The following is a 53,576-nucleotide window of genomic DNA, read 5'->3' on the forward strand; positions in this document are numbered from 1 at the left end:
GCTCAAAGCCCGCCGACACCGCCTCGGTGCCCCACCAGGCTTCGACGGGCAGGTCGAAGGCAGCGTCGCGCCATTCAAGCGCGAACAGGCGGGTGTCGGAGGTGAAGGGTGAGAACATGTGAGCGCCCTGAGATCAGCGGGTATTCATTTTACATAAATTATGACGTTTGGAATTGTGCGGTGCGAAACGATCAGGGGGGCTTCTTGGGTTTGTGTTGTCGATAGACAAAGATTTTTGCAGTGTTAGTTCAACGAGGCGGGATAATTCGGCATGACCGATATTGTCCCGACCCCCGATACTGCCGCCGAGCCGCTTGCTGCGCCGGCCGCCGCGCCCGCCACGCCGTTTACCGAACTGCCCTTGTCGCCCGCCTTGCAGGCGACGCTGGTGCAGCTCGGCTATCTCAACATGACGCCGATCCAGGCAGCCAGCCTGCCGGTGGCGCTGGCGGGGCATGACATCATCGCCCAGGCCAAGACCGGCAGCGGCAAGACTGCCGCGTTTGCGCTGCCGCTGCTGACCAAGCTGAATCCGCGCTGGTTTGCGGTGCAGGCGATGGTGCTGTGCCCGACGCGCGAGCTGGCCGACCAGGTCACGCAGGAGATCCGCCGCCTGGCCCGCGCCGAAGACAACATCAAGGTGCTGACGCTGTGCGGCGGTACGACGATGCGCCCGCAGCGCGACTCGCTGGCGCATGGCGCGCATGTGGTGGTCGGCACGCCGGGGCGGATCATGGACCACCTGGAGCGCGGCAGTCTGACTCTGGATGGGCTCAATACGCTGGTGCTGGACGAGGCCGATCGCATGCTCGACATGGGCTTTCATGACGACATCGTTTACGTGGCCAAGCATTGCCCGGCCGAGCGCCAGACGCTGCTGTTTTCGGCCACTTATCCGCCGGCGATTGCCGCGCTGGCGAGCCGCTTTCAGCGTAATCCGCAGGAGGTGAAGCTGCGCGAGCAGCACGCTGACAGCAAGATCCGCCAGCGCTTCTACGAGATCAAGCACGACGAGCGCCTGCAGGCCGTGGGCGTGTTGCTCAAGCACTATCGGCCGGTCAGCACGCTGGCCTTCTGCAACACCAAGCAGCAGTGCCGCGATCTGGTTGAGGTGCTGCAGGCGCAGGGCTTTCATGCGCTCACCCTCAATGGCGACATGGATCAGCGCGAGCGCGATCAGGTGCTGATTCAGTTTGCCAACCGCAGCTGCTCGGTGCTGGTAGCCACCGATGTGGCCGCGCGCGGGCTGGACATCGCGCGGCTGGAGGCGGTCATCAATGTGGACGTGACGCCCGACCCCGAGGTGCACATCCACCGCATCGGCCGCACCGGTCGCGGCGACGAAGACGGCTGGGCGCTGAGTCTGTGCAGCCCGGCCGACAAGCGCCGGGTGGGCGCGCTGGCGCAGCAGATGGATACCGAGCCCGAGTGGCACACGCTGGGCTCGCTGCAAAGCGGCAACGATGAGCCGCTGGTGCCGCCGATGGTGACGCTGCAGATCCTGGGCGGGCGCAAGGAAAAGATCCGTCCCGGCGACGTGCTCGGCGCGCTCACCGGCGAGGCGGGCTTTACCCGCGAGCAGGTTGGCAAAATCACCGTGACCGACCAGAGCACCTATGTGGCCGTGGTGCGCGAGATTGCCGACGAAGCGGTGCGCCGGCTTGGGCGCGGCAAGGTCAAGGGCAAGACCGTGAAGGTGCGTGCGCTGACCGATTGAGCGGGGGCCGAAAAGCCGCTTGAAGCGGCGTTCGGCGGCGTCTAGGCTGGGATCGAAACCCCGGCCGGATGCCGATGGAGCCCGTCATGCGCAAGTCCGCTTTTTTCATGATGCTGACACTGCTCGCCGGTGCAGGGGTGGCCGCGAGCGCACCGACCGGTTTATCGGCGGCCGAGCAAGCCGCCGCCTTCAAGGCCGCCGGCTTCACCCAGCACGGTGGTCAGTGGCGCAGCGAGTGTGATGATCCCGGCACGCCCAGCTACAGCCCTGGCAAGATCGATCAGGTGCTCGACCTCAACGGCGACGGTCGGCCCGAAGCGGTGATCTCCGAGGGCGGCACCTACTGCTACGGCATGACCGGCAGCGGCTTCTGGATCGTCAGCCAGCAAGCCGGCGGTGGTTGGCAGAAGATCACGGCGTCGGTTGGTTTGCCGGGCTTTCTTGCCAGCCGGGGCGTGGGCGGCTGGCCCGACATCCAGATTGGCGGGCCGGGCTTCTGCTTTCCGGTCCATCGCTGGAATGGCAAGGCCTACGCGCTGCATCGCCACGAGTACGAGGGCAAGCACTGCAAGCTGCGACGATAGTGGCGCCCGGTTCGCCCCGATGGCATAAAAATCCTGTCATCTTCGGAACTTGTTAATCCGGTTATCATCTCAGTCATCCCCTGACCGGAGATGTGCTCGATGAGTGCCGATAGTTTCACGCGTGATATTGCCCGCGACCCCCACCTCCATGACGAGTTGCTCGACAGCTTTGATGAAGAGCTGGAGATGGAACTCGACGACTATCGCATGGAGGCCTTGCTCGATCACGACACGCGGGGCGCCGATAGCGCCGAACGCGACATGGATCGCCGGCTGTATTTTCAGGAACTGATCCGGCTACAGGGCGAACTGGTCAAGCTGCAGGACTGGGTGGTGCATCACAAGCTCAAGCTGGTGGTGCTGTTCGAGGGGCGCGACGCGGCCGGCAAGGGCGGTGCGATCAAGCGCATCACCCAGCGGCTCAATCCGCGGGTGTGCCGGGTGGCCGCGCTGCCCGCGCCGAGCGAGCGCGAGCAGACCCAGTGGTATTTCCAGCGCTACGTAAACCATCTGCCCGCGGGCGGCGAGATCGTGCTGTTTGACCGCAGCTGGTACAACCGCGCCGGGGTGGAGCGGGTGATGGGCTTTTGTTCGGACGAGGAATACGAAGCTTTTTTTCGCGATGTGCCCGAGTTCGAGAAAATGCTGACACGCTCCGGCATCATCCTCGTCAAATACTGGTTCTCGGTCACTGACGACGAGCAAAACCGCCGCTTCCAGATGCGTATCCACGACCCGCTCAAGCAGTGGAAGCTCAGCCCCATGGACATGGAGTCGCGCCGGCGCTGGGAGCAATACACCATCGCCAAAGAGGTGATGCTCGAGCGCACGCACATCCCCGAGGCGCCGTGGTGGGTGATCCAGCCCGGCGGCAAGAAGCGCGCACGGCTCAACTGCATTCACCACCTGCTCAGCCAGATTCCCTACCAGGAAATTCCGCATTCAACGGTCGAGCTGCCGGCGCGGGTCTACAACAGCAACTACATCCGGCACCCGGTGCCGGACGAGATGTTTGTTCCGCCGGTGTATTGATTGGATGGGTCGGTGCGCCAGTCAGCCATCTGCCGTGCCGGCGCCGGCCCACAGCGGCGCGCCGCCTGCGGCCAGATACGCCAGATAGGCGCGCAGGTCGAATTCCCACTGGTGATAGGCCGGCGCCATGTGTCGACACAGCTGGTAGAAGGCCTTGTCGTGCTCGCGCTCTTTCAAGTGCGCCAGCTCGTGCACCACGATCATTTCCAGAAACGCCGGCGGCATGTCCCGAAACACCGTCGCCACGCGGATCTCTCGCTTCGCCTTGAGCTTGCCGCCCTGCACCCGTGAAATCGCCGTATGCGTACCCAGCGCATGCGCGATGACCTGCAACTTGCTGTCGTAGGCCACCTTGCTCAGCGGCCCGGCCGTGCGCAGATGGGTGTTCTTGATGTCCAGCACATAGTCGTACAGCGCACGGTCGGTGCGCACGGCATGCGCGTCCGGGTATTTACGGCGCAAGACCTCGCCCAGCGTGTCGGCCGCGATCAGGTCGGTGACTTGCGTGACCAGATGCGCGGGGTAGCCGGCGAGGTAGTTGGGCGGGGGCTTCGGTCGCATGCGGGAGAGGGGCTGACGGAATGAGATCACGATTTTACGGGCTCGCGAGGATGCGGGCGAGGTACGCCGTTGCGCAGCCGCCGAATGCCGTTGATCGGTATCAATGCAATGGATTTGAATACCGTAGTAAATTACTCAACCTTTAGGCCGTGGGCCGATGAGGAGCGAGCATGTTCGGGTTCAAGACAAGGCAGGCGCTGTCGGCGGCGCAGGCGGAAAACGCGGGGCTGAAGGCACAGGCGGCGGCCTTGGAGGCGGCGCTGACGGACACGCAGTCGCGTCTGGCCGAGTCACAGGCGCAGCAACAGACGCTGGCTGTTCGGCAGGCGCTGCTCATTGGTGTGACGGGCAACATTCCGCGCTTTGGCGAATCGCTGGGCGGCATCCGTCAGTCCTTCGCCGGCTTGTCCGCGCAGTTGAACGAGGACTCGACGATGGCCTTGACGGCGGCCTCCGAGTCCGACGCCAATCGCGCAGCCTTTGCACAGATCGCGGGCAATCTGAACGCCATGGTCGAGCGCATCAGCGTGGCCGGTGAGAGCGTCGAAGAATTGTCCCGGCGGGCCGGCGAGATCGGTGGCATCGTCCAGCTGATCAAGGAGATCGCCGAGCAGACGAATCTGTTGGCACTCAACGCAGCCATTGAAGCGGCGCGCGCTGGCGAGGCCGGGCGAGGGTTTGCGGTGGTGGCCAACGAAGTGCGCAAGCTCGCCGAGCGCACCGCCAAGGCGACCACCGAGATCGGCACACTGGTCACAGGCATCCAGCAGGAGACCAGCAACGCTCGGTCAATCATGGAAATCGGTGCCGACAACGCTGCCAGCCACAGCGCCGATAGCGAGGCGGCGATGCGCAGCATGCAGCATCTGCTGGAGCTGTCGCAGATGATGCAGGGCACAATCGCCAGCTCTTCGCGCATCGCCTCGGCAGAGCTGGCCAACATCGAGGAACTGACGCTCAAACTGGAGGTTTACAAGGTGCTGCTCGGCCTGTCCGACCTCAAGCCTGGCGATGTGCCGGACGAGACGCAATGCCGCCTGGGCCAGTGGTACTACGAGGGCGACGGGCGCGAGACCTTCTCGACCATGGCCGGCTATCGCGAGATGGAAGCGCCGCACAAGGCGGTGCACGATTTTGCCCGCCGTGCCGTCGAGCGTTACCTGGCCGGCGATGCGCCGGGTGCGTTGGACGCGCTGACGCGGATGGAAGAAGCCAACCTGACAGTGATGGCCGGCATGGAGCGGATCCTCGCCCAGGGTCCGGGTCGGGCGGCTTAATGGGGTGCCATGGTGAAGTGGTGGCGCTGGCCCCGGTCGAGGTCGACAGCATTGCCGCCGAAATGCGCATCGACGCGACCGAAATTGCCGCGCGCAAGGCCTTTCTCGAGCTTACCGAGACCGATGCCAACTGCCTGCGCGCCATCCGCGAGCAGCTCGCCGGCGCGCAGCACGGCTTCGCCGACGGCTTCTACGCCTACCTGCGCCAGCTGCCCGAGCTGGCCGCGCTGCTGCCCGACGCGGCCACCGTGGCCCGGCTGAAACAGGCCCACGGCCGGTACTTCGACAGCCTGATCGAAGGCGAGTACGGCGAAGACTATGTGGCCGAGCGCCTGCGCGTCGGCATGACCCATGCCCGCATCGGGCTGACGCCAAAGTGGTATGTCGGTGCCTTCCGCAAATACCTCTCCGACATGCTGCGCGCTACCTGGCGGGCCACCGGCGGCGAGGCCGAGGCCTTCATGCCGGCCTTCGACGCGCTGCTCAAGGTGGTCATGCTCGACCTCGGGCTCACGCTCGACACCTACATCCATGCCGACAAGCGTGCCATCGCGTTGCGTGACCGCGCCATCGAGTCGAGCGTCAACGGTGTCTTCATCGCCACCGCCGCGCCGCCCGACTACCGGCTCATCTACGCCAACGCGGCGCTGTCGCACATCCTGGGCAGCGCGCCGGGCGCCATGATTGGCAAACCCTGCTTGTGCACCAGCGCCGAGGATGGCTTTGCGGTGATCCGCGAGGCGATCGCCGAGGGGCGCAACGGCTATACCACCTTGTCACGCCTGCGTGCCGACCGTTCGCGCCAATGGATCGAGCTGTTCCTCGCCCCGGTGCGCAGTGACACCGGCAGTGTCTCGCACTACGTTGGTGTGCTCAACGATGTCACGGCGCGCAAGGATGCCGAAGCGCAGCTGGCCTTTCTCGCCCACTACGACACGCTCACCGGTCTGCCCAACCGCAGCCTGTTCGACGATCGTCTGGCCCAGGCGCTGGCCCGGGCCGAGCGCGGCGAAGACTTCGCGCTGTGCTTCGTCGACCTGGACCGTTTCAAGCTGATCAACGATAGCCTCGGCCATGGCGCTGGCGACGCGGTGCTGGTCGAGGTGGCGCGGCGCATGGCGGCGGTGTGCCGCAGCGCCGACACCCTGGCGCGCCTGGCCGGCGACGAGTTCGTGATTCTCGTCGAAGGGGCCGGTAGCGCCGAGCGAGCCGCCGCCATTGCCCGCCGGGTGCTGGCCGCGTTGGCGCCGCCGGTGGTTGCCCAGGGGCGCGACATCGACGTGGCGGCCAGTCTTGGCATCGCCCTGTGTCCCGTCGACGGCGCCGATGCCGACACCCTGCTGCGCAACGCCGATGCTGCCATGTATGCCGCCAAGGCAGCCGGACGCAACACCGTGCGCTTCTACGACGAAGCCATGAACCGCCGCGCCAGCCAGCGCCTGGCGCTGGAAACCGACCTGCGCCGTGCCGTGGCACGCGACCAACTGGTGCTGGTCTATCAACCCCAGCTGGTTGCGGCCGACGGCAGCCTGGCCGGCGTCGAGGCCTTGTTGCGCTGGCAGCACCCCGAACGCGGCACGGTGTCGCCGCTGGACTTCATCCCCATCGCCGAAGAGGTCGGCATCATCGCCGAGCTGGGCGAGTGGGCGCTGGGCGAGGCGGCCCGGCAGATGGTCGACTGGCGCCGGCGCGGCATCGACGTGCCGCGGGTCGCGGTCAATCTGTCGGCGCGGCAGTTTCACGATGCCGATCTGGCCGAGCGGATCGAAGCCATCCTTGCAGAGGCCGGTGCATCGGCTGAATGGATCGAGTTGGAGATCACCGAAACCGCAGCCATGGCGCACCCCTCCGACGCTGCCCAGGCCTTGGAGCGCCTGCGTGACAAGGGGCTGCAGATCGCCATGGACGACTTCGGCACCGGCCACTCCTCACTGGCCACGCTGTGCAAGCTGCCGCTCAACGTCCTCAAGCTCGACCGCGGCTTCGTCCACCACCTGCCCGATTCCGATACCGACGCGGCAGTCGCCGATGCGGTGGTGACGCTGGCTTGCCGGCTCGGTCTGTCGGTGGTGGCCGAAGGGGTGGAGACCGAGGCGCAGCGCCAGTTCCTTGCCGACACCGGTTGCGACGTGCTGCAGGGCTTCCTGTTTGCGAGACCGCTGTCGGCGGCGGCCCTCGAAGCGTGGCTGGCCGCGCGGGGCGGTTCTTCAAGCCCCTCGCCGGCATTGGGCTGCGCGTCTGTTAAGGTGGAACAACATGGCCAAAAAATTTCCGCTCCATCCTAAACGCCCCGAGCGCATCTGTTGGGGCTGCGACAAGTACTGCTCGGCCGACGCGCTGATGTGTGGCAACGGCGCGGGCCGTACGCTGCATCCGGCCGAGATGCTGGGCGACGACTGGTACGAGCACGGCGATTGGGGACTGGATGTGGATACGCCCGTGAAGGACCCGTCGGACACGGCCGAGTAGCGCGGTTTTGGCCGTGGCGCGTCGGCGCCAGATTTCCGAAACCATCGACACCAGCACCGCGCAAAGTGCCGATTGTCCCGGTTGCGGGGGTGCAAGAGGCTATGATGGTTGTCTTTACTGCTTCCGGCGCCCGCCATGACCTCCCCCCTGTCTGATCAACTCGCTGCCGCCTTGTCGGCCCGTGCCCCGCTTTTCGAACGTTTGGCAGAAGAGGGTACGGAGGCCTACCGGGTGTTTCATGGCAGCGCCGAGGGCGCGCCCGGTCTGACCGTGGATCGCTACGGCGATGCCTTGCTGGTACAGACCTTTCATCAGGCGCTGAGCGCAGACGATCTGGCAGCCATTGAATCGTTTTACGCCAAGGCCTACCCGGGCCTGCCGGTGATCTGGAACGACCGTAGCGCGGGCAATTCACGGGTGTCCAATGAGCTGAATGCCGCGCAGTCCGAAGCTGCCGTCTTGCCACGTGAGTTCTCGGAGTTGGGCGTCAATTACCGGTTTCAGGGCCGCCACGAGGGGCAGGACCCCTGGCTGTTTCTCGATCTGCGCGCGGCGCGGCGGCGGGTCATGGCCGAGGCCGCAGACAAGTCCGTGCTCAACCTGTTCGCTTACACCTGTGGTGTCGGCGTGGCCGCGGCCAAGGCCGGTGCGAAGCATGTGGTGAACGTGGACTTCTCCGCCTCCAGTCTCGCCGTGGGCAAGGACAATGCGCGTCTGAATGATCTGCCGATCCGGGTGCGCTTCGTGAAGAGCGATGTGTTCCCGGCGCTGCGTCAGCTGGCGGGGCAGGGGCAGTCAAAAGTGGTGCGGGGCAAGCGCATGCCGCCTTTCCCGCCGCTGGAGGGGCGCCAGTTTGATTTGGTGTTTCTGGACCCGCCGCGTTACGCCAAGAGCCTGTTCGGCGTGGTGGACCTGGTCAACGACTACTCCGCATTGTTCAATCTGGCGCTGCGCACCACCGCCGAGGGTGGCACGCTGATCTGCTGCAACAATGTGGCGCAGGTGGCGCGCGAGGACTGGGTGGACCAACTCCAGCGCAGCGCCAAGAAAATCGGTCGCCCGGTGCATTCGCTGGAGTGGATCGAGCCCGAAGCCGACTTCCCGAGTCCGGACGGTAATCCGCCCTTGAAGGTCGTGCTGCTGCGCGTGTGATCCGCTGCTGCGGTGACTAGTTGAACAGCGCCTGGAAGTGTTGCCCCTGGTCGTCCTGACCGACCGGTACGAGAAACAGCTCAAGCGTGCCGACGCGGGCATGCGTGAGTCGCACCAGGCCTTGCGTCAGCCCCAGTTCGCGGGCCGCCCGAAAAACCAGCGAGAACGGGTCGGGCCGCGGCGCGCCAGGCCGGGCCGGCAGCGCGGTGGCCTCGATCAGCGCAAGGCTGGCCGTGGTGTGGCTGTCGTCCAGCGTGAACGGCTGTCCGATCAGGGGGGTGAATAGCGCGAGCGTGATCGCGGTGGGCATGCGCGTCTCCTGTGCGATGGATTGTCGGCGCCGATGTCGGTGTTGGTACCGGCTGGCCTTGCGATGACGACAGCTTACGCTAAACTGGTTTCGTCGCTGACCCGCCGGCCGTGCCTGCGATAATGCCCGGCCCGCGACTGGGAGTATGCCCATGCGAGATCCGACGCCGTTCCAGGATGCGCCCGCGCGCAAGCGGCCGCCGCTGCCGCCCGCCTTGCGCCTGGGCCTGCAGTTTGCGCCCGAAGGCCTTGCACGGGATCTCGCCAGCCTGCAAGCCCGCCCCTGGACCCCGCATTTCAATACCGATCTTTACCACGGCGACTGGAGCGGCCTGGCGCTGCGTGCGCCAGCGGGCGCCAGACATGCGGTCGAGGTATTGCATAACGCCCCCGGCCTGACCGATTTCGCCGATCTGCCGGTGCTGGCCCGCTGTCCGCACTTCAAGGCGGTGGTCGACGCACTGGCGTGTGAGGTCAGGGCGGTGCGCTTGCTGCGTCTGGCGCCGGGCGCGCGCATTGCCGAGCATCGCGATCACGATCTGGGCCATGCCTTTGGCGAGGTGCGACTGCATCTGCCCATTGTCACCAATGCGGCGGTGGACTTCCGGGTGGCTGGCGCTCGGGTCGTCATGCGCCCCGGCGAGCTGTGGTACATCGACGCCAGCGAGCCGCACGCGGTGCGCAACGATGGGGCGGCGGCGCGGGTGCATCTGGTGGTCGACTGCCACCTGAATGACTGGCTGGAGGTGCAACTCCAGGCGGCCGGGCCGGCACCGGCGGCGGCCGAGAGCGCACATGCGCCGGCGGTGGCCGAGGCGATGGCGGGCTGGCCGCGGGTGTCACGCGAGGCCGACGACATGACGCCGCGAATTCTGGCTTTCTTGCACCGTATCGGCGTGCCTGTCAGCACGGCGGATCTGCCCGGGAAAAGCTTCCTGCCGGGGATCGAGATCGAGGCCGGGGGCCTGCGGGTCGACCCGTCGCGTCTGCGGTATCCCGGCGATCTGTTGCACGAGGCCGGCCATCTGGCGGTGTTGCCGCCCGACCAGCGCTGCCAACAGGGCGCCGAGGTGTCGAATGATCCCGCGCAGGAGATGATGGCCATCGCCTGGTCGTGGGCGGCGCTGACCCACCTGGCGCTATCGCCCGAGGTGGTGTTTCATGCCGACGGCTACAAGGGCGATGCGCAGTGGTTGATCGACACCTATTCGTCGGGCACCTTCATTGCGCTGCCGATGCTGCAGTGGATCGGGTTGAGCGCCGATCCATCACATGCCGAGGCGCTGGGCATCGCCCCGTATCCTCACATGATCCGCTGGTTGCGGGAGGAGGATGCCACGCATGACGCCATCGACCACTGACAAGCTGGCGCTGCGGGCCATTGATGCGGCAGACGACGCCTTCGTTTTCGAGGTGTTTTCGGCTACACGGGCGGCGCCGTTTCGCCAGGCCGGGCTGCCAGAAAGCGTGATCGGGCCCTTGCTTGAGCAGCAGTATCGCGCGCAACAGTCGCAATACCGAGCGCAGTTTCCCGGTGCGGATTTCGATCTGGTGATGGTCGATGGCGTGGCGGTCGGGTATGTGTATGCGCTGCGTGGGCTGTCGCACTTTGCGCTGATTGATGTGGCCTTGCTGCCAGCGCACTGCGGGCAGGGCATTGGCAGCCGCGTGGTCGGCGCCCTGATCGCCGAGGCAGACGCCGCCGGCCTGTGCCTTAGTGCCCATGTGGCCAAGGGCGGCCGCGCCTGGCGGCTGTGGCAGCGCCTGGGTTTCGAAGTGGTCGGCGACGATGGCGTGTATCTGGCCATCGAGCGCCGGCCGGTCCGGTAGCGGGTGAGCCGGACTGGGTTAGTTGCGCGACGGGAAGAGGCCTTGTAGCGCGATGATGAAATTCACGCACTGAAAGGGCTGCAGGTTGGTGTGGGACTGCCCGCCGCCGGCGTTGCCGATGGCGCCCGCATTCATTGCCGTGGTGGCCGGGCCGCTGCTGTAGGTGGCCGACGAGGCGCCGGCGTCATCGGCCCAGAAGTTGCCGGCGGCGTCATTGCTGTTACCGGCCGGCGCCACGGCGTTGGCCGCGTGGTTGTGGGTCGGGAGTTGCTGCGCTGTCAGCGTAACGTCTTCTACGCCGCCCCGCTCGCCAAGACGGCGATTGCTCAAGCCGGGCCCGTTGCCCGGCTGCATGGGGATGCGCCCGCGCAAGTCGGGCAGCGCGAAAGTGGTTCGGCCGTCGCCGCCATAGGTGGTGCCCAGCAAGGAAAACAAGGCCTGGTTCTGGTTGATGGCCAGCAACTGGCCATCGCACAGGGCGTAACCGCGCGGGGCAAAGGTACCGCCAAACATCTTGATTTGACCAACAAAGGGCTCAGACATGTTCTGGCTCCGGTGAATCGAGGAAAGGGCTGAGTGGAATCAGCGGCTCAGGCCATCAGGCCGAACTGCGCGGTATAGCTGCCCGCGACCGAATCGGAGGGCGTCAGGTGCACCAGCATTGCGCCCGTTTCGGGGTGGTAGAGGCGGTATAGCGCGGGTGTGAGTGGATTGGCCGCCAGATCGTCGGTGCCGCGCAGCAGCAGGCCGAACTGCTCCAGCCCCGGGCTCTGTGGCCCATCGCGGACCTCGGTCAGGGTGAGCCGCTGGGCTTCACCGCGACCCGACAGGCAGCGAAAGTTCGCGTTCATCAGGGCCTCGAAGCCCGCTTTTGACAGCTTGCGTGAGGGATGGGCGTCGGTGCTGCCGGCCGCCATCAGGCGGGTCGGTGCCACCAGTGCTGCCGCCCCCAGCGCACAGGTGTTGAGAAAATCGCGTCGGTCTTTCATGAGTCTTCTCCGTGTGGGCATCGTGTTTTGATGTGTCATGCGACAGCCGGGCGGCTGTTCGTCGGCGACATGCCGCGACTCAGTTTCTGGAAGGGAAGACGCCTTGCAGGGCGATGATGAAACTCACGCACAGAAAGGGCTGTACGTTGGTGTGAGACTGGCCGCCGCCGGCGTTGCCGATCGCGCCGGCATTCATGGTTGTCGTGGCCGGGCCACTGCTGTAGGTGGCTGAGGCAGCGCCCGCGTCGTCGGCCCAGAAGTTGCCGGCCGCATCGTTACTGTTGCCCGCTGGCGCAACGGCGTTGGCGGCGTGGTTGTGGGCAGGGATCTGGTTTGCGTTGAGCGTAACGTTTTCGACGCCGGCTTTCTCGCCCAGCCGTCGGGAACTCAAACCGGGCCCGTTGCCCGGATGCATGGGCAGTCGGCCGCGTAGGTCAGGCAGACCGAAGGTGGTGCGGCCGTCGCCGCCGTAAGTGGTGCCGAGAATGGAAAAGAGGGCGGTATTCTGCGCGATGGGGAGTAACTGCCCGTCGCAGAAGGCCCAGCCGCGGGGGGCGAAGTTGCCGCCGAACATCGTGATTTCGGCAATGAAGGGATCGGACATGGTGCTTCTCCTGTGGGGGTGGTGGCGAGCGCCTCGCCGGCGGAGCTGGTCGAGCGGTGTTGCGATGGCCAAACCTGACCAGTCAATGAAGCGGTGTTACCGCGGTCGTCCGGGAAGGGAGGCTCCTCGGCGACCGGTTCTGGTTTATTCGATAGCGGGGATCAAGGGTTCCGGCGCCGACGCCATGCCAGCGCCGACAGTCCCAGGCCGAGCAGGACGAGCGATGCCGGTTCGGGCACGTCATTGGGGTTGGGCGGCATGCCCTCACGGGTCTCGATGGTCAGCATCGAGAAGATGTAGTGCGCACCGTTGAAGGTGGTAGCGCTGACCGGATTGTTGGGGTCGCAGCCGGGCAGGAAGATAAGGCACTCCTGCAGGCCGGGGCCTTGCAGGTTGAGCACGATCGACGCGCTGCCGTCGGCGAGGGCACCGGCCAGGCTGAGCAGATCGAGCTGGTAGACGTTGTATTCGTTGTTGCCGCCGCCGGAGGCATTGAACAGCGTATTGAGGTTGCTCGTCAGGTCGATGCCGTCGACGGTGAACAGCAGTACCTGATCGCCCGCGGCGGCCGAGTCGTGGTCCACCAGGCCGATGTCGAGTGTGGCGCTGATGATCGGGTCGGCGATTGGTGCGTAGGTGAACGTCCAGGCGCCGGTGGCGCTGGGGCCGATGACCTCATTGCCCAGGCCGGCGTTGAATGGGGCGGGTTGGCCTGACTGCGCGGCAAGAATCTGGGGGACCAATGCCGGTGTGTCGCCATCATTGAACCCCGGGGCGGTGTTGCCGAGCGAGGTGGTCATGACGGCTGCGGATGCCCCGCTGGAGGCCGCCAGAATGCCGGCGGCAAGAGTCAGTGCGCTGAGGGGATGCTTCATGGGGTGGGCCTCTCCTGGAGTGACCTGCCAAAGCGGTCTGCGCGGGTGAAGCCTGGTACGAGCTTGCGATAAAAATGAGGGGGGGTGCTGCGCAGCGTTTCGGGCGGGCGGTAGCTGTGATGTCCAACGCTTGGAGTCGAGCAACATTCAAGCCAAAACAGATATTTGTATAACAATCAGCGGTTTGAAAAAAAGTGTGTCGGCACGTGTCGGCGATGCGTAAAAAATCTCGACAGTGGCATGGCGTGGCGATGTTGCGGCGCGATGGCGGTGTGGGATCGTAGCGGTTGATCTGCGCCGATGGCGACCGCGGTGGCGCGTCAGCTGCGCGCAATTCCGACCCACTTGAGCCAGAATGAAGCATGAATCCGTGGCGAAACCTGCTTCTTGCGGTCATTTTTGTGGCGCTGTCGGGTGCCGAGGGGGCGCTGTCGGCCGAGGATGGTGTCGACCTCAATATTGCCGCCGGCCGGCTGAGCTTGAGCGCGGACGCCGCGTCGCTGCCGGTGGTGCTGGCACAGGTCGCGCAGGCGACAGGCGCACGCCTGACGATTCGCGGGCCGTTGCCGACCGAGCTGCGGCGATGGCAGTTGCACGCGGTGCCGGTGGCCGAGGCGGTGGTTCAGATCGCCCGGCCGTGGAATATTCTGGTGGTGCCGGGCGGTGCGCGGGGGGTGCGCGAGATCGTTGTTTTTGGTGCCGCCGATGTCCAGCCAGTATCGGCGCCCGTCACCACGCCTTCGGCGCGCCCAACTGATGAAGTGTGGCAGAGCCCGCCAGCGCCAGACGCCGAGACCATGGCGCGGCGCGAGGCCGTCGCGGCACTGAGTGGCGAGCCCGACGACGCCAGTCTGCGGGCGCTGGATGCGGCGCTGGGCGACCCCGACGCGGGCGTCCGGCTGGAGGCGCTGCGTGGGCTGGGCCGGATGGATTCCGACGCGGCGATTCGCCGGGTCGGTCAGGTGGCGCTGGGTGCCCGCAACCCGGCGGAACGGTCGGCGGCGGTGCAGGTGCTCGAAGCGAGCCGTCAGGAACTGGCGCAGGTCATGCTGGCGGCGGTGCGGGGGCGCAGTGACGAGGCTTTTGGCGATCGCTGAACTGCGGGTGTGCCAGGGGGTTCAGCGTGCGAGGCGCGGCGCCAGCATCAGGGCGCGCATGGCGCACCACAAGACCAAGGCATTGTTCACATGCCAGCCAAAGTGCGTGCCGAGCGGGAAGGCGGCGCACACCACCAGATCGATGCTCCGACACAGCATGGACACACCGAACAGGGCGGCCGCGGCGGCGAGCCAGCGACGGGCGCGCGGCGTGGGGCAGATCACGGCAAGTGCGATCAGCGCCAGCCAGGGGCCGAGGTAGAGCTCCGAGCCGTTGAGCGCCGGGAGCGTCACGGTGAGCGCGATGGTCGCGCTGACGACGAGCATGCCGAGCACCGCCACATTGGCGCGCCGCGTGCGCCAGCCAATCAGCCGGACCAGAGTGCGCTGCAGGAACACCACCACAAAAATCGCGATGAAGACCACGTCGAGCACGGCAGCCCAGGTTTGCGCCACGGTGTGAAAGACCCCGCTGCCCAGGCCAACCGCGCCAATCAAGTACGCCAGCGCGCGCAGGTCGGCCGGCGTACGGCGGTCCATGCGGCGCAACAACCACGCGGCCACAATAATGAAGGCGAGGTTGGTGAGCGCGTTGACCGGTTCGGCCCACAGGCTGGCATCGGTGCGTTCGCAATACACGTCGAGCGGCGCGCGCCAGTTCATGCGGCTTCGACGCGGTGGATGCCGGCTTCGGTGACCAGCCAGTGCATGGGGTGGTCATGCGGCTGGGGGTGGGTGGTGGCGACCCGGCCGAGTTCGAAGCCGATGCCGACGGTCTGCGGCGCGGGCGAGAGGGCAGCCAGGGTGCGGTCGAAGTAGCCGCCGCCGTAGCCCAGGCGATAGCCCGCGGCGTCAAAGGCATTGAGCGGGATCAGAATCAGCTCGGGGTGTAGCGTGGCACCGCTGGCGGGCATGAGAATGCCATGGCGGTCGGGAACCATCTCGCTGGCCGGTGTCCATTGGCGGAATGTCATGGGCTGATCGGGCGCGATGACGATGGGCAGGGCCGCCGAACGGGCCGCGTCGGCCGCCAGCCAGCGTTGCACGACGGGCCGCAGATCGGGCTCGCCGCGATACGGCCAGCAGAAGGCCAGCGTGGCCGGCGCGAGCCGCGCAAGCAGCGCTTCGACATGCGTTTGCAGGGCGGCTTCGAGCGGCGCGCGCGCGTCGGCGCCGAGCGTTTCGCGGGCGCGGATGGCGGTGTCTCGCAGGTGCTTTCGGGCGATCTCCATTTCGCTATCCAGAGCAGGTTTTTGCGGCACGGGCCGTGTAGAGTAAGCAGGTCGGTCCAGCGAGGCCGGGATCACATCAAACAGCCCCGGCAAGACATGGGCGCGAAGGAATAGTAAGCGATGAAGGCAGCAAAAGGCTGGGTCGTCCTGTGGCTCGGCGTGGTGTGCATGACCCCGGTGTGGGCGCAAACGCCGACCGGCGATGAACGTATTCTGGCGGCACGAGAGGCGCTGCGTACCGGCGATCAGGCGACGCTCGATCAGCTCGCGGCGGGGCGCTCGCCGCATTTGCTGGAGCGCTACGTTAAATACTGGCATTTGCAGAACCAGCTGGCGCGCAGCGAGCCGCCCGACACGGCGCGCATCGAAGCCTTTCTGGCGCGTTACGCCGGCAGCGTGCTGGCCGACCGCCTGCGCGGCGTCTGGCTGAACCGGCTGGCCAAGGATGAGAACTGGATCGGCTTTATCGGCGCCTGGGGTGGCCTGGCCTCGCCGACCGATGGCCAGCGCTGTCAGCATTGGCTGGCGCGGGCGCGCGTTGGTGATCGCACGGCTCTGGATGAGGCGGCGGCGGTGTGGTCGGGGCTCAGCCTGCGTGCCGACGCCTGCGAAGCGCTGGTCGGTCAGTTGGCGGTGTCGGGTCTTTTGGCGCCGGAGGCGATCTGGGCGCGCTTTCGAGACGAGATGGAATCGCGCCGACCGAGCGATCTGGAACTGATCGTCAGCGGCTTGCCGGCCGGCGAGGCACCAAGCAGTGCCGCATTGAAGGTCATGCGCAAGGATCCTGAGCGCTACCTGGACAACCTGCGTCCCGGCTTTGCACAGCGCCGCGCCGATAGCGAATTGATGCTCGGGGCGCTGGGCCGGCTCGCCGTGAGTGACCCGAAAGCGGCATACGCCCGCTTTGCCCGGCTCAATGATGCCTTGTCGGCCGAGGATCAGGCCTATGGCTACATGCTGCTCGGCTGGCGTGCCGCGCAAGACCACCTGCCCGAGTCAGTGCGCTGGTTCCACGCGGCCGGCAAGCTGCAGATGCCCGACGAGCAACGCGCCTGGCAGGTACGCGCGGCGCTGCGTCAGGAGGACTGGAAAGCCGTGCGTCAGGCGATTCTGGCCATGTCGGCCGAGCAACGCGCCGAGCGCAGCTGGACCTACTGGCTGGCCCGCGCCGAGCAGGCGCTGGGCGAGGCCGAGGGCGCCCGCCTGCTGCTCGAGCGCATCGCCGGCCATCCCGACTTCTACGGCATGCTGGCCGACGAGGGACTCGGCCGCGCCTTTACCCCGCCGCCGCCCGATACGCCACAAACAGCCGCGGTGCAGGCGAATGTGGCGACCGACCCGGACCTCCGGCGAGCGTTGGCGCTGTACCGACTGGAGCTCTATACCGAGGGCACGCGCGAGTGGCTGTGGCGCCTGCGCCGCGCCGACGACAGTTTCCGTCTGGCGGCTGCGCGACTGGCGCTTGACGAGGGCATTTACGACCGCGCCATCAACACCGCTGAAGCGGTCAATCCGCAGGACAACTTCGGCTTGCGCTACCTCACCCCGTTCCGCGATCTGATCGAGCCGCAGGCCTTGTCGCTGAATCTGGATCTGGCCTGGGTGTATGGCGTGTTGCGCCAGGAAAGCCGCTTTGTCACCCGCGCCGCCTCGCCGGTGGGCGCGCAAGGCCTGATGCAGGTGATGCCGGCCACCGGCAGCTGGGTGGCCAAGAAGATCGGCATGACCGACTACCGCCGCAGCCGTCTGCAGGAGCCTGACACCAATGTGCTCTTGGGCACCAGCTATATGCGCATCGTGCTCGACGATCTGGACGATCACCCCGTGCTCGCCGCTGCCGGCTACAACGCCGGACCCGGGCGCGCCAAGCGCTGGCGTGATGAACGCATGCTCGAAGGCGCAATCTATGTAGAGACCATTCCCTTCAACGAAACACGCGACTATGTGAAGAAGGTGATGGCCAATGCGGTGATCTACGCTGCCCTGATGGAGGGCAAGCCGCAGTCGCTGACGACGCGCCTGGGACAGGTGGCGCCGCGCTAACAAGGCCTGGGAGGCAGACGCATGGATCGATCGAAAGTCATTCTGGCGGTGGGCGGCAGCGGGTATGTCGGTCACTCGGTTGTCGCACAGTTGGTGGCGGCGGGGTATCGGGTGCGCGTGCCGACGCGCCATCGTCATCGGGCGCGGCATTTGCTGCTGCTGCCGACCGTGGAGGTGATTGAGGCCGATGTGTTCGACGAAGGCGAGCTCCGCGGTCTGATGGACGGCGTGGGCGCGGTGGTCAATCTGGTCGGGGTGCTGCATTCGCGACCGGGCACGCCTTACGGGCCGGCGTTCGAGCGGGCGCATGTGCTGTTGCCGGCCCGACTGGTGGCTGCCTGCCAGCGGCACGGTGTGCGCCGGCTGGTGCATATCAGTGCGCTGGGCGCCGATGCTAGCGGCCCGTCGGAATACCAGCGTTCCAAGGCGGCGGGCGAAACCGTGATCCGCAATGCTGACCCGTCGCTGGATTGGACGATCCTGCGCCCGTCGGTGATCTTCGGGCAGGACGACAGCTTTCTCAACCTGTTTGCCGGCTTGGTGCGTATCGCGCCGGTGATGCCGCTCGGCGGGGCGGCGTGTCGCTTCCAGCCGGTGTGGGTGGAGGATGTGGCCAAAGTCGTTGTTGCCTGCCTGGACCGCGCCGACGCGATTGGCCTCTGCTGCGATCTGGCCGGGCCGGGCGTCTACACCCTGGCCGATCTGGTGCGTTATGTGGGCAGGCTGGTCGGGCATCGGCCGCCGATCATCCCCATCCCCGAGGGCCTGGCCATGCTGCAGGCACGGCTGCTGGAGCTGGCACCGAATCCGATGATGAGCCGCGACAACGTGCGCTCGATGCGCGTCGATAACATCACCGAGGGCCCGCCGCTGCCCTTCGGCATGACACCCACCCCGCTCGAAGCGGTGGCGCCGAACTACCTCGGCCCACACCCCGGTCGTCGCCGTTTCGTGGTCAATCGACGCCGGCTGGTGCGCTGAAGGCGGTCGAGCGGCGATAATGCCGCTTTGCCAACGCTGACCGGGCGCATGACCCGAGAAACCGCAGTTGGCCGCTTGTGCCCATGAGCAAGGTATTAAACATGCGAAGCTTTTCGGATTCGAGGCCGATCGCCCGGTGGGGGATAGCGCTACGCGCCCGATTGCGCGTCCAACTGCGGTTTCCAGGATGAAAACATACATCGTAGGCGGTGCCGTGCGTGACGCGCTGCTCGGCTTGCCGGTGCAGGATAAGGATTGGGTGGTCGTCGGCGGCACGGTCGAGGCCATGCTGGCCCGCGGCTTTACCGCCGTGGGCAAGGACTTTCCAGTCTTTCTTCACCCGCACACTCATGAGGAATACGCCCTCGCGCGCACCGAGCGCAAGAGCGGGCACGGCTATACCGGCTTCGTGGTGCATGCCGCACCCGACGTGACGCTCGAAGACGATCTGCTGCGTCGCGACCTGACCATCAACGCCATGGCGCGTGGCGAGGACGGCACGCTGGTCGACCCCTACGGCGGCCAGCGCGATCTGGCTGCCAAGCGGCTGCGCCATGTCAGCCCGGCCTTTGCCGAAGACCCGGTCCGCATCCTGCGGGTGGCGCGTTTCGCGGCACGCTTCGACGGCTTCGAGGTTGCCGAAGAAACCTTGACGCTGATGCGCGAGATGGTCGTCAGCGGCGAAGCTGACCACCTGGTGCCCGAGCGCGTCTGGCAGGAAATTTCACGCGGCCTGATGGCGCCCGCCCCGATGCGCATGATCGAGGTGCTCGACGCCTGCGGCGCGCTGGCGCGCTGCCTGCCCGAGGTGGTGGCGCGCCGGCGGATCGACCCCTTGCTGCCCGGCGTGCTGCGCTGCGCGGTGGCGCGCGATCTGCCGCTGGCCCACCGCTGGGCCTTGCTGGTCGGTCACGACGTGGCGGCCGCCGAGTCGGCCAGCGCTCGGCTCAAGGTGCCGCTGCCCTGCCGCGACCAGGCGGTGATGCTCGCCCGCGATGGCGAAACCCTGTCCACCGCCAGCTCGGCTGTGGCACGGCTCGACTTGCTCAGCCGCTGCGATGCTTTCCGCCGCCCCGAGCGCCTCACCACGCTGCTCGAAGCCGCCCCCTGCGCCCACCCCGTGCCCGGCGCAGCCGTCGTCCGCTGGCAGGCCACGCTGGCGGCGGCCCAATCGGTCGATGGCGGCGCGGTGGCGCGCCAGTGTGCCGACAAATCCGCGATTCCCGCGGCCATCCGCAGTGCCCGACTGGTGGCCATCGAGGCCGCCGACGCGGCCGTCGGCCGTGGCTGACACCTTTGCTCACACGACGCAGGCGGCCGCGCGTGCCACACTTTCAGGTATGAATCGCTGGGGTCGAAACCTGTTGTGCGCGCTGGGCTGGGGGGTCGCCGTGGCCACGCCCGCGCTGGCCGAAACGCAGGTGCTGCCGGCGTTTGCCGAGGTGCGCGCAGCCCATGTGAGCAGCGTCGCGCAGCTGGTCGACCGCCATGGTGAGCCGCTGGCCGAGCGCCAGCTGCGCTTCGACGACGACCGCCTCGACTGGGTCGGGCTCGAGGCCTTGTCGCCGGCCATGCTCGAAGCCTTGCTCGAAGCGGAAGACCGGCGCTTTTACCAGCACGAAGGTGTCGACTGGCGCGCCGTGGCCGCTGCCGCGGTGCAGAACCTGTGGTTCGAGCATGCGCGAGGGGCCTCCACGCTGACCATGCAACTGGCCGGCTTGCTCGACCCGGCCTTGCAGCCTGCCAGTCAGGGCCAGCGGCGCCGCAGTTTCGAACAGAAATGGGACCAGGCGCTGGCCGCGCAGGCGCTCGAGGCGCGCTGGAGCAAGGCGCAGATTCTCGAGGCCTACCTCAATCTGGCGCCGTTTCGCGGTCGGCTGCGGGGCATCTCGGCCGCCGCCTGGGCCTTGACCGGAAAGGCGGCCGGCACACTGGACCGGCCCGAAGCGGCGGTGCTGGCGGCGCTGTTGCGTGGCCCCGGCGCCAGCCCGGCGGTGCTCTCCCGACGTGCCTGCGCCCTGGTCGCCCGGATTGGCAGTCCGGCAGCGTGCGAGCGGGTGCAGGCGCTGGCAGCCGCGCTGGACCCGGTCATGCTCACGCCGCGCTGGACGCTGGCGCCGCATCTGGCCGCCCGCGTGTTGCGCGAGCCGGGCACGACGGTGAGCACGGTGCTGGATGCGCGCTGGCAGCAGCGCATGCTGGCCGCGCTGCGCGCCGCATCGCCGGCGCGGGCAGCGGTGGTGGTGCTCGATAACGCCACCGGCGCGGTGCTGGCCGAGGTCGGCGGCTTGCGTGCCGAGCATGCCGATGCGACGAGTTTTGCCTATCCCGCCGCCAGCCTGCTGTGGCCGCTGTACTGTGCCCGCGCGGTCGATAAGCGGGTGGTGACGGCGGCCAGTCTGCTCAATGCCGGCACGCCCGAGGCGCCGCGCTGGCTGAGTGTACGCAACGCGATGGTGAGCGGTGAGGCGGCCGCGGCTGCCGATCTGGCGCGGCGCTTGCCCGAAGGCGATGTGTCGGCTTTGCCGGTATCGGCGCACGCGCTCGACCTGCCTCACCTGGCGGGGCTGATCCGCATGATGGCCGTCGATGGGCAATGGCGCGCGCCACACTGGCTGGTCGATGGCCGCCGCGCACCCGAGCCGGTCGTATCGCCGGCAGCGGCCTTCATTGGCAGCGATTTCTTTCCGCCGGTGATGGCCGCCATGGTGACCCCAGAGCGCGCCGCCTGGGCGGCGGGGGCTAATGCCAGCGTGACGATCGCGGTGTGGATGGAGACCGGGCCGACGGCACTGATCGAAGCGCGAGCCTGGCTGGTCGATCAGCTCGCCGCCGATGGCGTATGGCCCGTCGAGCGCGTGGTGCCGGCCGGGGTGCTGCGTCGCCCGGTGCGCTTCGATCCGCCGCTCGAAAACGCGCGGGACGAATGGTTTCTGGCCGGCACGGCGGTGGCGGTGGTGTCGCCGCCGCAGTCGAGCGCGCAGATTGCGTCGCCTGCGGTGCGCGAGATTATTGATTTGCGCACCCGCCCGCCGGGTCAGGGGGTGTTGCTGCGCGCCACGATTGACGATGCGCGTCTGCGCTGGCGCATGGACGGGCGGGAGGTGGGCACCGGCGGCACGGTACTGGTTCACCCGGCACCGGGGCTGCGGATCATTGAGTTGTTTGACGCGCGGGGTGAGCGCCTGGATCGGCTCAGTGTGGCCGTGCGTGGGCGCTGAGCGCGCTGCCGCTCACAGCCAGCGAAGGATCAGCCAGGCCAGTAGCGACATCAGCACGGTGGTGGTGAAGGGCAGGTGCCAGGTGCGACCGTTTCGCACCATCGTGACATCGCCCGGCAGGCGGCCGAGCGGCAGGTAGCGGGCCAGCAACGGTTGCAGGCCGCCAAGCAAAGCCACCACGATCACGATTGAAACCAGCCATTTGAGCAGCATGCCGCCTGTCCGCCTCGGATAAGGGGCCGATTACAACGGATTGCGACCTGGATGGCAATTGTCCATGGTCGCGGCGCGGCGAATCCGTTACCGTGGTGCGGGTGTGTCGCGCAACGCTGCGACGATGGAATCAGGAATCAGACGTATGAACCGAAGTCGATTTGGCGAACTGGAAGTGCTGGCCTGTGCCCCCGAGGGCGAGGCGCACCCGGTGCCGCTGCTGTTTGTGCACGGCGCGTATACGGCGGCGTGGTGCTGGCAAGAGCATTTCATGCCCTGGTTCGCCAAGGCGGGTTTTTCGAGCTACGCCGTGTCCTTGTCTGGCCACGGGCAGAGCCGTCAGCGCAGTCAGCTCGACAGCTACAGCATCAGCGACTACGTCAATGACCTGGCCGAAGTGGCGGCCGCTTTGCCGGTCACACCGGCGCTGATCGGTCACTCGATGGGCGGCATGGTGGTGCAGAAGTATCTCGAACAGGCCGACGCGCCGGCCGCCGTATTGATGGCCTCGGTGCCGCCACAAGGCCTGTGGAGCTCGGCCGTGGGCCTGATGTTCCGCAAGCCGGCGCTGCTGGCCGATCTGAATCAGTTGCTAGAGGGCGGGCTGGCAAATGCCTCGACCCTGCATGACGCGCTGTTTCACAAACCGGTCCCGCCCGATGACATGCGCCGCTATCTGCGCGCATCGCAGCCCGAAAGCCACCGCGCGATCTGGGACATGACTCTGTTCAACCTGCCGATGCGCTCACGCATGGCGGCCACACCACTGCTGGTGCTCGGCGCGGAGCACGATCAGTTGATTCCGCCGGCCGAGGTGCGCTCGACCGGTTCGTCGTATGGCGTCGAGGTCGAGATTTTCGATGACATGGGTCACGCCATGATGCTGGAAGATGGCTGGGAGCCGGTGGCTGAGCGGATTCGCGACTGGTTGAATGAAACGCTGAGCGATTAGTCGCCTCTCGGCGAACGTTCGCCTCAGCCGGCTCGGTCTGGTGCGGGAATCAGCCGCTCTTGCATGAGCGCGGCGAGCCAGTTCATGAATACCCGGACACGCCGTGGTTGATGGCGCCGGTTGGCGTAGATCAGTGAGACGGGCATGGCCGCCGCGCGGTAGCGCGGCATGAATTCAAACAGTTCTTCGCGCGCCAGCGCCGGGATGACGCCGGCTTCGGGCACTTGAATGATGCCAAGGCCGGCGAGGCAGGCGCCATAGTAGGCCGCCGAGCTATTGACCGTCAGTGCCCCCTTCATGCGATGGTAGCGCACGACACCGGCGTGATCCGGGTCCATGTATTCGAAGCCCTGATCCCGCGTACCCAGGGTGGGGGCGTAGTGGATGAGTCGGTGTGTGGCCAGTTGATCCGGGTGGTCCGGCTGGCCATGGCGGGCGAGGTAGGCCGGGCTGACGCAATTGACCATGCGGTAGTAGCCAAGCGGCCGCGCGATGTGGCTGATGTCGCCCAATGCGCCGACGCGCATCACGCAGTCGAAGCCCTCGCGGATCAGGTCGACCCGGCGCTCGCTGCTCGATAGTTCGATTTCGAGCGCTGGATGCGCCTGCAAGAAATCCGGCAATTGGGGAAGCACCACCTCGCTGGCGACCGCGCTGGGCATATCGACCCGCAAGCGCCCGGTCAAGGCGGTTGAATCGTGGCAGAACAGGTTTTGCAGCTCCTCCAGATCGGCCAGCAGGTCTTTGCAGCGCTCGTAAAACAGCTGGCCGTCCTGGGTGATCTGCACCCGCCGTGTGGTGCGGTGCAGGAGCCGGGTGCCGAGTTCGCGTTCCAGTTGCTGGATGGCGGTGGACACCGTCGCCTTGGGCAGCCGCATGAGATCGGCCGCCAGAGTGAAGCTGGAGAGCTCGGCGACGCGGGTAAATATCTGCATGGCGTCAATGCGGTTCATGTGCGGCTCACTGTTCAGAATTTGCGATCAGTGTAATCAGATTGACGCGGTTTATTCTGCTACACCGAGCCAATAGGCTTCTTCTTGTTGCCGCCATGTCTGGCGGTGAATCATTCAGGAGGGCGCATGAGCACGACGAACAATCATCAGGCCGCGACTGATTCGGACTCGCGGATTGCGATCGTGACGGGCGGTGGCCGGGGGCTGGGAAAAAACACGGCGCAGCAGTTGGCGCGTTGGGGTGTGGACCTCATCATCACCTACCGCCATCGTCAGGCCGATGCGCAAGTCCTTGTCGATAGTGTGGTCGAGCGCGGCGGTCAGGCCATCGCTTTGCCGCTGGATGTTGGCGATAGCCGCTCTTTTCCCGTATTTGCCGATACGGTTCGGGCGGCGTTGCGTCATCACTGGCAGCGCGATCATTTTGACTATCTGGTGAACAATGCTGGCATTGGCGTCCGCGCCAGCTTTGCCGAGACCAGCGAAGCGCAGTTTGACGCGCTCGTGAATGTTCATCTGAAAGGTGTCTTCTTTCTCACGCAGGCGCTTTTGCCCCTGATTGGCGATGGCGGACGCATCGTGAATGTGTCCAGCGGGCTGACGCGTTTTGCCTTTCCGGGTTACGCTGCCTACGGCGCGATGAAGGGGGCGGTTGAAGTGTTGACGCGGTATCTCGCCAAGGAGTTGGGAGGGCGCGGTATCGCGGTCAATACCGTCGCCCCGGGCGCGATCGAGACCGATTTCGGGGGTGGCACGGTGCGCGACGATCCGCTGCTCAATGCGCAAATTGCCGCGCTGACGGCGCTGGGCCGTGTTGGTGTGCCGGAGGATATCGGCGGCGTGGTGGCGTCGTTGTTGTCTGAGGACAATCGCTGGATCAACGGGCAGCGGATAGAGGCGTCCGGTGGCATGCTGCTGTAGCAGCGGCGGGTTTTGCCAGATGAGACCGATCGTCCTTCAGTTTTGCGCGAAATGTGCGTTATGGCCTGGTGCAGGGGGATTTTCCACGCCAGAATGAGCGTGCCGCATGTGGCGGCGCGTACAGCCCGGACAGGTGATGATATGGACGTGATTCCCGCGCCGGGCGCACCCGGCCCCGACTACGAAGACGAAATTCTCGACGCCGGCTGGCTGCCTCAGCCCGAGGCGGTCGCGCCGGAGCCCGAAAGTCATCCGCCCGCGTCGCCTTCGGCGGCCCGCGAAGATGCCGACGCATTCCTGCAGACGGTGTATCGCAACCAGAGTTGATGCCGCGCGGCCTACAGGCCGTGCAGGCGGTCGCCGCGACGGAAGCCGAGTAGCGGCTCGGCGAGGCCCTTGCCGACCGCCAGCACCTTGAACAGCTCACCCATCTCGTGCGGCGCGGTCAGGCGTTGCACGGCGCGCGCGGCGCGGATGTAGTCCGGTTGCGTCTGGTCGCCGCGCTCGGCCAGCAATTCCAGTACCCCGCAGTTGTACAGAAAGCTCGCCTGGCTGGTGTAGCCATAGATGCTCAAGCCGGTTTCGAAGGCGGCTTCGGCAATGGCAGTGAAATCCACGAAAGCAGTGATGTCGTTCAGGCCTGGCCACATGAACGGGTCGCCGTGGGCGTGATGGCGGTAGTAGCACAGCAGCGTTCCGTTGCTGCGGCTGGGCAGGTAGTACTCGGCGCGCGGATAGCCATAGTCGATCAGTAGCAGGGCGCCGGCCTCGAGGCGGGCGCTCCAGTCAGCCACCCAGGCCGGTCCGGCCAGATTCAACTCGCTCACGTACTCGCCGTCGGCGGGCATCGGCGCGCCAAGGGTTTGGCTGGCGACGCGCAAGTGTTCGCTGGCGGGGCTGTCTGCCCAGGCGAACCCGCCCTCGGCGTTGATGGCGACGCCGCGCTCGAACACTGCGCCGTCGCGCCAGACAAGCACATGCACCGGCATCACGTCGAGCACTTCATTGGCCACCACCGCGCCCGAGAAGTGTTCGGGAAGGGCGTCGATCCAGCGCACCCGCTCGGCCAGTGCGGGCGCCCGCTCACGCAGGGTGTCGGCCTGACGGCCGCGCAGTTCGCCGGAGACTTCAAGAATCGAATACTGCTCGGGCGCACAGCCGAGCCGGTCGAGCGCCAGGAGCAGATCGGCCGCAAGGTGTCCGGTGCCGGCCCCCACTTCGAGCACATGTGGCGCGGACTGCGCGGTGACCTCGGCCACTTGCTGTGCCAGGGCCTGGCCGAACAGCGGGGTGAGTTCGGGGGAGGTGATGAAGTCGCCTGCCGGGCCAAACTTGTGCGCGCCACCACTGTAGTAACCCAGCCCCGGTGTGTACAGCGTCTGATGCATGTAGTCGGCAAAGCTGATCCAGCCACCTGCCTCGGTGATGGACGTGCGCAGACGCGCGACCAGTGCGTCGCTTTGCGCGAGGGCTTCGTCCGAGGGTTGGGGCAGGTTCATGGCGATTCCGGCAAAAAGTGCAAAGTTTACATGGGCGGCCGGGGCTTGTCGTTAGCCGGCGGGCCGGGTATGGGATACTGCACGCTATCGTCATTCCTTCCTTTTGGGAGTGTTTTGTGTCTGCCGTGGATGTGTCTCCCGTTGTTTTGATTTCCGGTGCCGCGCGGCGCGTGGGTGCGCAGATTGCGCGCGCGGTGCATGCGGCCGGCGCGCGCGTGGCAGTGCATTACCGCAGTTCCACCGAGGCCGCGTTGGCCTTGGCCGATGAGCTCAACGTCCAGCGACCGGGTTCGGCGGCGGTGTTCGCAGCCAATCTGGCCGATACGGCGGCCTTGCCGGCGCTGGTGTCGTCAGTGGTGGCACATTTTGGCCGGCTCGACGGTCTGGTGAACAACGCCTCAAGCTTCTTCCCGACGCCGCTCGGTCAGATTGATGAAGCCGCCTGGGATGATCTGATCGGTTCAAACCTCAAGGCGCCGCTGTTTCTGATGCAAGCCGCCGCTCCAGCACTGAAGGCCAGCGGCGGCGCCATTGTGAACATCGTGGACATTCACGCTGACCGTCCGCTGGCCGATTACCCCGTGTATTGCGCGGCAAAAGCTGGCCTGGCCGGGCTGACCCGGGCGATGGCAATCGAACTGGCGCCGTCGGTTCGGGTTAATGGGGTGGCGCCCGGGGTGGTGCTGTGGCCTGACGATGGGCAGTTCGATCCGCTCGAACGCGCCGGCATTGTCGAGCACACCTTGCTCAAGCGAGAGGGAACCCCTGCCGATATCGCTGCGACGGTGCGGTTTTTGTTGTTTGATGCGGGCTACATGACCGGCCAGATTCTGGCCGTCGACGGTGGGCGTAGCGCGCATCTGTAGGCAGCCAAATAGAATAAACGGTCGTTTTAGCAGTACGCTATCGCATTGATATTTTGGATATCCCCGTGATATGCTGCGTCGCAACATAATCATTGCATTATTGTTTTCCTGATCAAGGCTCAAAGTGTCCATGACGACTGTGCCGAGCGAGGCGCCTGAAGGGCGTCACTCCAACACCTTTCTCCGCCTCAAGAAGAAGCTTGAGCGTGCGGTAGGAGAAGCCATCGCCGACTTCAACATGATTGAAGACGGCGATACGGTCATGGTCTGCCTGTCGGGCGGCAAGGATTCCTACACTCTGCTGTCGGTGCTGCTGGCCTTGCGCGAGCGCGCGCCGGTGGATTTTCGTCTCATCGCCATGAACCTCGACCAGAAGCAGCCGGGGTTTCCTGACCATGTGCTGCCTGAGTATTGCGCGTCGATCGGTGTCGACTATCGCATCGTCACCGAAGACACCTACTCCATCGTCAAGGACTAGATCCCCGAGGGGAAAACCACCTGTTCGCTGTGTTCGCGGCTGCGCCGCGGCATCATTTACCGCACGGCGCGGGAACTGGGTGCGACCAAGATCGCCTTGGGTCATCACCGTGATGACATGATCGAAACCCTGTTCCTCAACATGTTCTTCGGCGGACGTATCAAGTCCATGCCACCGAAGCTGGTCAGCGACGATGGCGAGCACATGGTGATCCGCCCGCTGGCTTACTGCGCAGAGTCCGATATTGTCCGCTTCGCGCGCGGCATGAACTACCCGATCATTCCGTGCAATCTGTGCGGATCGCTCGAAAACGCTCAACGTAAGCAGATCAAGGGCATGTTGCAAGGCTGGGCGCAGCAGCATCCCGGCCGTATCGAGTCGCTGACGACCGCCATGCGCAATGTGGTGCCATCGCATCTGTCCGACGCCAGTTTGTTTGATTTCAAGGGGCTGACCCGTGATACCCCGGTGAGTGAGGGGGACGTGGCATTCGATCCGCCCGAGTTGCCGCGCACGATGCAAACCGTCGTTCCCTTGATGCCATCGTCCCGTGAGGACTGACCCAATGCAAGCACTTGCACCGGGCATGGCATTGACCGATCATGAAGTTATAACAGGAGCCGGTTAAGGCCCTTGACTGTCGCCAGAGGCGGCAAGGCGCTTGGACGGGACGTGGAACGATCCATGGCACAACAACGTAATGCATGCATGATGTATGCCGAGCTGGTCGGCGGCGAGCGCTTGGCCGCGCTGCTGAGCGAGACCGAGGCGGGGCATGCCATCGAGCGCAGCATGAATCGCATTGAGCGCGTGGTCGAAGGCCAGGGCGGCGAGATTCTGCGTCGGGCCACTGACGAGATCTGTGCCGCATTCGAGCGCTGCGACGGCGCCGTGCTGGCCGCCAGCGAAATGATCGACCGGGTGGCCAGCCTGCCGCCGGTGCGTGGCGTTCGGCTCGGCATCCGGATCGGTCTGCATCATGGCGCCATCGATATGGAAGGTCCGCCCTCGGGTGAGGCGTTGTCGGTCGCGATGCGACTGGCGGGAATGGCGCACGCCGGTCAGGCGCTGGTCAGTGGTGCTACCGTGTTGTTGTTGTCACCGGCCTCCCGGCAAGTCATTCGCGAGCGTGACGAGGCCGGGCTGAAGGTCGAGGGCTTCGAATGGCCGGTGTTTGCCTTGTCTGGCCGTGCCGGCATGGCTACCTCGGTGCCGCCGGCAACGCGCGTATCGCAGCGCCTGCGCCTGCGCCACCAGCAAGACGTCCACCTGATCGAGGAATTACGCCCCATCTTGTTGCTCGGCCGCGAGATGGGTAACGACGTGGTCGTGATCGACCCGCGGACCTCCCGGCAGCACGCCCGGGTCGAGCGCCGACGCGAAGGTTTTTTCCTGGTTGACCAGAGCACCAACGGTACCTTTGTGGCCAATGAATCGGGCAGCGAGCAATGCATCCGCGGCGGGGAGGCCCTGCTGGCCGGGCAGGGCCGCATCGGCTGTGGGTTCTCGGCGCTGGAGGTGGAGCGCGATTTGGTGTTTTTCGAGATTGTCTAGCGCCATCCTGCATGCCGAAATCAAAAAACGCCCCGATCTGTTCGGGGCGTTTTTCGTCGACCGGGTGCTTACTTCTTGGCCGGCTTTGCTGCCGCCAGTGGCGCCGGGGTCGTGGCTTTGCCGGACAGGCAGGTCTTCATGAAGGCCTTGCGCGGTTCGCCCTTGAGTGCCTTTTCCTTGGCGGTCTTGTTGCAGTTGCGCATCTTGTCATGCTGTGGATTCGCCTGGCCGGCAAGTGGCTGGAGCAGAAGTGCGGCGAGACTGGCGGCGATTGCGAGTTTTTTGGCGATGGTCATTTTTTCCTCAAATAGCTGAATGGCATAAACGAAAAATGAATATATCATGGCCGTGACTGATCATGCATCTTTCGATGCACAATGATCCTGGAAATCGCAGTTGACCGCTTGTGCCCATGAGCAAGGTATTGAACATGCGAAGCTTTTCGGCTTCGAGGCCGATCACCCGTGGGTGATCGCGCTTCGCGCCCGATTGCGCGTCTGGCGGCGCGCCTTGCTGCGTTGCTCCTCCTTGCCGCGTGCAGGCTGTACGTCGTCGCGCCTTGCCAGACAGCCGGTCAGACGCACGCTCGGGCGGGTCCAACTACGGTTTCTAGGATGATTGCTCTCGGGGAACTCAGTCGGGGTCGTTGCTGCTCAGGAGCTCACGCTGACGCGAGATGAACTCGTGGGTCGAGTCGATGCCGCGTAGCTGGAGAATGGTGTTGCGCACCGCCGCTTCGAGCAGCACGGCGATGTTGCGGCCCGCGGCGACCGGCAGGATGATCTTGCGGATGGGTACGCCGAGGATGTCCTGCGCTTCGTGAGTGACGGGCAGGCGGGTGGGATCGTCTTCGCCGGGGCGGCGGCGTTGCAGGTAGACGATCAGCTTGAGCTGCATCTTTCGGCGACAGGCAGTTTCGCCAAAAATGGTGCGAATGTTGAGAATACCGATGCCCCGCACTTCGAGAAAATTCTCGAGCAGTTCGGGGCATCGCCCCTCCAGCGTATTTGGGGCAATCCGTGCGAAATCGACCATGTCATCGGCCACCAGACCGTGGCCGCGCGAGATCAACTCCAGCGCGAGTTCTGACTTGCCGGCGCCGGAGTCGCCGGTGATGAACACGCCCAGGCCGAGGACGTCCATGAACACGCCATGCAAGGCGGTGCGTTCGGCCAGTTCGCGTGACAGATAGAGCCGCATCAGATCAATGACGCTGGCCGATGCCATGGCCGAGGTGAACAGTGCGACATCCATTTCTTCGCAACAGCGCCGGATGATGCCGGGGACGTCGCAATTGTCGGCAACGATGATGGCCGGTGGGCGGGCGGCGAGAATTTCGCGCACATGGTGGGCCACCTTGTCGCCGGACTGCTTGCGTGCCCAGGCCATCTCGGCCGTGCCGAGAATCTGGAAGCGATCGGGGTGGATCAGATTGAGATGGCCGACCAGATCGGCTGGCCAGGTATGCGCTTCGGTGACAGACAGCGAGCGGTCGAGGCGACCGCCGATATGGGTCAGCTGCAGGCGTTTGCCGAGTTTCTCAAAGAGCCGCGCGACGCTGGTCTGCCGCATGGGCAGTACCCCAGGTGGTAAACAGCGCATGTACTGCGGCGGCATCGGTGGCTTCGGCCACGCGCTCACGGAAGGCGCTGTCGCTGAACAGCTGGGCCAACTCCGAGAGCAGTTGCAGGTGGTGCTCGGTGGCTTGCTCGGGCACCAGCAGCACAAACAGCAGGCTGACGGGTTTGCCGTCCGGCGCGTCGAAGGGGATCGGGGTGCTCAGGCGGATGACCGCGCCGGTTGCGTCCTTGAGGCCCTTGATTCGGCCGTGGGGAATGGCAACACCCTGACCGAGGCCGGTCGAACCCAGACGCTCGCGGGCGAACAGGCTGTCGAACACGACGCTGCGTCCGATGCTCTGGTTGTTTTCGAAGATCAGGCCGGCTTGCTCGAAGACACGCTTCTTGCTGCTGGCGTCGAGATCGACGAGCACATTGTCAGGAGAAAGGAGGGGGGCGATAAGATTCATGTAACGAACTAGGCGCCCTATGAGGTGGGCGGAACAGACTCGGCGATGGAGGCGGGAGCGATCAATGGAGTGTGACGCGCCCATTATAAACGCAACCCACCGCCAAGACGCCGAGGGAATCGATCACACTTCGGTGCTTTGATGCTTGAGCGCGTCGTGTGCGTGATCTTGCAGCTTCTGTTTGTGCTTGATGACCTGACGGTCGAGCTTGTCTGCCATGGTGTCGATGGCGGCGTACATGTCTTCGTCAGTGCTCTCGGCGAACAGGTCCTTGCCGCGAACATGCAGCGTGACCTCCGATTTCTGGACCAGCTTTTCCACCGACAGGATGACGTTCACGCTGGTGACGTTGTCAAAATGCCGGATCACGCGATCCAGTTTGGCATTGACGTATTCACGGATGGCGGGGGTCACTTCTACATGATGTCCGGTGATATTGAGATTCATGATCGCTCCTGTTGTCAGATCGTCTTGCGCTTGCTAACCGGCGGGATGTTGAGCGACTCGCGGTACTTGGCGACCGTCCGTCGGGCCACAACCATGCCCTGCTGGCTGAGTAAATCGGCAATTTTTGCGTCGGAAAGAGGTTTTTTGCTGTCTTCGGCGTCCACCAGTTGACGAATCAACGCGCGGATCGCCGTCGAAGAGGCTGCCCCACCGGTGTCGGTGGAGACATGACTGCCGAAGAAATATTTGAACTCCAGTACGCCGCGCGGCGTGGACATGAACTTCTGAGTGGTGACGCGGGAAATGGTGGACTCGTGTAACTCCAACTCTTCCGCGACCTCCCGCAGTGTCAGTGGGCGCATCGCCACCTCTCCATAATCGAAGAACTGACGCTGTTGGTCAACGATTGACTGTGCGACGCGCAAAATCGTGTCGAAACGCTGCTGGACGTTTTTGATGAGCCACTTCGCTTCTTGCAGTTGCCCGCCGAGGTCGCCGTTGTTGCCCCGATTCTGCTGGAGTATCCGGGCGTACAAGGCATTGACCTTGAGCTTGGGCATGGCGTCGGCGTTGAGTACCGCCGCCCACCGGCCCTTGTGCTTGCGTACCACCACGTCGGGGATCACGTAACGGGTTTCGTTGGTGGCGAAGCGGGCGCAGGGGCGCGGGCTGAGGCTGCAGATAAGGTGATGGGCATCGCGCAGGGCATCTTCTGAGCACTGCAGTGCCCGGCGCAAGCGGTTGAAATCGCGCTGGGCAAGGGTGTCGAGGTGCTCGGTGACGATCGCCAGTGCCAGTTTGCGGGTGTCGGTGTCGGGCAGGATGCGCAGTTGCAGCGCGAGGCACTCGGCCGGGCCGCGGCCGCCGACGCCGGCGGGGTCGAGGTGCTGCAGGTGCTGGAGGGCGATCTGCAGGTCTTCGAGTTCGATCTCGGCGTCTTCGGACAGCAGCGTCAGCAACTCGTCGAGCGGCTGGCTCAGATAGCCGTCGTCGTCCAGTGCTTCGATGAGGAAGCGCACCAGCGCGCGGTCGCGGTCGGACAGCGGCGTCAGTGCCACCTGCTGGTCGAGATGTTCGCGCAGGGTGATTTCGGCGGCCTGGAAGGACTGGAAGTCGGAGTCGTCTTCGTCGTCGCGATGCGTGGTGCTGGTGGTGCCCACGCTCATCCAGTCACTCATGTCGTCAAGCGGGGCCTCGGCGGCGGGTTCGTCGCGTTCGCTCGGGCCCTCGGTGGGGGCCTCGGGCGGGGCTTCGCTGGTGTCCTCACCCGGCTCGTCGTCGCGCTCGAGCAGGGGGTTGTCCAGCAAGGCCTGCTCGATCTCCTGGTTCAGCTCGATGGTCGACAATTGCAGCAGCTTGATCGACTGCTGCAACTGAGGCGTGAGCGTCAGGTGTTGCGAGAGTTTGAGCTGGAGGGTCGGTTTCATGATCGGCGCGGGGGGTCAGAGACGGAAATGCTCGCCCAGATAGACCCGTCGTACCTGGTCATTGGTCACGATGTCGGTCGGCGTGCCGCTGGCAAGCACCTCGCCCGCGTTGATGATGAAGGCGCGCTCGCAGATGCCCAGGGTTTCGCGCACATTGTGATCGGTGATCAATACCCCGATCCCGCGTTCCTTGAGGTAGCGGATGATTTTCTGAATGTCGAGCACGGCGATGGGGTCGACGCCGGCAAAGGGCTCGTCGAGCAGAATCAGTCGCGGTGAGGTGGCCAGCGCGCGGGCGATCTCGCAGCGGCGGCGTTCGCCGCCCGAGAGTGAGACCGAGGTGTTGTCGCGCAGATGGGCAATGCCGAGTTCGTTGAGGAGTTCGTCGAGACGCTTGGTGACTTCATCGGACGGCAGGCCCTGGAGTTCGAGCACCGCCTGGATGTTCTCGGCCACCGTGAGCTTGCGGAACACGCTCATTTCCTGCGGCAGGTAGGACAGACCGAGCCGGGCGCGTTCATGGATCGGCAGATGGGTGAGAACCTGATCGTCGAGCGTGATCTCGCCGCCATCGGCAGCCACCAGGCCAACGATCATGTAGAAACAGGTGGTCTTGCCGGCGCCGTTGGGGCCCAGCAAACCGACGACCTCACCGCTGCCGACGTCAAAGGAGACGTCGTGCACCACGGTGCGTGCGCGGTACTTCTTCCGGAGGCCGGTGACCTTAAGCAGACTCATCGTCGCGGTCTTTCAATATCCTGTGAATCACATCGGCACCAAAGCCGCGTCCCTGAAGGAAGCGCGCCTGCCTTGCCCACTCGCGGGCATCGACCGGCGGGGTGCCAAACTTTTTTGCCCACACGTCCCGAGCCCGTACTTGATCGTCCCCTTCGCTGCCTTCATCCAGCGCGGCGGCGATCAAGTCATCGCTGACGCCACGTTGCTTCAAATCCAGCGCGATGCGCCGGCTGCCGTAACGCGCCTGACGACTGCGGACATAGCTTTCGGCAAAGCGCGCGTCCGACTGCAAATCCACTTCTTCAAGTCGCTCGAGCAGCGCGGCGATCTCCTCGGGCGTGCCGTGGGGCGCCAGCTTGCGAGTCAGCTCGGCGCGGCTATGTTCGCGCTGCGACAGCAGGCGCAAGGCACGCGTCTTGAGCGACTCGCTCATGCAGATCAGGCTTCGCTGGGTTCCGGGGTGCTGGCCGCGATCTCCGGCATGGCCGGCAGATTGAAGTGCGCGCGCACCTTGTTTTCGATCTCGCGACCCATGGCCGGGTTGTTGCGCAGGAATTCGCGCGTATTGTCCTTGCCCTGACCAATCTTGGTGCCGCTGTAGGAGTACCAGGCGCCGGCTTTGTCGACGATGTTGGCTTCCACGCCCAGGTCAATGATCTCGCCTTCGCGGGAGATGCCTTCGCCGTAGAGGATGTCGAAATTGGCCTGCTTGAACGGCGGGGCGACCTTGTTCTTGACCACTTTGCAACGGGTCTCGGAGCCGATGACTTCATCGCCCTTCTTGATCGCGCCGGTGCGGCGGATGTCGATGCGCACCGACGAGTAGAACTTGAGCGCGTTGCCGCCGGTGGTGGTCTCGGGGCTGCCGAACATCACGCCGATCTTCATGCGAATCTGGTTGATGAAGATCACCAGCGTGTTGCTGCGCTTGATGTTGGCGGTCAGCTTGCGCAGCGCCTGGCTCATCAGGCGGGCCTGCAGGCCGGGCAACTGATCGCCCATCTCGCCTTCGATTTCCGCCTTGGGTGTGAGGGCGGCGACCGAGTCGATCACCACCACGTCGACGCCGCTGGAGCGCACCAGCATGTCGGTAATTTCGAGCGCCTGCTCGCCGGTATCCGGCTGGGAGATCAGCAGATCGCTGACCTTGACGCCGAGTTTTTCGGCGTAATTCACGTCGAGCGCGTGTTCGGCGTCGATGAAGGCGGCGGTGCCGCCGAGCTTCTGCATTTCGGCAATGACTTGCAGGGTCAGCGTGGTCTTGCCGGACGACTCAGGGCCGTAGATCTCGACCACCCGGCCGCGCGGCAGGCCACCCAGGCCCAGTGCGATGTCGAGCCCCACCGAGCCGGTGGAGACGGTCTGGATGTCCTTGGCGACATCACCGTCACCCATCCGCATGATCGAGCCTTTGCCGAACTGCTTTTCGATTTGCGCGAGCGCGGCGGCAAGGGCTTTGGCCTTGTTGTCGTCCATGGTGTGGTCCTCTGAAAACGTGCGTTGGATTATGGCACAGAGTTTGCTGGTGTGTCGGCCAGAAGCAGCCCTTCGAGGGCGTGAATCACGGCTTGGCGTCGCACCTGCTCCCGGTCGCCATCGAAATGAAATGTGGTGCTGCGTACCGGCCGGTCCGGCCACCCCCAGGCGATGCAGACGGTACCCACCGGTTTGCCGGGGCGGCCACCGCTTGGGCCGGCGACGCCGGATACCGCGATCGCGACCTGCGCGTCGCTGTGCGTCAGCGCGCCTTGCACCATGGCGCTGACCACGGGTTCGCTGACGGCGCCGAAGGTGTCGAGAGCGCTGGCCGGCACATCGAGCTGGCGCATTTTGGCGGCGTTGGAGTAGGTCACCCAGCCACTGTCGAACCAGTCCGAGCTGCCGGCAATGGCCGTCACGGTTTCGGCGATCCAGCCGCCGGTGCAGGATTCGGCCGTGGCCAGTCGCCAGCCGCGTTCGAGCAGCCAGTGGCCGGTGCGTCGGGCGAGGGCGTCGAGCTGCGCGTCCATCACAGGGCCAGCGCGCGGGCGGTGAGGGCCAGCACCAGCAGGGTGTAGCCGGCGGCGATGACATCGTCGAGCATGACGCCGAAACCGCCCTTGACCTTGCTGTCGGCCCATTTGATGGGCTGCGGCTTGACGATGTCGAAGAAGCGGAACGCCACGAAAGCGGCGGTCTGCCACGCGAGCGTGTCGGGGGTGAAGTAGAGCACCACCCAGAAGGGCAGCATCTCGTCCCAGACGATGGATCCGTGGTCCGACACGCCGAGCGCGCGGCCGGTGCGGTCGGCGGTGATGACGCCGAGCACGAAGCCGCTGAGGACAAACACCAGAAACTCGGTGCCGCTGAGGGATGCCAGCAAGGGGAACAGCAGCCATGCGGCCAGCGTGCCGGCGGTGCCCGGGGCTTTGGGTGACAGGCCGGAGCCGAAGCCGAGGGCGACGAAATGCGCGGGTTTGGCGAACAGGAAGCGGACAGTGGGGCGCATCGGTCGGAGTGGGCTGGAAAGAGCCGAGTATAGGCTCAGGCGCTGAAGTGGTCGAAGCCGCGTCGCGCCAGTGGCGCGGTGCTGCCATCGGCAGCGTGCAGCGTGAGACCGTCGGCCGGCGGGGTGAGTGCGCCGATGCGATGCAGCGGCAGGGCGAGCTCGGTGCTCAGGCGGGCGATGGCGTCGCGTTGGGCGGCCGGGGCGGTGAATAACAATTCGTAGTCGTCGCCGCCGGACAGGCAGGCCTGGCGCGCGCGGGTGGTGTCGCCACAGGCGGCGATCAGCGCGGCTTCGGGCAGTTGGGTGGCAAGGATCTGCGCGCCGACGGCGCTGGCGTCGAGAATGTGGCCGAGGTCGCCAAGCAGCCCGTCCGAGACATCGAGCATGGCGCTGGCCACGCCACGCAGCGCGACACCGAGCGCGGCGCGGGGCTGGGGGCGGTGCAGTGCGGCGAGGCAGGCGTCGCGATGGCCGGGGTCCAGCGTCAGAGCGTCGCGCAGATGCCACAGCGCCAGGGCGGCGCGGCCGGGCTGGCCGGAGACCCACAGATCGTCGCCGGGGCGGGCGCCGTCGCGGCGGATGGCGTGGCCGGTGGGGACTTCGCCGCACATCGTGACGCTCAGATTGCGGGGGCCGCGCGTGGTGTCGCCGCCGACCAGGTCCACGCCGAACGCGTCGGCGCAGGCGTAGAAACCGTCGGCAAAGGCGGCCAGCCAGTCGGCATCGGCGTCGGGCAGGGCCAGCGCCAGCAGCGCCCAGCGGGGCGTGGCGCCCATGGCGGCGATGTCGGACACATTGACCGCGAGGCTCTTCCAGCCCAGATCGGTGGGATCGGTGTTGGCAAAGAAGTGCCGCCCCTCGACCAGCATGTCGACCGACACCACCAGTTGGTGGCCGGGCGTGGTGCGCCACAGCGCCGCATCATCGCCGCCGGCTAGATCGGTGTGTCGGGTGGGGCGCGTGAAGTGGCGGCGGATGAGGTCGAATTCGGAAGTCATGGCCGAGGTGTGCGGTGGGGCTTGCAAGCATAGCGCGGTCGGCGGGCGCCCCCAAGTGTCGGCGCGCCGGAGAGGTGGCTGGATGCGCAAGGAATATGCGTTGCGTCTTGAAACGTTTGTGCAAAATAGTTTTGTTACAATGCAACATTCTTGAATCCTGATGCGCTCTTTGGCCGGCGCGGATCGGGAGGCGCGTGCAAAACGCTCAAGGTCTTTTGACCACGGCCATCTGTCGCATCCGTGCGGCTGTCATGCGGTGTCGCCGTTTCGGCGTCACGGTGTTGTCCCTGTCGCCTCGCGCCGTATTGGCGGGGTGAGTCAGAGCGTTTTGTGTGGGCTGGCGAGCGTCATTGCGTCAGCCGGCACGCGCGATGAACTCACGAGGACAAGGCATGTGTGGCATAGCAGGTGAAATAAGGTTTGACGGGGCCCTGCCCGACGCGGCGGCGCTGGGGCGGATGGTGGCAGCGCAGGAAAGCCGCGGGCCCGACGGCGCGGGTCTGGAGATGCAGCTGGGGCGGGGCTTCGGGCATCGCCGGCTGAAGATCATGGATCTGACCGAAGCGGCGCAGCAACCGATGTTCGATCCGATGCTGGGCATGGGCATCGTGTTCAACGGTGCGGTCTACAACCACCCGGAATTGCGCGCCGAGCTTGAAGGCCTGGGCTACACGTTTTACTCCCACGGCGACACCGAAGTGCTGCTCAAGGCCTACCACGCCTGGGGGCTGGACTTCGTGCAGCGCCTCAATGGCATGTTCGCCTTTGCGATCTGGGAGCGCGACAGCGGCAAAGTGGTGTTCGGGCGTGACCGCCTCGGCATCAAGCCCTTCTACTATAGCGAGGTGAAGGGCGCGCTGCGCTTCGCTTCGTCCTTGCCGGCGCTGCTCAAGGCGGGCGGGGTGGATACGGCGATCGATCCGGTCGCGCTCAACAGTTATCTGTCTTTCCATGCCGTGGTGCCGGCGCCCTACACGCTGCTCAAGGGCGTGCGCAAGCTGGCGCCGGGCACGCTGATGGTGGTGCATCCCGACGGTCGCCGGGAACAGAAAACCTTCTGGGCCATGCAGGCCGTGCGCAGCGCCGAGGACGAGGCGCGCAGCTTTGATGAGTGGTGCGAGCTGCTGCTCGAGCAGCTGCGGGCCGCGGTCAAGCGCCGGCTGGTGGCGGATGTGCCGGTGGGTGCGCTGCTCTCCGGCGGGGTGGATTCGAGCTTGATCGTTGGGCTGATGGCCGAAGCCGGGGTGCGCGACCTGCACACCTATAACGTCGGCTTTGCCGATGTGGGCGGCGAGAAGGGTAACGAGTTCGAGTTTGCGCAGATCATCGCCGACCGCTTCGGCACCCGGCATGAGCGCATCTTCGTGCCCGAGGCGCAGCTGCTGCAGCGTCTGCCCGAGGCCATCGCGGCGATGAACGAGCCGATGGTCAGCCACGACTGCATCGGCTTTTATCTGCTCTCGGAGGCCGTGTCGCGCCACACCAAGGTGGTGCAGAGCGGGCAGGGCGCCGATGAGGTGTTTGGTGGCTACCACTGGTACCCCAAGCTCGACGGCAGCACCGATGCGGTGGGCGACTACCTCGCCGCCTTCCGCGACCGAGACCATGCCGACTACCGCGATCTGGTGCAGCCGCAGTATCACGCCGAGGACTTCAGCGGCCGTTTCGTGGCCGAGCACTTTGCCCGGGCGGGGGCCGATGACCCGGTCGACAAGGCCTTGCGCCTCGATACCTCGATCATGCTGGTGGACGACCCGGTGAAGCGCGTCGACAACATGACCATGGCCTTCGGCCTGGAGGCGCGCGTGCCCTTCCTCGACCACGAGCTGGTCGAATTCGCCGGCCGTATTCCGGCGCGGCACAAGCTGGCCCACGGCGGCAAGGGCGTGCTCAAGGAAACCGCGCGAAAGGTCATTCCGGCGGCGGTGATCGATCGCCCCAAGGGCTATTTTCCGGTGCCTGGCCTCAAGTACCTGCAAGGCTCCACGCTCGATACCGTACGCGATGCCCTGCACAGCCAGGCGGCGCGTGAGCGGGGATTGTTCAATCCCGCGTATGTCGATCGCCTGCTCGCCAATCCGGGCGAGCACATCACGCCGTTGCGCGGCTCCAAGCTCTGGCAGCTCGGTCTGCTGGAGTGGTGGCTGCAGACGCACCTTGCCTGACGGACAACGGTCATGATCCGAAAACATGTCACCCGCGCCCTGCGCCCCGGCAGCCAACCGCTGCATTTGTCGGACAGCCAGCCCGACAAGCGCGACATGCCGGCCAATGTGGTGATCGAATGCGGTTGGGGACGCTGGCTGCCCGCCCAGACATACTCCGATGCGGGCGAGCTGGCCGCCGCCTTGCTCGAGGAGCGCCCCGGCCAGCGCGACATCGCCTACTACGTCGAGCGCCCGCACGTGGTGGTCGCCCAGGCGCCGCAGCAACTCTTCCTCGACCCGTCCGAGGCCTTTCGACTCGGACTTGGCGGTTATCGTGCCCAGCGGGCCGGGCGGCGCGGCTTCACGCTGCGCCGCTTGCGCACCCGTAGCGATGTGGCGGCAATCAATGCGCTCTACAGCAGTCGCAAGATGGTGCCGGTGGGCGCGCCCCAGGTCTGGGCGCAGCGGGCGGATCGACACATTACCTGGGCGCTGGCCGAGGATTTGTCTTCAGGCGAGATTCTCGGTGTGGCCATGGGTCTTGATCACGTCGAGGCATTTGCCGATCCGCAGCAGGGCAGCAGCCTGTGGTCGCTGGCGGTGGCGCCGCAGGCGGCCCACCCCGGTGTGGGCGAGGCGCTGGTGAGATACCTGGCCGAGCATTTTCATGCCCGCGGGCGTGCCTGGATGGATGTGTCGGTGATGCATGACAACGAACAGGCCATCGCGCTTTACGAGAAGCTGGGCTTCCAGCGCATCGCAGTGTTTGCGGTCAAGCGGCGCAACGCGATCAACGAGCCCTTCTATACCCAGCCGATCGACAACGAGGCCGAACTCAATCCCTACGCGCGGTTGATTACCGACGAAGCACGCAAGCGCGGTATTCATACCGAAGTGCTCGATGCGGCCAACGGCTATTTTCGCCTGGCGCTGGGCGGGCGCAGCGTGGTGTGTCGCGAGTCGCTCACCGAGCTGACCTCGGCCATCGCCATGAGCCGCTGCCAGGACAAGCGGGTGACGCTCAAGCTGTTGGGCGAGGCCGGCCTCAAGGTGCCCGATCAGCGTGTCGCCGATGGCTCGCAGGCGGATCTGGCCTTCCTCGCCAGGCACGCGGCGGTGGTGGTCAAGCCGGTGGAGGGCGAGCAGGGCAAGGGGATCAGCGTCAATGTGACCCGCGCCGACGAGCTGCTCTCGGCCATCGAGCGCGCCCGCCAGTTCTGCGACCGGGTGCTGATCGAAACCTTTTGCCCCGGACAGGATTTGCGTGTGGTGGTGATCGACTACCGCGTGGTGGCGGCGGCGGTGCGTCGTCCGCCGGTCGTGGTGGGCGATGGCGCCAGCCCGATCCGCGCGCTGATCGACAAGCAGAGCCGTCGGCGTCAGGCGGCCACCGATGGTGAATCCCGGATTCCGATGGATGACGAAACCCGCCGCTGCGTGGCCCGTCAGGGCTATACGCTGGACGACATCCTGCCGGCGCAGGTGCCGCTGACGGTTCGCAACGCCGCCAACCTGCACACCGGCGGCACGATTCACGACGTGACCGACACCCTCCATCCGGTATTGCGTCGCGACGCCGAAGCGGCCGCGCGGGCGCTGGACATCCCGGTCACCGGGCTCGATTTCATGGTGCCCGATCCGGCCGCGCCCGAGTACGTGATCATCGAAGCCAACGAACGGCCCGGCCTGGCCAACCACGAGCCGCAACCGACGGCGGAGCGCTTTGTCGATCTGCTGTTTCCGCGCACTCGCGCGCAACCCTACAACGGAGACCGCTGATGGCCCAGAAGGACTATCCCCTCGATTACGACTACCTCGAAGAAACCCTGCTTCAGCTGCTGGCGATCCCCAGCCCCGTGGGCTACACTGATGCGGTCGCACGCTACACCGCCGGCCAGCTCGAAGCCATGGGCATCCCCTACGAGATGACCCGCCGCGGTGCCATCCGCGCCACACTCAAGGGCGAGCAACCGCGTCCGGCGCGCGCCATCGTGGCGCACCTCGACACGCTGGGCGCGATGGTGCGCGAGATCAAGTCGAACGGACGTCTGGGCATTGTGCCGATTGGCCACTGGTCGTCGCGCTTTGCCGAAGGCGGGCGGCTGACGGTGTTCACCGACAAGGGCCAGGTGCGCGGGACCTGCCTGCCGCTGAAAACCTCGGGCCACGCCTTCGGCCCCGAGATCGACACCCAGCCGAGCAGCTGGGACCATGTCGAAGTGCGGGTCGACGTGCCTGCCCGCAGCGCGATGGACCTCGAAGCGGCCGGCCTGCGCGTGGGCGACACCATGGCCTTCGATCCGCAACCGGAGATCTGCCAGAACGGTTACATCGTGTCGCGCTATCTCGATGACAAAGCCGCCGTCGCCGCCCTGCTCACCGCCTGCAAGGCGGTGCAAGACGGCAAGCTGGTGCCGCCGGTCGATGTGCACCCGCTGTTCACCATCACCGAAGAGGTCGGCTCCGGCGCCTCGGCCGCGCTGCATGGCGACATCGCCGAAATGCTCAGCCTCGACATCGCCATCGCCGCACCGGGGCAGAACACCGACGAGCACGCCGTCACCATCTGCATGCAGGACATGAGCGGCCCCTTCGACTACCACCTCACCCGCAAGCTGATCGGCATCGCCGAGAAGTACAACATCTCGCACCGCCGCGACGTGTTCCGCTTCTACCGCAGCGACAGCGCCGCCGCGGTCGAGGCCGGCAACGACATCCGCACCGCGCTGATCGGTTTCGGCGCCGACGCCTCGCATGCCTACGAGCGCACCCACCGCCGTGCGCTGGCGGCCCTCACGCGGCTCACCACCTACTACCTGATGAGCAAGCCGGTGGCCCGCCGCGACGAACGCATGCTCGGCTCGCTCGACGGCTTCACCGAGCAGCTCAGCCCGGAGGACATGGTGGTGCCGAGCAACCCGCTGCCGCTACCGGGCGACTTCCTGACGCACGACCCCAAGGCCGGCGGCGAACCGGAGTAAGCGCCGCTCGCGCACAAAAAAAGGCCGCGACGATCGCGGCCTTTTTTGTCAGGCACCGGGCGGTGGGTCAGCCGCCCTTGCGCTCGGCCTCGCGGGCGGCGACTTCAAGTGGCCGCAGCTTGGCCGCGACCTTGTCCATCACACCATTCACGAAGCGGTGGCCGTCGGTGCCGCCGTAGGACTTGGCCAGTTCGATGGCCTCGTTGATCACCACTTTGTAGGGCACTTCGATGTGGCGCTCCAGCTCGTGCGTGGCCAGCAGCAGCACGGCGCGTTCGATGGGCGACAGCTCGGCCACCGTCCGGCCGATGAAGGGCGCGAACTCGGCCTCCAGCGCGCCGGTGTCGTTCAGCGTGCCGCGCAGCAAGGCGGTAAACAGATCGCCGTCGGCCTTGTCGAAACCGGGGGCGCTGCGCACCTGATCTTCAATCATGGCCAGGCTGTTGCCGGAGAGCAGGGCCTGATAGATGCCCTGCAGGGCAAATTCGCGGGCGCGGCGGCGGGCGGACTTGCTGCTCATGCCACCACCGCTCGCAGCAGATGCACCATCTCGACCGCCGTCTTGGCGCAGTCGCTGCCTTTCTCGTGCATGCGGGCCAGGGCCTGGTCGTCGTCCTCGGTGGTGAGCACGCCGTTGGCGATCGGCATGCCGGTGTCGAGGCCGACGCGGTTGATGCCGGCGGCCATTTCGTTGGAGACGATCTCGAAGTGATAGGTCTCGCCGCGGATCACCGCGCCGAGGGCGATCAGCGCGTCGAACTGCTCCGAGTCGGCCATGGTCTGCAACACCAGCGGAATCTCCAGCGCGCCGGGCACGGTGGTGATGAGGATGTCTTCGTCGGCGACGCCGAGGTTCAACAGCTCGTCCACGGCGGCCGAGAGCAGGCCCTCGCACACGTCCTGGTTGAAGCGGCTCATGACGATGCCGATGCTCAGGCCGCTGCCGTCGAGGTTCGGGGTGATTTCGGTGATGTTGTCAAAACGGGGCATGGATCAGGCCTCAGAAGAATCGTTGGAATCGGCGGCATTGCAGCCCGGGTAGTAGCCAGTCACTTCCAGCCCGAAGCCGGCCATGCTGGGGATCTTGCGTGGGCTGGCGAGCAGGCGCATCTTGCCCACGCCCAGGTCGCGCAGGATCTGGGCGCCAACGCCGAACAGGCGCGGGTCCCACTTGACGGCGGCACGCGGCACGGCCGGGTCGTTGGTGAGCTGGGCGAGCAGGTCGCGGCCGGTTTGCGGGCGATACAGCATGATCAGCACGCCGCAGCCAGATTCGGCGATGGTTTTGAGCGCCGAGTCGACCGGGAAGCTGTGGCGGTCGCTGCTGGTGTCGAGAAAGTCGATGACCGAGATCGGCTCGTGCACCCGCACCAGCGCTTCGGTGTCGGCACTGATGGTGCCGCAGGCCATGGCCAGATGGATGTCGCCCGAGGTTTTGTCTTCGAAGGCGCACAGGCGGAAGGGGCCGTGGGCGGTATCGACGGTTTTTTCGGACACGCGCTCGACCAGGTGTTCGGTGGCGGCGCGGTATTCGATCAGGTCGCGGATCGCGCCGATCTTGAGCCCGTGCTGTTTGGCGAAGGGGATCAGGTCGGGCAGGCGGGCCATCGAGCCGTCATCGTTCATGATCTCGCAGATCACCGAGGCCGGCTCCAGCCCGGCGATGGCGCCCAGATCGCAACCCGCTTCGGTATGGCCGGCGCGGATCAGCACGCCGCCGGGGCGCGCCATGATCGGGAAGATATGGCCGGGCTGTACGATGTCTTCCGGCTTGGCATTGCGGGCCACGGCGCGCTGTACGGTGAGGGCGCGATCGGCCGCCGAGATGCCGGTGGTGACGCCTTCAGCCGCCTCGATCGACACCGTAAAGGCGGTGCCGTGCGAGCTCTTGTTGCTGCGCGCCATCTGGCCCAGGCCAAGCTGGGCGCAGCGCGCCTCGGTGAGCGTCAGGCAGATCAGGCCACGACCATACTTGGCCATGAAGTTGATCGCCTCGGGCGTGACATGCTCGGCCGCGATGACCAGGTCGCCCTCGTTTTCGCGGTCTTCTTCGTCCACCAGCACGACCATGCGGCCCGCGCGGATGTCTTCAATGATTTCGGTGATCGGCGCGAGTGCGCTCACGGTGTTCTCCTGTCGGGCCGGTGGCCACGGTTCGGTGTTGTTTTTATTCGCCCTGACGCCAGGCGAGCATGCGCTCGACGTAGCGGGCGATGATGTCGATTTCGAGATTGACCCGCGCGCCCGGCGCCAGCTGCTTGAGCGTGGTGACCTCGACGGTGTGGGGAATCAGGTTGATCGAAAAATCGGTGCCAGTGACCGCATTGACGGTCAGGCTCACGCCATTGATGGTGATCGAGCCCTTGCGTGCGATATAGCCGGCCAGATCGTGCGGCGCGCGGATCACCAGCGCGTGGCTTTCGCCCACCGGTTCGAACTTGACGACCTCGCCCACGCCATCGACATGACCGGTAACGATATGCCCGCCCAGCCGGTCGTCGGCGCGCAGGGCCTTTTCCAGATTCACTTCCTGGCCGGCGGTGTCGAGGCCAACGGTGCAGTTGAGCGTCTCGCGCGAGACGTCGAATTGCGCACGGCTGCCCTCCATGCCGACGACGGTCAGGCACACGCCATTGTTGGCAATGCTGTCGCCGATGGCCACGTCGTCGAGGCCGAGCGTGCCGGTATCGACGCTGAGGCGCACGCCGTCTTCGAGGAGGGTGATCGACTGGATTCGGCCGGTTGCGGCCACGATGCCGGAGAACATGAGGTTTGCGCTGCGCTTAAAACGTTGCATTTTAACCTAGAAACGGCAGTTGACCGCTTGTGCTCCGGGGGTAACACCTTGCCTATGCGAGGGACTTACGGTATCGACAGCGATCACGAGGCCGGCGAGAACGCTGCGCATCCGATTGCACGTCTGGCGGGTCGCCTGACTGCGTTGCTTCTCCTTGCAAGGTGCAGCTTGCGCGTCGTCGCGCCTTGCCAGACAACCCGCCAGACGCACACTCAGCTGCGCTCAGCCACCGTTTCCAGGTTTGCGATTCTGGCACCGCCGCGCCGGCGGCGTTGCCGGCGGTGCCAAACGGCTGCGCGTGTCAGTTGGGCGAATGCAGCCCAACCCGGTTGCCCTCGCTGTCGATAAACAGCGCCATGTAGCCTATCTCCGGGGTGATCGGCGTCTTGGGCAGCGAGATGCTGCCACCAGCGGCGCCTACCCGGTCGAGAATGGCGCTCAGATCGTCGCCGCCGTTCAGGTACACCACCGTGCCCTGCGCGGTCGGGGTCAGGTCGGCGTGCTTGAACAGGCTGCCGCCGACCGCGCCGTCGGCATACGGCAGCACGGCCACTTCACCGCCGCACATGGGCGAAGCGTTCAGGGGCGTGTCGAGGATGGCGCCGTAGAATTGGCAGGCGCGGGGCATGTCGGATACCGGGATTTCGAACCAGTTGATGGCGTTTTTCATGAGAATTCTCCGTGAGTTGAAAGTGCCCGGCCAGTATCGCGAGGCTCTCCTGACAGCCTGGTGTCAGGAGCCCTCCGGCACGATGGGGCACTTCAAAGGAGTGAGTTGATGCGACGTGCTGACCGACTGTTCCGGATCGTGACCCTGCTCGGCGGGGCGCGGGTGATGACTGCCCGCCAACTGGCCGAGCTGCTCGAAGTGTCGGAGCGCACCATCTACCGCGATGTGGCCGACCTGATCGGCTCGGGCACGCCCATCGATGGCGAGGCTGGCGTGGGCTATCGCCTGCGGCGTGAGTACCGATTGCCGCCGTTGCATTTCTCGGAAGACGAACTGTCGGCGCTGGCGGTCGGCCTGCGCATGGTTGGCGGCTGGGCCGACCCCGCGCTCGGGCGAGCCGCTGAACTGGCGCTGGCGCGTATCGACGCGGTTATGCCGGCGGCCCGGCGCAGTCTGCGCGATGCACCGGTGATTGTGCCCGGCTTCCATGTCTCGCCCGCCATGGTGGCACCGCTGGCCAGCTTGCGTCAGGCGATGGCCAGCGCGCACAAAGTGCGTGTCGCCTATGTGCGGGCCGACGGCGAAGCCTCGCAACGTGTGCTGTGGCCGCTCGGGCTGATCTTCTGGGGCAGCAGCTGGACGCTGGGAGCGTGGTGTGAGCTGCGCGATGACTTCCGCAGCTTCCGGCTCGACCGCATTGGCGAGATCGCGATTCTGCCCGAGCGCTTCGACGCCTCGCGCGGGCGGCGCCTGCAAGACTATATTGACGCGGTCAGATGTGACTGAGGCATGCCGATGAGTCAAGACAGTGAAGCCGCGCCGCCGCCGGCGTGTGCCGGGCGCGCGGGCTTGGGCGGGACGCTGGAATTGCGGGTGCGGCGCGAGCAGTACATTGCCGATGTGCCTTTCCCCGACCCGTGCGTGATCCTGGTCACCCGGGGTCACAAGACCCTGACGGTGGGCGATCAACAGCGCGGTGCCGGTCCTGGTGAATTGCTGTTCATCAACGCCGGGGTGACAGCCGAGATGCGCAATACGCCTGACGCCGATGGCATCTATGCGGCCACCTGTGTGGCCGTGGCGCCGGACCTGGTGCGTGCGCATGCCGCCGCGCGCAAAACATTGCCCGGATCGCCGTGGCAGGCGCTGGTGCATGCCGCTGCCCAATCGACGCTGGCCGACGTGGTGCGTCACGCGGCGGCCGGCATGCTGGGTGGGCCGACGGTGTCCGACCGGCTCATCCGCCACCGACTCGAAGAGTTGCTGATCGCTCTCGATGATCTGGGCTGCTGGTGCCGGATCAGCACCGTGGCGACGGTGGCCGAGCGCGTGCGTGCCTTGCTTGCCGGCGATCCGGCCGCCAACTGGACCGCCGCCGCGGTGGCGCAACGCCTGCACATGAGCGAGGCCAGCCTGCGACGGGCGTTGCGCAGCGAGGCCAGCGGGTTCCGCGCCGTGCTTGACGATGTGCGCATGTCCACCGGACTGGCACTGATCCAGGGCAGCGCGATGAGCCTGCAACAGATCGCCAGTGAGTGCGGCTATGTCTCACCGTCGCGTTTCGCCGCGCGTTTTCGACAGCGCTTCGGCGTCACCCCGTCGAGCTTGCGACGCTGATCGGTTCTGCACAGTATCTGGCGGTTTGCGTGCAGCCGCGTGGTGGCGCATTGGCTAATATGCAAGTGTTCTTCAACGCATGGGAGTCGATGCATGTTCGCGAATACATGGAAAGCCGGAGTTTTCGGCGCCTGCGCGCTGGCCGCCAGCGCCACGGTATGGGCCGAAGGCTTCACCCTTGGCAGCCCGACGGTTGGCGACGGCCAGCGCATGGCAGAGCAGCAGGTGTTCAATGGCTTTGGCTGTGCGGGTGGCAATGTGTCGCCCGCGCTCGTCTGGCGCAATCCGCCCGAGGGCACGCAGAGCTATGCGCTCACGGTGTACGACCCCGACGCGCCAACCGGCAGCGGCTGGTGGCACTGGGTGGTGGTCAATCTCCCCGCGCAGACGACGGGCCTGGCCGCCGGTGCGGGCAACCCGCAAGGTGTCTTGCCGGCGGGTGCGCGACAGATCGGTACCGATTTTGGTGTGCCGGGCTACGGCGGACCGTGCCCGCCGCAGGGGCACGGCGTCCATCGCTACGTCTTTACGGTGCATGCCTTGAAAACCCCGCATCTGGATTTGCCGGCCAATGCCACGGCGGCGCTGGCGGGCTTCATGATACGCGCCAACAGCCTGGGCTCGGCGAGCCTGACGGCGACGTATTCGCGGTAGGGACGCGCGACGTGGTGTAGGGCCGGTTCCAGCCGGCCGCGGCGCGACACCAACCTTATCGATTCAAGACCGCATCAAGCTGGCCGGTGAAATCGTCCGCCGGCATGAAGCCGACCACGCGCTGACCGGCGATCTCGCTGCCGCCGGGGGTGAAGAAGATCATCCCTGGCGGGCCGAACAGGCCGAAGCGCTTGAGCAGGGCCTGGTCGTCGGCGGTGTTGGCGGTGACGTCGGCCTTGAGCAACAGCATCTGGCTCATGCGTGTCTGCACGGTCGGGTCGCTGAACGTGAAGCGCTCCATCTCCTTGCATGAAACACACCAGTCAGCATAGAAGTCGAGCATTACCGGCCGGGTGCTGGTGGCAATGCGCGCGTCCAGCTCGGCCACCGAGCGCACTTTCTCGAACTGCGGCGCGCTCGTGGCGGCTACGGCCTGACCGCCGCGTAGCGCGGCCAGCGGCTGGAGCGGATCGCGCGAGCCGGCCAGCGCGCCGATCAGCATGGCGGCGCCGGCAAGCAGCGCGATGACCCCCACGCCTTTCCAGAAGCGACGCCAGCTGTGCGCGTTGGGCGGTAGCGGATCGAGTGCATGCAGGAAGATGCCGGAGAACACCAGCAGGGCCCCCCAACCGAGCATGGGCACCACGGCCGGCACCACCGGCGAGATCATCCACACCGCCAGCGCCAGCAGCATCATGCCGAAGGCTTTCTTGACCCCTTCCATCCACGGCCCGGCCTTGGGCAGCACCGAGCGTGCGGCGACGCCGACAGCGATCAGCGGCGCGCCCATGCCCAGCGCCATGACGAACAGCGCCACGCCGCCGAGCACCGCGTCGCCGGTCTGCGCGATATAGAGCAGCGCGCCGGCCAGCGGGGCGGCCACGCAGGGGCCGACGATCAGTGCCGAGAGCACGCCCATGATCACCACGCCACCGAGCGAGCCGCCTTTTTCGTGGCTGGCGGTGTCGGACAATCGGCTTTGCAGGGCGGTGGGCAGTTGCAACTCGTAAAAGCCGAACATCGACAGTGACAGCACCACGAAAACCAGTGCGAAGCTGCCCAGTACCCAGGCGTTCTGCAGGGCGGCCGAGAGCAGTGTGCCCGAGATGCCCGCCGCCACGCCCGCCAGCGCGTAGGTGACGGCCATGCCCAGCACATAGGCGAGCGACAGCACCAGGGCGCGGGTCTTGGTGATCTTGTGGCCGTGGCCGACGATGATGCCGGAGAGGATCGGGATCATCGGGAAGGTGCAGGGCGTGAAGGCCAGCAGCAGCCCGAAGCCGAAGAAGGAAACGAGAATCAGCGGCACGCTGGCGCCGGTGAACAGGCGGGCGATGCGGCCGGATTCGTCACCGCCGCCGGTCGTCGATACGCTGGCGACTGGCGCGGCGATGGCGGCAGCGGCCGGCGTGTCCATGGCCGGCGCGGGCGTTTTGCCACCGATGCCAAGCTTTTGCAACCAGCCGCCGGTGGCGGTGGGGGCGACCGTCTTGGTGAGGTCGACGGTCAGTGTCTGCGGGGTGGGCGGATAGCACACGCCGATGTCGGCGCAGCCCTGGCTGATGACGGTCAGCTCGAACTGACGGACGTCGGCCGGCGCCGTCACCGGCAGGGTGAAGATCAGCTCGTCGCGATAGGTTTCTACTTCGCCGAAGAACTCGTCGTTTTTCTTCTTGCCCGGCGGCAGGGCCGGGGTGCCGACCACCACGGATTCGGGCTCGGTGCGGAACTGGAACTTGTCCTTGTACAGATAGTAGCCATCGACGATCTCGAAGCGCACTTCGAGCTGGTCGGGGGCGAGCGTGCCGACGCTGGCGCGGTAGGCCTGTTCGGGCGGGAGGAGTTCTTGCGCCTGCGCGGGGCCGAGCAGGCCGAGCAGCAGCAGGAGCGGGGCGAGGAGGCGGATCATGTGAGGGTCAGGCGTCCGGGGTGGTTTCAGTGCGTACCCAGTCGAGGTAGCCGGGCAGGCCGTGCGTAACAGGGACTGCAACGATTTCAGGAAGTTCATATGGATGCTGCGCACGGATCGCCGCCTCGAGCGCGTCATAGCGCCCGGCGGTGGTTTTGATGAGCAGCGGCACCTCGGTGGCGGTCTCGATCGCGCCCTCCCAGCGATACACCGAGCTGGCCGGGGCGAGCACGTTAACGCAGGCGGCCAGTCGTGCCTCGATCAGGTGGGCGGCCAGCGCGTGGGCGCTGTCGGCGTCGGGCAGATTGGTGAGTACCAGCAATACGGGGGCGGTCATAGCAACCTCATTTGAGCAGGCGGCGACGGGTGAGTGACACCGCCAGCCAGAAGCCGACGGCGGCATAGGCGGCCATCACCGCCAGATGCGGCAGTACGGCCGTGGGCAACTCACCGAGCATCAGCGGCCGGGCGATGGCGATGGCGTGGGCCAGTGGCAGCATCTGCGCGCCAATCTGCAGCGCGGCGGGGAGCTGGTCGAGCGGAAAGAACACGCCCGAGAGCAGCGCCATCGGCGTGATGAACAGGGTGAAGTAGTACATGAAAAAGTCGTAGTTCGGCGCCAGCGCGGTGACCACCAGCCCCATGGCGGCGAAGGTCAGGCCGATCAGGAAGATCAGCGGCACTACGCCGAGCGTCAGCGCGCTGCTGGTGAAGCCGAACAGCGTTACCACCAGCAAAATGGCGGTGCCCGACAGCGCCGCCTTGCTGGCTGCCCACACCATTTCGGCCAGCACGATGTCGTCCAGCGCCAGCGGGGTGTTCATCAGACCCTCCCAGGTGCGCTGCACATGCATGCGCGAGAAGGCGGAGTAGAGCGTTTCGAAACTGGCGGTGTTCATGCACGAAAAGCACACCATGCCGGCGGCCAGAAAGTGCACATAGGGCACGCCATCGACCGTCTTGACCAGTGCGCCGAGGCCGTAGCCCAGGCCGAGCAGGTAGATCATCGGGTCGGCCAGATTGCCCAGCAGCGACGGCAACGCGAGCTTGCGCCACACGCGAAAATTGCGCGACCACACCGACGCAAAGCGCCAGGACAGGCAAGGCAATCGGAAGTGGGCGGCAGGGGCAGACATGATCCGGCGGTCGGCGGGAGACGGGCTGATTATAATCGCCCTGTGTTGATTGCCCTTGAGATGGCTCAGACCTTGATGACTGATACGCCCACCCCCCACGGCGCCGAAGCCTCGCCGCTCGGCCGCAGCACCGCCTACCGCAACACCTACGCGCCGGAGCTGCTGTTTCCGGTCGATCGCGCGCCCAAGCGGGCCGAGATCGGCGTGGGCGAGACGCTGCCCTTTCATGGCGAGGACCTGTGGAACGCCTATGAGCTGTCGTGGCTGAATGCGCGCGGCAAGCCGGTGGTGGCGATGGGCGAGTTTCGGGTACCTGCGGTGTCGCCGTGCTTGATCGAATCCAAGTCGCTCAAGCTGTATCTGAATTCGTTCAACGCCAGCCGCTTCGACGACATGGCCGAGGTCGAGGCGGTCATTGCGCGCGATTTGAGCGCGGCCGCCGGCGCGCCGGTGTCGGTGGCACTGCAGTCGCTGCATGTGGCGTCTCGTCAGGTGACCAGCCTGCCCGGCACGCTGATTGACGATCTGGAGGTGGATATCGTCGACTATCACCCCGCACCGTCGCTGCTCGGCGCGGACGCGGGTGCCGCGCCGGTGTCCGAAACCCTGGTGTCGCATCTGCTCAAGTCGAATTGCCTGGTTACCGGCCAGCCCGACTGGGCGACGGTGTATGTGAACTACACTGGTGCGCCTATCGACCGCGCCGGCCTGCTGCGTTACATCGTGTCCTTCCGCGAGCACAACGAGTTTCATGAGCAGTGTGTCGAACGCATGTTTTGCGATCTGATGGCGCGCTGCGGGCCGAGCCGGCTCGAGGTGTGGGCACGCTACACCCGCCGCGGCGGGCTGGACATCAACCCGTGGCGCAGCAGCGTGGCGGGCGCGCCGCCGCTCAACCAGGGCGATCCGCGCCAATAGGGCGGGTCAACGTTTTTCCTTGCCGCCCGTTGAGGGGGCATGGCCTTTGAAAGGATGAACCGTATGAAGCTCAAGCGATGCTTGCAGGGAATGGCCGTGGCGGGGCTGAGTGCGTTGCTGGCGCTGCCCGCGCCCGTGCTGGCGGATCCGCCCTCTCACGCCCCCGCCCACGGCTGGCGCAAGAAGCATGACCCCGACTACATCGGCTACACCGGCCGCAAGTGGACGCGCGACTACGGCATTCTCGAGGGCCGCTGCAGTACCGAGGCGGTGGGTGCGGTGCTCGGCGGCGTGGTCGGCGGCGCCATCGGATCGACTATTGGTCGAGGCGATGGCCAGCGCATTGCCATCGTGCTGGGCACCGTGATCGGCTCGGTGGTCGGCGCCAGCGCGGCGCGCGAACTGGGCGATGTGGACCGCGCCTGCCTGGGCCATGCGCTGGAACTGAGCGCCGACCGGCATCGGGTGCGCTGGCACAATCCGGACACCGGGGTCGATTACCTGCTCAGCCCGGTGCGTAGCCTCAAGCGCGACGGGCAGCCGTGCCGCGAGTTCGATCTCACCGCGGCGGGCAAGACGCATCGGCGCCTGGCTTGCGCGCAGGGCGATGGCCGTTGGCAGATGCGTTGAGCCCCGCGCTCAGCGGCCGGCGCGCGGGCTGCCGTCGCTGTTGACGCCGGCGGTGAGCACAAAGCGCATGGCCGCCTCGCGCGACATGTCGATCGGGGTCAGCTGCTCCGTTGGCACCAGCAGGGTGTAGCCGCCGATCTGGTAGCTCATCGGGAAATACACCGCCACTTCGCCCTCTCCGCCGATGCCGTCTGGCAGGCCGGTGAAATCGCTGCGCATGACGAAACCGATGAGGCGCACCGAGCTGCCCGGCAGCGTGAAGGCGACCACCTTGAGCTCATTGGTGGTGTCTTCCTTGGTGGCGAGGGCGAAGAAATCGCGAAAGGCGGAGTAGATCGACTTGACCATCGGCACCGCCAGCACCGCGTCCTCCAGGCGATGAAAGACCGCCCGGAACACCCACGCCCGCATCAGCAGGCCGACCGCCAGGATCACCCCCAGCCCGATCACGACGCCGGCGCCGGGGATCTGCAACACCTCGCCGGTCTCGGAGTCGCGCAGTGATTCGGGCAGGAGCGCGAGCAGGGTGTCGCCGAAGATGGTTTCGGCGGTGTTGAAGATCCAGGCCAGCAGGTACAGCG

At 65.9% G+C, this 53,576-nt stretch carries 58 protein-coding genes and 1 pseudogene (1 of these 59 running past the window's edge); 28 read left to right on the top strand and 31 right to left on the bottom strand.

Going from position 1 to position 53,576, the window contains the following annotated elements; translation table 11 throughout:
- Positions 1–271: 271 nt before the first annotated feature.
- The 3 genes from dbpA (at position 272) to ppk2 (ending at position 3,333) form a co-directional block, all read left to right on the top strand.
- On the top strand, positions 272–1,717 hold the full coding sequence (dbpA, locus tag FHP91_RS12845; RefSeq protein ID WP_144309976.1) for an ATP-dependent RNA helicase DbpA: 1,446 nt from the start codon (positions 272–274) through the stop codon (positions 1,715–1,717).
- An 86-nt stretch (positions 1,718–1,803) separates the two neighbouring features.
- Positions 1,804–2,301, top strand: a complete 498-nt coding sequence (locus tag FHP91_RS12850) for a hypothetical protein (RefSeq protein WP_144309977.1) — start codon at positions 1,804–1,806, stop codon at positions 2,299–2,301.
- Positions 2,302–2,400: 99 nt separating this feature from the next.
- Positions 2,401–3,333, top strand: a complete 933-nt coding sequence (ppk2, locus tag FHP91_RS12855; RefSeq protein WP_144309978.1) for a polyphosphate kinase 2 — start codon at positions 2,401–2,403, stop codon at positions 3,331–3,333.
- Between the two features lie 21 nt (positions 3,334–3,354).
- On the opposite strand, the gene FHP91_RS12860 is transcribed toward ppk2, so the two are convergent.
- Positions 3,355–3,894 carry a M48 family metallopeptidase gene (locus FHP91_RS12860; RefSeq protein WP_144309979.1) on the bottom strand — a complete coding sequence of 180 codons (540 nt, stop codon included), beginning with the start codon at positions 3,892–3,894 and terminating at the stop codon, positions 3,355–3,357.
- Positions 3,895–4,064: 170 nt separating this feature from the next.
- Here FHP91_RS12860 and FHP91_RS21630 point away from each other — a divergent pair, with 170 nt between their 5' ends.
- The 4 genes from FHP91_RS21630 (at position 4,065) to FHP91_RS12880 (ending at position 8,792) form a co-directional block, all read left to right on the top strand.
- Positions 4,065–5,171 (top strand): methyl-accepting chemotaxis protein, encoded by a 1,107-nt coding sequence (locus FHP91_RS21630; RefSeq protein ID WP_144309980.1) that lies wholly within the window; start codon positions 4,065–4,067, stop codon positions 5,169–5,171.
- The gene (locus FHP91_RS12870) at positions 5,171–7,456 is read left to right on the top strand and encodes a putative bifunctional diguanylate cyclase/phosphodiesterase (protein ID WP_246116304.1); all 2,286 of its coding nucleotides are present in this window, start codon (positions 5,171–5,173) and stop codon (positions 7,454–7,456) included. Before FHP91_RS21630 ends, FHP91_RS12870 begins: the two co-directional genes overlap by 1 nt.
- Positions 7,428–7,640 carry a DUF3079 domain-containing protein gene (locus FHP91_RS12875; protein ID WP_144309981.1) on the top strand — a complete coding sequence of 71 codons (213 nt, stop codon included), beginning with the start codon at positions 7,428–7,430 and terminating at the stop codon, positions 7,638–7,640. Before FHP91_RS12870 ends, FHP91_RS12875 begins: the two co-directional genes overlap by 29 nt.
- 135 nt (positions 7,641–7,775) lie before the next feature.
- Positions 7,776–8,792 carry a class I SAM-dependent rRNA methyltransferase gene (locus tag FHP91_RS12880; RefSeq protein ID WP_144309982.1) on the top strand — a complete coding sequence of 339 codons (1,017 nt, stop codon included), beginning with the start codon at positions 7,776–7,778 and terminating at the stop codon, positions 8,790–8,792.
- 16 nt (positions 8,793–8,808) lie between these two features.
- Here the strand turns inward: FHP91_RS12880 and FHP91_RS12885 are convergent, their stop codons facing one another.
- On the bottom strand, positions 8,809–9,102 hold the full coding sequence (locus FHP91_RS12885) for a DUF6916 family protein (RefSeq protein WP_144309983.1): 294 nt from the start codon (positions 9,100–9,102) through the stop codon (positions 8,809–8,811).
- A gap of 151 nt (positions 9,103–9,253) precedes the next feature.
- Between FHP91_RS12885 and FHP91_RS12890 the strand changes: the two genes are divergently transcribed.
- Positions 9,254–10,462 carry an aspartyl/asparaginyl beta-hydroxylase domain-containing protein gene (locus FHP91_RS12890; protein WP_144309984.1) on the top strand — a complete coding sequence of 403 codons (1,209 nt, stop codon included), beginning with the start codon at positions 9,254–9,256 and terminating at the stop codon, positions 10,460–10,462.
- The gene (locus FHP91_RS12895) at positions 10,443–10,931 is read left to right on the top strand and encodes a GNAT family N-acetyltransferase (RefSeq protein WP_186301540.1); all 489 of its coding nucleotides are present in this window, start codon (positions 10,443–10,445) and stop codon (positions 10,929–10,931) included. Before FHP91_RS12890 ends, FHP91_RS12895 begins: the two co-directional genes overlap by 20 nt.
- Before the next feature lie 18 nt (positions 10,932–10,949).
- On the opposite strand, the gene FHP91_RS12900 is transcribed toward FHP91_RS12895, so the two are convergent.
- From FHP91_RS12900 to FHP91_RS12915, 4 genes are all read right to left on the bottom strand, one after another.
- Positions 10,950–11,474 carry a phage tail protein gene (locus FHP91_RS12900; RefSeq protein ID WP_144309986.1) on the bottom strand — a complete coding sequence of 175 codons (525 nt, stop codon included), beginning with the start codon at positions 11,472–11,474 and terminating at the stop codon, positions 10,950–10,952.
- Positions 11,475–11,521: 47 nt separating this feature from the next.
- Positions 11,522–11,920 carry a DUF6916 family protein gene (locus tag FHP91_RS12905; RefSeq protein WP_186301541.1) on the bottom strand — a complete coding sequence of 133 codons (399 nt, stop codon included), beginning with the start codon at positions 11,918–11,920 and terminating at the stop codon, positions 11,522–11,524.
- Between the two features lie 79 nt (positions 11,921–11,999).
- Positions 12,000–12,524, bottom strand: a complete 525-nt coding sequence (locus FHP91_RS12910) for a phage tail protein (protein WP_144309988.1) — start codon at positions 12,522–12,524, stop codon at positions 12,000–12,002.
- Between the two features lie 161 nt (positions 12,525–12,685).
- A complete protein-coding gene (locus FHP91_RS12915) occupies positions 12,686–13,399 on the bottom strand; it encodes a PEP-CTERM sorting domain-containing protein (RefSeq protein WP_186301542.1) in 714 nt (237 codons plus the stop codon).
- Positions 13,400–13,761: 362 nt separating this feature from the next.
- On the opposite strand from FHP91_RS12915, the gene FHP91_RS12920 reads away from it, so the two are divergent.
- Positions 13,762–14,496, top strand: coding sequence for a HEAT repeat domain-containing protein (locus tag FHP91_RS12920; protein WP_144309990.1), 735 nt, complete (start codon positions 13,762–13,764; stop codon positions 14,494–14,496).
- Between the two features lie 21 nt (positions 14,497–14,517).
- Here FHP91_RS12920 and FHP91_RS12925 read toward each other — a convergent pair whose 3' ends face one another.
- Complete coding sequence (locus tag FHP91_RS12925; RefSeq protein ID WP_144309991.1) at positions 14,518–15,159, bottom strand: ceramidase domain-containing protein; 642 nt, start codon at positions 15,157–15,159, stop codon at positions 14,518–14,520.
- Positions 15,156–15,728 carry a 5-formyltetrahydrofolate cyclo-ligase gene (locus tag FHP91_RS12930; RefSeq protein WP_144309992.1) on the bottom strand — a complete coding sequence of 191 codons (573 nt, stop codon included), beginning with the start codon at positions 15,726–15,728 and terminating at the stop codon, positions 15,156–15,158. Before FHP91_RS12930 ends, FHP91_RS12925 begins: the two co-directional genes overlap by 4 nt.
- Positions 15,729–15,848: 120 nt before the next feature.
- Here FHP91_RS12930 and FHP91_RS12935 point away from each other — a divergent pair, with 120 nt between their 5' ends.
- The 4 genes from FHP91_RS12935 (at position 15,849) to FHP91_RS12950 (ending at position 21,973) form a co-directional block, all read left to right on the top strand.
- The gene (locus FHP91_RS12935) at positions 15,849–17,771 is read left to right on the top strand and encodes a lytic transglycosylase domain-containing protein (RefSeq protein ID WP_144309993.1); all 1,923 of its coding nucleotides are present in this window, start codon (positions 15,849–15,851) and stop codon (positions 17,769–17,771) included.
- 21 nt (positions 17,772–17,792) lie between these two features.
- Positions 17,793–18,752 carry a complex I NDUFA9 subunit family protein gene (locus FHP91_RS12940; RefSeq protein WP_144309994.1) on the top strand — a complete coding sequence of 320 codons (960 nt, stop codon included), beginning with the start codon at positions 17,793–17,795 and terminating at the stop codon, positions 18,750–18,752.
- 187 nt (positions 18,753–18,939) lie between these two features.
- Entirely contained in the window at positions 18,940–20,043 is a 1,104-nt protein-coding gene (cca, locus tag FHP91_RS12945) for a multifunctional CCA tRNA nucleotidyl transferase/2'3'-cyclic phosphodiesterase/2'nucleotidase/phosphatase (protein ID WP_144309995.1), read from the top strand.
- On the top strand, positions 20,036–21,973 hold the full coding sequence (locus FHP91_RS12950) for a transglycosylase domain-containing protein (protein WP_186301543.1): 1,938 nt from the start codon (positions 20,036–20,038) through the stop codon (positions 21,971–21,973). The genes cca and FHP91_RS12950 overlap by 8 nt, the downstream gene beginning before the upstream one ends.
- A 12-nt stretch (positions 21,974–21,985) precedes the next feature.
- Here the strand turns inward: FHP91_RS12950 and FHP91_RS12955 are convergent, their stop codons facing one another.
- Positions 21,986–22,186, bottom strand: a complete 201-nt coding sequence (locus FHP91_RS12955) for a DUF2905 domain-containing protein (protein ID WP_246116305.1) — start codon at positions 22,184–22,186, stop codon at positions 21,986–21,988.
- 145 nt (positions 22,187–22,331) lie between these two features.
- On the opposite strand from FHP91_RS12955, the gene FHP91_RS12960 reads away from it, so the two are divergent.
- Positions 22,332–23,138, top strand: coding sequence for an alpha/beta hydrolase (locus FHP91_RS12960; protein WP_144309997.1), 807 nt, complete (start codon positions 22,332–22,334; stop codon positions 23,136–23,138).
- A gap of 23 nt (positions 23,139–23,161) precedes the next feature.
- Here the strand turns inward: FHP91_RS12960 and FHP91_RS12965 are convergent, their stop codons facing one another.
- Positions 23,162–24,091 (bottom strand): LysR family transcriptional regulator, encoded by a 930-nt coding sequence (locus tag FHP91_RS12965; RefSeq protein WP_144309998.1) that lies wholly within the window; start codon positions 24,089–24,091, stop codon positions 23,162–23,164.
- A gap of 126 nt (positions 24,092–24,217) precedes the next feature.
- Between FHP91_RS12965 and FHP91_RS12970 the strand changes: the two genes are divergently transcribed.
- Both FHP91_RS12970 and FHP91_RS12975 read left to right on the top strand, forming a co-directional pair.
- A complete protein-coding gene (locus tag FHP91_RS12970) occupies positions 24,218–25,012 on the top strand; it encodes an SDR family NAD(P)-dependent oxidoreductase (RefSeq protein WP_144309999.1) in 795 nt (264 codons plus the stop codon).
- A gap of 141 nt (positions 25,013–25,153) precedes the next feature.
- The gene (locus FHP91_RS12975) at positions 25,154–25,339 is read left to right on the top strand and encodes a hypothetical protein (protein WP_144310000.1); all 186 of its coding nucleotides are present in this window, start codon (positions 25,154–25,156) and stop codon (positions 25,337–25,339) included.
- Between the two features lie 11 nt (positions 25,340–25,350).
- On the opposite strand, the gene FHP91_RS12980 is transcribed toward FHP91_RS12975, so the two are convergent.
- Complete coding sequence (locus FHP91_RS12980) at positions 25,351–26,511, bottom strand: class I SAM-dependent methyltransferase (protein WP_144310001.1); 1,161 nt, start codon at positions 26,509–26,511, stop codon at positions 25,351–25,353.
- A gap of 116 nt (positions 26,512–26,627) precedes the next feature.
- Here FHP91_RS12980 and FHP91_RS12985 point away from each other — a divergent pair, with 116 nt between their 5' ends.
- The 3 genes and pseudogenes from FHP91_RS12985 (at position 26,628) to FHP91_RS12995 (ending at position 29,409) form a co-directional block, all read left to right on the top strand.
- Positions 26,628–27,377: a pteridine reductase gene (locus tag FHP91_RS12985; protein ID WP_222105202.1), complete on the top strand. Its 750-nt coding sequence runs from the start codon at positions 26,628–26,630 to the stop codon at positions 27,375–27,377.
- A 130-nt stretch (positions 27,378–27,507) separates the two neighbouring features.
- Positions 27,508–28,416 (top strand): annotated as a pseudogene (ttcA, locus tag FHP91_RS12990) (tRNA 2-thiocytidine(32) synthetase TtcA).
- A 123-nt stretch (positions 28,417–28,539) separates the two neighbouring features.
- Entirely contained in the window at positions 28,540–29,409 is an 870-nt protein-coding gene (locus FHP91_RS12995) for an adenylate/guanylate cyclase domain-containing protein (RefSeq protein ID WP_144177386.1), read from the top strand.
- 68 nt (positions 29,410–29,477) lie between these two features.
- Here the strand turns inward: FHP91_RS12995 and FHP91_RS13000 are convergent, their stop codons facing one another.
- From FHP91_RS13000 to thiL, 11 genes are all read right to left on the bottom strand, one after another.
- Positions 29,478–29,705, bottom strand: coding sequence for a PsiF family protein (locus tag FHP91_RS13000; RefSeq protein ID WP_144310002.1), 228 nt, complete (start codon positions 29,703–29,705; stop codon positions 29,478–29,480).
- Positions 29,706–30,042: 337 nt separating this feature from the next.
- Complete coding sequence (gene hprK, locus FHP91_RS13005; RefSeq protein ID WP_144310003.1) at positions 30,043–30,981, bottom strand: HPr(Ser) kinase/phosphatase; 939 nt, start codon at positions 30,979–30,981, stop codon at positions 30,043–30,045.
- The gene (gene ptsN / locus FHP91_RS13010; protein ID WP_144177380.1) at positions 30,950–31,438 is read right to left on the bottom strand and encodes a PTS IIA-like nitrogen regulatory protein PtsN; all 489 of its coding nucleotides are present in this window, start codon (positions 31,436–31,438) and stop codon (positions 30,950–30,952) included. The genes hprK and ptsN overlap by 32 nt, the downstream gene beginning before the upstream one ends.
- Before the next feature lie 123 nt (positions 31,439–31,561).
- On the bottom strand, positions 31,562–31,885 hold the full coding sequence (gene hpf, locus FHP91_RS13015) for a ribosome hibernation-promoting factor, HPF/YfiA family (RefSeq protein WP_144177378.1): 324 nt from the start codon (positions 31,883–31,885) through the stop codon (positions 31,562–31,564).
- Between the two features lie 14 nt (positions 31,886–31,899).
- Positions 31,900–33,312 (bottom strand): RNA polymerase factor sigma-54, encoded by a 1,413-nt coding sequence (locus FHP91_RS13020; protein ID WP_144310004.1) that lies wholly within the window; start codon positions 33,310–33,312, stop codon positions 31,900–31,902.
- A 15-nt stretch (positions 33,313–33,327) separates the two neighbouring features.
- Positions 33,328–34,050 (bottom strand): LPS export ABC transporter ATP-binding protein, encoded by a 723-nt coding sequence (lptB, locus tag FHP91_RS13025; RefSeq protein WP_144310005.1) that lies wholly within the window; start codon positions 34,048–34,050, stop codon positions 33,328–33,330.
- Positions 34,037–34,483, bottom strand: a complete 447-nt coding sequence (recX, locus tag FHP91_RS13030) for a recombination regulator RecX (RefSeq protein ID WP_144177372.1) — start codon at positions 34,481–34,483, stop codon at positions 34,037–34,039. Before recX ends, lptB begins: the two co-directional genes overlap by 14 nt.
- 5 nt (positions 34,484–34,488) lie before the next feature.
- Positions 34,489–35,526 carry a recombinase RecA gene (gene recA / locus FHP91_RS13035; protein ID WP_144177370.1) on the bottom strand — a complete coding sequence of 346 codons (1,038 nt, stop codon included), beginning with the start codon at positions 35,524–35,526 and terminating at the stop codon, positions 34,489–34,491.
- Between the two features lie 29 nt (positions 35,527–35,555).
- On the bottom strand, positions 35,556–36,062 hold the full coding sequence (locus tag FHP91_RS13040) for a CinA family protein (RefSeq protein ID WP_222105203.1): 507 nt from the start codon (positions 36,060–36,062) through the stop codon (positions 35,556–35,558).
- Complete coding sequence (locus tag FHP91_RS13045; protein WP_144310007.1) at positions 36,059–36,538, bottom strand: phosphatidylglycerophosphatase A family protein; 480 nt, start codon at positions 36,536–36,538, stop codon at positions 36,059–36,061. Before FHP91_RS13045 ends, FHP91_RS13040 begins: the two co-directional genes overlap by 4 nt.
- Positions 36,539–36,573: 35 nt before the next feature.
- Positions 36,574–37,536, bottom strand: coding sequence for a thiamine-phosphate kinase (thiL, locus tag FHP91_RS13050; protein ID WP_144310008.1), 963 nt, complete (start codon positions 37,534–37,536; stop codon positions 36,574–36,576).
- A 392-nt stretch (positions 37,537–37,928) separates the two neighbouring features.
- Here thiL and FHP91_RS13055 point away from each other — a divergent pair, with 392 nt between their 5' ends.
- From FHP91_RS13055 to FHP91_RS13065, 3 genes are read left to right on the top strand one after another with little or no spacing between them, the layout of a single operon-like run.
- Positions 37,929–39,701 (top strand): N-acetylglutaminylglutamine amidotransferase, encoded by a 1,773-nt coding sequence (locus tag FHP91_RS13055; protein ID WP_144310009.1) that lies wholly within the window; start codon positions 37,929–37,931, stop codon positions 39,699–39,701.
- A gap of 12 nt (positions 39,702–39,713) precedes the next feature.
- Positions 39,714–41,462 carry an N-acetylglutaminylglutamine synthetase gene (ngg, locus tag FHP91_RS13060; RefSeq protein ID WP_144310010.1) on the top strand — a complete coding sequence of 583 codons (1,749 nt, stop codon included), beginning with the start codon at positions 39,714–39,716 and terminating at the stop codon, positions 41,460–41,462.
- Positions 41,462–42,664, top strand: coding sequence for an osmoprotectant NAGGN system M42 family peptidase (locus tag FHP91_RS13065; protein WP_144310011.1), 1,203 nt, complete (start codon positions 41,462–41,464; stop codon positions 42,662–42,664). Before ngg ends, FHP91_RS13065 begins: the two co-directional genes overlap by 1 nt.
- Before the next feature lie 67 nt (positions 42,665–42,731).
- Here the strand turns inward: FHP91_RS13065 and nusB are convergent, their stop codons facing one another.
- From nusB to FHP91_RS13090, 5 genes are all read right to left on the bottom strand, one after another.
- A complete protein-coding gene (nusB, locus tag FHP91_RS13070; protein ID WP_144310012.1) occupies positions 42,732–43,184 on the bottom strand; it encodes a transcription antitermination factor NusB in 453 nt (150 codons plus the stop codon).
- Entirely contained in the window at positions 43,181–43,654 is a 474-nt protein-coding gene (gene ribH / locus FHP91_RS13075; protein WP_144310013.1) for a 6,7-dimethyl-8-ribityllumazine synthase, read from the bottom strand. Before ribH ends, nusB begins: the two co-directional genes overlap by 4 nt.
- A 3-nt stretch (positions 43,655–43,657) precedes the next feature.
- Entirely contained in the window at positions 43,658–44,788 is a 1,131-nt protein-coding gene (gene ribBA / locus FHP91_RS13080) for a bifunctional 3,4-dihydroxy-2-butanone-4-phosphate synthase/GTP cyclohydrolase II (protein WP_144310014.1), read from the bottom strand.
- Positions 44,789–44,831: 43 nt separating this feature from the next.
- On the bottom strand, positions 44,832–45,431 hold the full coding sequence (locus FHP91_RS13085; RefSeq protein WP_144310047.1) for a riboflavin synthase: 600 nt from the start codon (positions 45,429–45,431) through the stop codon (positions 44,832–44,834).
- Positions 45,432–45,762: 331 nt separating this feature from the next.
- The gene (locus FHP91_RS13090) at positions 45,763–46,131 is read right to left on the bottom strand and encodes a VOC family protein (protein ID WP_144310015.1); all 369 of its coding nucleotides are present in this window, start codon (positions 46,129–46,131) and stop codon (positions 45,763–45,765) included.
- A gap of 108 nt (positions 46,132–46,239) precedes the next feature.
- Between FHP91_RS13090 and FHP91_RS13095 the strand changes: the two genes are divergently transcribed.
- The 3 genes from FHP91_RS13095 (at position 46,240) to FHP91_RS13105 (ending at position 48,402) form a co-directional block, all read left to right on the top strand.
- Positions 46,240–46,917, top strand: a complete 678-nt coding sequence (locus FHP91_RS13095; protein ID WP_144310016.1) for a helix-turn-helix transcriptional regulator — start codon at positions 46,240–46,242, stop codon at positions 46,915–46,917.
- Between the two features lie 9 nt (positions 46,918–46,926).
- Positions 46,927–47,748 carry an AraC family transcriptional regulator gene (locus FHP91_RS13100; RefSeq protein WP_186301544.1) on the top strand — a complete coding sequence of 274 codons (822 nt, stop codon included), beginning with the start codon at positions 46,927–46,929 and terminating at the stop codon, positions 47,746–47,748.
- A 93-nt stretch (positions 47,749–47,841) separates the two neighbouring features.
- Positions 47,842–48,402: a YbhB/YbcL family Raf kinase inhibitor-like protein gene (locus tag FHP91_RS13105; protein WP_144310018.1), complete on the top strand. Its 561-nt coding sequence runs from the start codon at positions 47,842–47,844 to the stop codon at positions 48,400–48,402.
- Positions 48,403–48,457: 55 nt separating this feature from the next.
- Here FHP91_RS13105 and dsbD read toward each other — a convergent pair whose 3' ends face one another.
- From dsbD to FHP91_RS13120, 3 genes are read right to left on the bottom strand one after another with little or no spacing between them, the layout of a single operon-like run.
- Entirely contained in the window at positions 48,458–50,311 is a 1,854-nt protein-coding gene (gene dsbD / locus FHP91_RS13110) for a protein-disulfide reductase DsbD (protein WP_144310019.1), read from the bottom strand.
- Positions 50,312–50,318: 7 nt separating this feature from the next.
- Entirely contained in the window at positions 50,319–50,648 is a 330-nt protein-coding gene (cutA, locus tag FHP91_RS13115) for a divalent-cation tolerance protein CutA (RefSeq protein WP_144310020.1), read from the bottom strand.
- A 7-nt stretch (positions 50,649–50,655) separates the two neighbouring features.
- The gene (locus tag FHP91_RS13120; protein ID WP_144310021.1) at positions 50,656–51,447 is read right to left on the bottom strand and encodes an ABC transporter permease; all 792 of its coding nucleotides are present in this window, start codon (positions 51,445–51,447) and stop codon (positions 50,656–50,658) included.
- Positions 51,448–51,522: 75 nt separating this feature from the next.
- Between FHP91_RS13120 and queF the strand changes: the two genes are divergently transcribed.
- Positions 51,523–52,365, top strand: a complete 843-nt coding sequence (gene queF / locus FHP91_RS13125; RefSeq protein WP_144310022.1) for an NADPH-dependent 7-cyano-7-deazaguanine reductase QueF — start codon at positions 51,523–51,525, stop codon at positions 52,363–52,365.
- 63 nt (positions 52,366–52,428) lie between these two features.
- Positions 52,429–52,995 carry a glycine zipper 2TM domain-containing protein gene (locus FHP91_RS13130; RefSeq protein WP_222105204.1) on the top strand — a complete coding sequence of 189 codons (567 nt, stop codon included), beginning with the start codon at positions 52,429–52,431 and terminating at the stop codon, positions 52,993–52,995.
- A gap of 9 nt (positions 52,996–53,004) precedes the next feature.
- Here FHP91_RS13130 and FHP91_RS13135 read toward each other — a convergent pair whose 3' ends face one another.
- Positions 53,005–53,576 carry the 3' portion of a DUF502 domain-containing protein gene (locus FHP91_RS13135; RefSeq protein ID WP_144310023.1) on the bottom strand. 64 nt of this gene lie beyond the right edge of the window, so 572 of the gene's 636 nt are visible here — the last part of the coding sequence; the start codon falls outside the window, past its right edge — the gene reads right to left on this strand; its stop codon occupies positions 53,005–53,007.

Source organism: Denitromonas halophila, from assembly GCF_007625155.1.
GTDB classification, from domain to species: Bacteria; Pseudomonadota; Gammaproteobacteria; order Burkholderiales; family Rhodocyclaceae; genus Nitrogeniibacter; species Nitrogeniibacter halophilus.

What these genes read in the sequence shown, in the direction of transcription:
- dbpA (WP_144309976.1), top strand. Translation starts at nt 272, where the DNA reads ATGACCGATATTGTCCCGACCCCCGATACTGCCGCCGAGCCGCTTGCT.
- FHP91_RS12850 (WP_144309977.1), top strand. Translation starts at nt 1,804, where the DNA reads ATGCGCAAGTCCGCTTTTTTCATGATGCTGACACTGCTCGCCGGTGCA.
- ppk2 (WP_144309978.1), top strand. Translation starts at nt 2,401, where the DNA reads ATGAGTGCCGATAGTTTCACGCGTGATATTGCCCGCGACCCCCACCTC.
- FHP91_RS12860 (WP_144309979.1), bottom strand. Translation starts at nt 3,894, where the DNA reads ATGCGACCGAAGCCCCCGCCCAACTACCTCGCCGGCTACCCCGCGCAT.
- FHP91_RS21630 (WP_144309980.1), top strand. Translation starts at nt 4,065, where the DNA reads ATGTTCGGGTTCAAGACAAGGCAGGCGCTGTCGGCGGCGCAGGCGGAA.
- FHP91_RS12870 (WP_246116304.1), top strand. Translation starts at nt 5,171, where the DNA reads ATGGGGTGCCATGGTGAAGTGGTGGCGCTGGCCCCGGTCGAGGTCGAC.
- FHP91_RS12875 (WP_144309981.1), top strand. Translation starts at nt 7,428, where the DNA reads ATGGCCAAAAAATTTCCGCTCCATCCTAAACGCCCCGAGCGCATCTGT.
- FHP91_RS12880 (WP_144309982.1), top strand. Translation starts at nt 7,776, where the DNA reads ATGACCTCCCCCCTGTCTGATCAACTCGCTGCCGCCTTGTCGGCCCGT.
- FHP91_RS12885 (WP_144309983.1), bottom strand. Translation starts at nt 9,102, where the DNA reads ATGCCCACCGCGATCACGCTCGCGCTATTCACCCCCCTGATCGGACAG.
- FHP91_RS12890 (WP_144309984.1), top strand. Translation starts at nt 9,254, where the DNA reads ATGCGAGATCCGACGCCGTTCCAGGATGCGCCCGCGCGCAAGCGGCCG.
- FHP91_RS12895 (WP_186301540.1), top strand. Translation starts at nt 10,443, where the DNA reads ATGACGCCATCGACCACTGACAAGCTGGCGCTGCGGGCCATTGATGCG.
- FHP91_RS12900 (WP_144309986.1), bottom strand. Translation starts at nt 11,474, where the DNA reads ATGTCTGAGCCCTTTGTTGGTCAAATCAAGATGTTTGGCGGTACCTTT.
- FHP91_RS12905 (WP_186301541.1), bottom strand. Translation starts at nt 11,920, where the DNA reads ATGAAAGACCGACGCGATTTTCTCAACACCTGTGCGCTGGGGGCGGCA.
- FHP91_RS12910 (WP_144309988.1), bottom strand. Translation starts at nt 12,524, where the DNA reads ATGTCCGATCCCTTCATTGCCGAAATCACGATGTTCGGCGGCAACTTC.
- FHP91_RS12915 (WP_186301542.1), bottom strand. Translation starts at nt 13,399, where the DNA reads ATGAAGCATCCCCTCAGCGCACTGACTCTTGCCGCCGGCATTCTGGCG.
- FHP91_RS12920 (WP_144309990.1), top strand. Translation starts at nt 13,762, where the DNA reads ATGAATCCGTGGCGAAACCTGCTTCTTGCGGTCATTTTTGTGGCGCTG.
- FHP91_RS12925 (WP_144309991.1), bottom strand. Translation starts at nt 15,159, where the DNA reads ATGAACTGGCGCGCGCCGCTCGACGTGTATTGCGAACGCACCGATGCC.
- FHP91_RS12930 (WP_144309992.1), bottom strand. Translation starts at nt 15,728, where the DNA reads ATGGAGATCGCCCGAAAGCACCTGCGAGACACCGCCATCCGCGCCCGC.
- FHP91_RS12935 (WP_144309993.1), top strand. Translation starts at nt 15,849, where the DNA reads ATGAAGGCAGCAAAAGGCTGGGTCGTCCTGTGGCTCGGCGTGGTGTGC.
- FHP91_RS12940 (WP_144309994.1), top strand. Translation starts at nt 17,793, where the DNA reads ATGGATCGATCGAAAGTCATTCTGGCGGTGGGCGGCAGCGGGTATGTC.
- cca (WP_144309995.1), top strand. Translation starts at nt 18,940, where the DNA reads ATGAAAACATACATCGTAGGCGGTGCCGTGCGTGACGCGCTGCTCGGC.
- FHP91_RS12955 (WP_246116305.1), bottom strand. Translation starts at nt 22,186, where the DNA reads ATGCTGCTCAAATGGCTGGTTTCAATCGTGATCGTGGTGGCTTTGCTT.
- FHP91_RS12960 (WP_144309997.1), top strand. Translation starts at nt 22,332, where the DNA reads ATGAACCGAAGTCGATTTGGCGAACTGGAAGTGCTGGCCTGTGCCCCC.
- FHP91_RS12965 (WP_144309998.1), bottom strand. Translation starts at nt 24,091, where the DNA reads ATGAACCGCATTGACGCCATGCAGATATTTACCCGCGTCGCCGAGCTC.
- FHP91_RS12970 (WP_144309999.1), top strand. Translation starts at nt 24,218, where the DNA reads ATGAGCACGACGAACAATCATCAGGCCGCGACTGATTCGGACTCGCGG.
- FHP91_RS12975 (WP_144310000.1), top strand. Translation starts at nt 25,154, where the DNA reads ATGGACGTGATTCCCGCGCCGGGCGCACCCGGCCCCGACTACGAAGAC.
- FHP91_RS12980 (WP_144310001.1), bottom strand. Translation starts at nt 26,511, where the DNA reads ATGAACCTGCCCCAACCCTCGGACGAAGCCCTCGCGCAAAGCGACGCA.
- FHP91_RS12995 (WP_144177386.1), top strand. Translation starts at nt 28,540, where the DNA reads ATGGCACAACAACGTAATGCATGCATGATGTATGCCGAGCTGGTCGGC.
- FHP91_RS13000 (WP_144310002.1), bottom strand. Translation starts at nt 29,705, where the DNA reads ATGACCATCGCCAAAAAACTCGCAATCGCCGCCAGTCTCGCCGCACTT.
- hprK (WP_144310003.1), bottom strand. Translation starts at nt 30,981, where the DNA reads ATGCGGCAGACCAGCGTCGCGCGGCTCTTTGAGAAACTCGGCAAACGC.
- ptsN (WP_144177380.1), bottom strand. Translation starts at nt 31,438, where the DNA reads ATGAATCTTATCGCCCCCCTCCTTTCTCCTGACAATGTGCTCGTCGAT.
- hpf (WP_144177378.1), bottom strand. Translation starts at nt 31,885, where the DNA reads ATGAATCTCAATATCACCGGACATCATGTAGAAGTGACCCCCGCCATC.
- FHP91_RS13020 (WP_144310004.1), bottom strand. Translation starts at nt 33,312, where the DNA reads ATGAAACCGACCCTCCAGCTCAAACTCTCGCAACACCTGACGCTCACG.
- lptB (WP_144310005.1), bottom strand. Translation starts at nt 34,050, where the DNA reads ATGAGTCTGCTTAAGGTCACCGGCCTCCGGAAGAAGTACCGCGCACGC.
- recX (WP_144177372.1), bottom strand. Translation starts at nt 34,483, where the DNA reads ATGAGCGAGTCGCTCAAGACGCGTGCCTTGCGCCTGCTGTCGCAGCGC.
- recA (WP_144177370.1), bottom strand. Translation starts at nt 35,526, where the DNA reads ATGGACGACAACAAGGCCAAAGCCCTTGCCGCCGCGCTCGCGCAAATC.
- FHP91_RS13045 (WP_144310007.1), bottom strand. Translation starts at nt 36,538, where the DNA reads ATGCGCCCCACTGTCCGCTTCCTGTTCGCCAAACCCGCGCATTTCGTC.
- thiL (WP_144310008.1), bottom strand. Translation starts at nt 37,536, where the DNA reads ATGACTTCCGAATTCGACCTCATCCGCCGCCACTTCACGCGCCCCACC.
- FHP91_RS13055 (WP_144310009.1), top strand. Translation starts at nt 37,929, where the DNA reads ATGTGTGGCATAGCAGGTGAAATAAGGTTTGACGGGGCCCTGCCCGAC.
- ngg (WP_144310010.1), top strand. Translation starts at nt 39,714, where the DNA reads ATGATCCGAAAACATGTCACCCGCGCCCTGCGCCCCGGCAGCCAACCG.
- FHP91_RS13065 (WP_144310011.1), top strand. Translation starts at nt 41,462, where the DNA reads ATGGCCCAGAAGGACTATCCCCTCGATTACGACTACCTCGAAGAAACC.
- nusB (WP_144310012.1), bottom strand. Translation starts at nt 43,184, where the DNA reads ATGAGCAGCAAGTCCGCCCGCCGCCGCGCCCGCGAATTTGCCCTGCAG.
- ribH (WP_144310013.1), bottom strand. Translation starts at nt 43,654, where the DNA reads ATGCCCCGTTTTGACAACATCACCGAAATCACCCCGAACCTCGACGGC.
- FHP91_RS13085 (WP_144310047.1), bottom strand. Translation starts at nt 45,431, where the DNA reads ATGTTCTCCGGCATCGTGGCCGCAACCGGCCGAATCCAGTCGATCACC.
- FHP91_RS13090 (WP_144310015.1), bottom strand. Translation starts at nt 46,131, where the DNA reads ATGAAAAACGCCATCAACTGGTTCGAAATCCCGGTATCCGACATGCCC.
- FHP91_RS13095 (WP_144310016.1), top strand. Translation starts at nt 46,240, where the DNA reads ATGCGACGTGCTGACCGACTGTTCCGGATCGTGACCCTGCTCGGCGGG.
- FHP91_RS13100 (WP_186301544.1), top strand. Translation starts at nt 46,927, where the DNA reads ATGAGTCAAGACAGTGAAGCCGCGCCGCCGCCGGCGTGTGCCGGGCGC.
- FHP91_RS13105 (WP_144310018.1), top strand. Translation starts at nt 47,842, where the DNA reads ATGTTCGCGAATACATGGAAAGCCGGAGTTTTCGGCGCCTGCGCGCTG.
- dsbD (WP_144310019.1), bottom strand. Translation starts at nt 50,311, where the DNA reads ATGATCCGCCTCCTCGCCCCGCTCCTGCTGCTGCTCGGCCTGCTCGGC.
- cutA (WP_144310020.1), bottom strand. Translation starts at nt 50,648, where the DNA reads ATGACCGCCCCCGTATTGCTGGTACTCACCAATCTGCCCGACGCCGAC.
- FHP91_RS13120 (WP_144310021.1), bottom strand. Translation starts at nt 51,447, where the DNA reads ATGTCTGCCCCTGCCGCCCACTTCCGATTGCCTTGCCTGTCCTGGCGC.
- queF (WP_144310022.1), top strand. Translation starts at nt 51,523, where the DNA reads ATGACTGATACGCCCACCCCCCACGGCGCCGAAGCCTCGCCGCTCGGC.
- FHP91_RS13130 (WP_222105204.1), top strand. Translation starts at nt 52,429, where the DNA reads ATGAAGCTCAAGCGATGCTTGCAGGGAATGGCCGTGGCGGGGCTGAGT.